This window comes from Microcoleus sp. D3_18_C4 (assembly GCF_036702355.1).
GTDB lineage: Bacteria > Cyanobacteriota > Cyanobacteriia > Cyanobacteriales > Microcoleaceae > Microcoleus.
Genome location: NZ_JAUBTF010000059.1, coordinates 1 through 41,183 on the forward strand (window position 1 = coordinate 1; position 41,183 = coordinate 41,183).

The window sequence follows — 41,183 nt, forward strand, 5'->3', positions numbered from 1 at the left end:
TCCGGGCACATCTTTAGATCAACTCATCTGTGCCTACTGCGCTCAATAGTGTCTCTTTTTTATTTGAAATGACTATACACACTATACCACTAAGCTAATAATAGCCGATCCGCCGTCAACACTAATTCTGGAAAAGTAGGCGAAACAATTTGTTCGTCACCTTGAAACAGAGTGCGCTGATATTTGCCTTCAGTATTTAGCGAAAAAACAAATACCGTCGGAAGTTTCGGGTTTCCCAAATACGCTCTTTTTCCAATTGCTAAATAATCAATAATCAGTATTCAGCAATGCCCAAGCGTTGATATTCATCTAGCTTGTCAACATAATCATCTTTTCAATTAGTTGATACTACCTCGACAGCTACCTGAATCGGCGATTCCAGTGCGGCATAAGCTTTGCGTTCACCACGCCACAAAGTGCGATCTATGACGCTGACATCGGGGAATCGTCCTTGCTCTCTACCTTCTTTTGTGGTAGTTTTGATAGTGATGCCTGGTTTTACTACATAGTTGAGTTTCAGCCGATCTCTTGATAAAAGTGTCTGTCTGTAAATTCACCAATATCATCACGATTTCTGGTAATTGCTATTTTGAAAATCTCTCCGTTCACCAATTCTTAAAGACTATCTTCCGGGGAAATGGCAATAAATTCGTTAAAATTAAATTTTTGTTTGGTAGTTGCAATCATTTTTTAAATAATCCCTAAATTTGCAGCCATATCCTCCGGTTCTGCATTACCAGGCTTTGCTTGGAAACGATTAGTTTCTTAGTCTCGCATTGCGCGGAATTTGTTTGTGTAGTAGCGATTCCCAATTATTTTTTCAGCACTTACGCACTACGACCAAAGAAACCGGGTTTTTTACCGAATCGGCGGGTTACAACGAATAATCTTGGTAAAAAACCCGGTTTCTGAGAACCCATGCCTAAGTCCTAAGAATGCTGCTGCACCCTACTTTTAAGCTTGATATTTTTTCAGAATAGCAACTTTTTCGGGGAAGATTTCGATCGCCATTTTGTCATCATAACGAGTCGCGAGCGATCGCCTCACTTCGCCCAAAAACAGCGGCTGCGACAGCCCAGGTTCAGGATGTACAACTGTACGAACCCGGATTGTCATGTAGTCTCTGCCGCGTCCAGAGCGCCCTGGAGAGTACAAATCCGCAGCCGCTTGCTGCATCGTTGCTTCTAATTCCGATTCGGTGATCGTAGGTGGCACAGTAACTACTGTTTGAGCGCCGCCTGTATCGTAAACTAAAGAATAGCGAACTGCACCGGGAATTTCTGTGCGGGAAAACAGTCCCAAACCCAGACCGAATATACTCGCAGCAATCACGCCCATAAAGCTTGTCACTCCTACCAATCGGAAGCGAAAACCCCATTTGAAGATAAATGCTATAACTGTTAGAATAGCTAAAGCTACTGTCAGAATTCCCGCCCATTGGGCGTACATTAAAAGGTTAGAATTTACGCTCATTTGATGATTTGTTGACTGTTGACTGTTGACTGTTGATATTAGTTACCGATGCCCAATGCCCAATGCCCAATGCCCAATGCCCAATGATTAATTAAGCGTTTCGGGCCACAAGCAGATAAGTCATCATATCGCCTTTCCCCTTCACTGGAATCACGCCGCGCTCCTCAAAAACGTACTTACCCCGCAGGCGCTCGTAGGTAGCAACTGTCACCTGAATGCTGCCGGGGACGCCTTGAGATTCCATCCGGGAAGCTGTATTTACCGTATCTCCCCACAAATCGTAAGTAAATTTTTTAGTACCGATTACCCCAGCTTCCACCGGGCCTGTGTGGATGCCGATACGAATGCTGAGCGGCTGACCTCCCTTGGTATGTATCTTAGTCATTGCTGCTAGAATTTCCAACGCCATTTCGGCGATCGACTCGGCGTGGTCATCGCTGGGCGTCGGCAAACCGCCAACCACCATATAAGCATCGCCGATCGTCTTAATTTTCTCAAGTCCGTAGCGCTCGGCCAACTCGTCAAAAGCCGAAAAAATCTCGTTGAGCAACTCCACCAATTGGGCCGGCGATAAATGAGCCGAAAGCTTAGTAAAACCGACCAAATCGGCAAACATCACTGTCACCTCAGCGAAACTGTCTGCGATCGTAATTTCCCCGTGTTTGAGGCGCTGTGCGATCGCCCTCGGTAAAATATTTAACAGCAAACGCTCAGACTTTTCCTTTTCCTGCGCCAACTCATGTAAATATGCCTGTTCCTTATCCCGCAGTCGCTTCTTTTCCAGACAAGCGCTAATCCGAGCCTTAAGCAATACCGGATTGAACGGTTTAGAAAGATAATCCTCCGCGCCCAACTCTATACACCGGACGATACTGTCGATATCGTCCACCGCCGAAATCATAATCACCGGGATATGGCGCAACTTTTCATCCGCCTTCAGACTTTCGAGCACTTGATAGCCGTTCATTTGCGGCATCATAATGTCTAAGAGAACCAAATCAAAAGGCTCTGTTCGCAACATTTCCAGAGCTTGGAGACCATCTTCAGCAACAGTCACCAGATGGCCTTGACGCTGAAGTCGGCGGGCCAGCAAATCGCGGTTTACCTCATTGTCGTCAACAACCAGCACGCTGCCCTCGTCACCTTTCATGTCAGGGCCTCTTTCAGAAGAGTTTCAATTTTACCCAAAAGTCGGGGAAACTCGACCGGTTTAGTGTCATAGTCATTGCAGCCTGCAGCCAGACACTTTTCACGATCGCCCGCCATTGCGTGAGCCGTCAGCGCAATCACCGGAATCCTGCTAGTTTCAGGAGCCGCCTTAATTTGCTGCGTTGCTTGCCACCCGTCTAGAACCGGCAGACTCATATCCATCAGAATCAAATCCGGTACTTTCGCGAGCGCCATCGACACCCCCTCAGCACCGTCAACAGCAATAAAGACCTCGTGTCCCTTGCGGGCCAGACGCCTGGAAAGCATATCCCTATTCATTTCGTTATCTTCGACCAACAGGATTTTAGCCATTGGTGTTCTCCTTGCCTTTCGAGTCGTACCTGCGATCGAACCTGTCATTCACTATAGAGCGAACATCGCGCAACAAAGTATCGCAACTGTAGACTCCCTTTTGTAGCACCCGCTCAACGTAGCCGTTTAGCTGCTGGCTTTCTGCCGGTGTCAAGTCTTTCCCCGTGATCACAACAATCGGTATAGGATCTCCCGAATGGGATTTGCGAATTTCCCCGATCAACTCAAAACCATCCATTTCTGGCAACATCAAATCCAGTAATATCAGGTGCGGGCGAGCAACTTTTAGCCGATCGAGAGCAGCGCGTCCGCTGTCAGCTTCCGTTACTGCCCAGCCTTGTGTTTCTAGTATGCGTCGCAGTAGTTCGCGCGTGGCAACGTCGTCTTCCACAATGAGAATCTGACAGGTCAAATTGTTACTTGCAACCCCGTCTTGGTCGCGTCGGTACTTGTTCAACAAGGCAGCCAGGCGTTTGCCGTCCACTGGTTTGGTGAGGTAGTCCGAAGCACCCAATGCAAAGCCGAGGCTTTTGTTGCCCACAAAGGATAGCAGGATTACGGGAATTTCGGCAAGGTCAGGATCGGCCTTCAGCGCTGAGAGTACCGCCCAGCCGTCCATTCCGGGCATGATCACGTCCAGGGTAATGGCGTCTGGCCGTAGTTGCTTAGCGAGCCGGAGAGCTTGCTCGCCGCCGCCGGCGACTTCTACGTGCAGTCCTTGGCGACTGAGGGTGCGCTGGATTAAATCCCGCGAGATCGGGTCGTCGTCAACTACCAGCACCGTGCCGACAGCGGGCGCGTCCAGAGGGCTAGTGCTGTCGTGGACTTTGTTGGGGATTTCCGGCTGTTTGATGGCGCTGGGCAAGAGTACGGTGAAAGTGGTGCCTGCGCCCAAGGTGCTGCTGACCTCAATGCTGCCACCCATCATCTGACAGAAGCGCTGGCTGATTGCTAGTCCCAAACCGGTGCCACCGTACTCGCGGGTAGTCGAGGCATCCGCTTGGGTGAAAGGTTGAAAAACTCGCTGCAATTGCTCTTGTGTCATGCCGATGCCGGTGTCGGCGACGCGGAAACTTAAAAATTCGGAATTGGAAATTAAAATTTGGGAAGATTCATCTTGATTTTTCATTTTTAATTGTTCATTTTTAATTCTTTCCACTCCGATCGCAATTTTCCCGTTTTGTGTGAACTTGGCAGCGTTGCTGAGCAAATTAAGCAGCACTTGCCGCACTTTTGTCATGTCCGCGTGCATGGTGTCGAGGTTGTCTGGACAGTACACTTCTAGGGTATTACCGTTTTTCTCGACCAGCGGGATCGCCGTGGCAACAGCACTTTCAATTAAGGTATGGATGTCGAAGGTTTCTAAGTAGAGATCCATTCGACCTGCTTCAATTTTAGAGATATCTAGGATGTCGTCGATCATCGACAGCAGGTGTTTGCCGGCGGTGCGGATTTTTTCGAGGTCGGGGACGAAAGCTTCATCGCCCAATTCTTCGGCTTCTTCTTGGAGCATTTCGCTGTAGCCGATGATGGCATTCAGAGGTGTTCGCAGTTCGTGGCTCATGTTGGCGAGAAATGTGCTTTTTGCCCGGTTGGCTGATTCTGCTGCTTCTAGGGCCAACTGCATGGCGGATTCTGCCTGTTTGCGATCGGTGATGTCTTGGACTGTGCCTTCGTAGTACAAAACGCTGCCGTTTTCGTCGCAGATGCTGCGCGCGTTTTCGGAAATCCAAATCGTGCTACCGTCTCGGCGGTATATTTGGGATTCAAATTTTGACACTTGGTGGCGCGCGCCCAATTGGGCCATAAACTCGGCGCGCCGATGGGGGTTAACGTAAAATTGACGGTTGATATCGGTGAGTTCCGCGAGCATTTGGGTACTGGATTCGTAGCCGTAAATTCGGGCTAGTGCGCTATTGCCGCTGAGGTAGTGCCCGGTCGGCGTTGTCTGGAATATGCCTTCGACTGCGTTTTCAAAGATGCTGCGGTATTTTGTTTCGGATTGTCTCAAGGCTGCTTCTGCTCGCTTGCGCTCTAGGGCATTGGCGAGCATTTCTCCTACCATTTTAAGCTGTGTGGATATTGTGGATATTTCGGTTGCTCGACCTGCTGTTTGCTGTAAGCGATCGAATCCGATAAATCCTACTAGCTTTTTACTACAAATTAGGGGAATAATTATCAGCGATTGGATATTTTTTTGCTGTTTTTGAAATTCTAAATTATTTAGGGAAGCACCAATCGAAGGTATTGAGGCGGTTGCTGTTTGATTGGCTGTTGGGGATGGGGAGTCTGTCTGGAAGTCGGCTGGATTTTGACCTATAAAATAGCCAATTTCGGCGATTGCTGGGGGCGGGAGTTCGCCGATTTCTGGAATATAGAGGCATTCGGCGCGATCGAGTTTTTCTGCGATCCAAGGGATTTGTGCGATCTCTATTGGTTTGTCGGTGCTGTTTTTGACTGCCGGAATGCTTTCGCTGCACCACTCGTAGGTTTTGTGGGCGCGGGTTTTGTCGAATGATAACAGGTAGATGTAACTGCGGTCAAACCCGCTCAAGGTGGCGATCGATTCCAGGGTTCGATCGATGCCTTTGTCTATTTCTGATAAGGGCTGGCTGATGAAATGGGTTGACAAACGGGAAATCAACTGAGCGAATTCTATTCGATACTGCAAAGATTCTTCTACTTTTTTGAGTTCGGTAACGTCTCGAAAGCTCCAGACTCTACCAACTGTTTTCGCTCCGACTTTTGATGGCAACGAATTTAATTCAAGAATTTTTCCGTCTTTAAATTCTAATAATTCGCTGATTTGAGTATCTGAATCTGCCGACACTTTAATCACGTTTGGGAGAAATCTTTGCGGGTATTTCAATAGTTCCCTGTCGAAGGGGAATCCTGTTTTGAGCGTGTTTGTGAGTGTTGCGAAGGTCGATCGGCTCAACTTTCCTTGGTTGGCAGACAACCCCCACATTTCTAGAAATTTCTGATTATAATTACATATATTGCCGTTTCTGTCAACCGCCAGAATTCCTGCATCTGTAGATTTTAGAACTGCTTGCAGTATCGAGAGCGATTGCTTGTGTTCTCTAATGTCAAAAAACACCAAGACTGATATTTCGCGGCCGTCAACTGCGGGATGGAAAAAATAGGAAACTGGTAACATCTTGCCGTCGCGACACAAAAACTCGTCGTCCCAGTTGTTGCAAGGTTGACTGGAAGCGATCGCCTCTTGTAAATCTAGTGTAGGTGCGATCGTCGCATCTTCAGTCTTGCTTGGCGACTGTTTCGGAGCCGTCAAAACTTGGGATTTGTTGCCTTTGTTTTGCTTCCCGATGCGCTCTAGCAGGGAAACGCCTGCAAGTTCCGACTGTCGCCATCCCAGCAAGCGTTCTGCCTCTGGATTCACCGAGATTACACAGCCCTTCGCGTCAAGGATACACAATCCCGCCCCCAAACTGTTGACACTCGCCCGCAGTCGATCGAATTCTGAAGCTGTTGGAGAGTCTTGAGGGGACTGGGGCGAGTCCGTTAAATCCTTTAATGCCACCGTCTCCAAGTTAAAACAATCTTCCTGCTGAAGTTCTTGCTGACTCTGAACTCGGTCATAGCTACAACTTACCTGCTCTAATAAAAGCTGCCACTGCTCAGCAGTGGGAGGAGGAGACTCGCCGACTAAACCGAGGTGTTCGAGTTGGCGCTGGAGGTGGGGGTGCATATTTTCTGGCGCTTTGTAGGCAACTTTCTACAGTATATCTTTTTAATTAATAGTATATATACGTAGGTATACCGTTAGGGGACAAGTACGCGATCGAAGTCTATCACAGGTTTTATTGAGAAGCCGAGGGATCATGTCTCCTCTCCCAAATCTTTCAAACTGCGCTAATTATATTAATTCTCAGAACTTTTAAGGGTTGTCAACCAACCAATCCTCTGAATGTCGGCAGCACGCTAAAAAATAATAATATCATCTTATCAAGTCAATACTCAGGAAAGTTTTGGTAACGATACTATAGCAATCCTTGCAGGAGTCGTAATTTTTTTACCCGACCCCAACCCTCCCCTTATCAAGGGGAGGGAGTAAGAAATTCACAAATGATTTAGGATGGCTATACACGCTTTATAGGGGAAGGAGCCTAAAAAAGTCGAATTAAATTCAAGCCCAGGGTGGATCTGACATTGATTTAATTATCCACAGTCGATCAAAGTCAAGCGAGAATCAGCCATTGGGCTATAGAAAAACTGTTCGGAGTATTAATCAAGTGAGCTTAGCCTCAAAAACTAGGTGGCAGCCAAAAAACGATCGCGGACGCGGGAACTGGACAGGAAAATTTCTTATTCCCATGCCAGCGGAAACGATTTCAGCACTTTTCGTATTTACTCATAAATTAATTAGGGTGATCTAACCCCCCCTCATCTTCTACGTCTACAGCAATTCTAAATTATGTGTGAATTTATTACTCCCTCCCTTTACCAAGGAGATGGTTGAGGTGGGGTAAAAATTTTACGACTGATTTAAAAATCAATACGGTTCAGTTAAGGCTATGCAGTGCTTAAAACAATAAATACAGGAGGATTCATTATGATTCCAGTACCTCTGTGTTTAACTTGTTTAGACCGAAATTTTGAGACAGGTTTTTTCACGACTCTGGGGTTGTTTCTCGCTCGCCCTTTCAGGTAGAACTTGATCGAGAATCTCCAAAGTTAACCAATTCAAAAAAAGGGAAGTTCCTGTGGTTGTAACCGCTGAAATTTTGGGAGAGCGCGACGAATAACTCGTAGTGTTCCAGTAAAAGAAAGACGCAATGGTGAAACACCTGCGCTGCTTGCTGCTTGAAAAATTAATGACCTTACCGCCCAATGTCCTAGTAGTAAACCATAAATTTCTTGTACCACCTCCTTTGGCTTTTGAGAACGAATATGAGTTTTTCGTCCTAATAAATGTACTTTCAGTTCATCAATCGTATTCTCAACTTCCCAACGTTGATGATATTCACAGGCAAGGAACTGGGCAGGAAATTTTTCCGCGTCCAACAAGCTGGTAATTAAACGATATCTAATTTGTACTTCGGGGCGTTCGGGATGCTCAATTGTGTACTCAATTACTCTTACTTGTATTGGCTTAAATCCTTTTTTTCTTAACTTGCCAGATGGATAAATCCAACTTAAATATGAACCATCATCTAGTTGTGTTTCGTTTAAGAATTTAACGTTGGATGGAATTCGCCCCAAATACTCACAACCTTTACTGAATGTGGCTTCTACCATCGTGTAAGAATGTAAACCTCTATCCCACATCAATAACATTCCCTCTGCCACTGAGCGTAACAATTTTAACGCTCTTACTCTTTCTCCTATTTTATATGGACACATTAAGGCATCAAATATTAAATGTGTTCCTGCCTCTACTAAAATCACTAATCTAGCTTTGGGGAACGCCGCTCTCGTACCCGGACGGCTTCCTGGACGACCAAAAACTCTGGCATTTTCATCACTATCTGGGAGGTCTAAGCAGGTTCCGTCTATCACTACGACTCTGAGTTCGTTGATAAAAGCTCCTACTGTTTCAACTGTAGCCATTGGTCGTACTAAGGAATGAAACAACTGTCTCATCACGCCCGCTCCTAATCTTTGTCTGGCTTGAGTAATTGCCGATTTACATGGAAATCGCCAATATTTACCAATTTTTATCCATGCTTCATTAAGACCATCAATTAAATTTTTTAAGACATCCCGCATTGAATCTTTTGACCACAGACTCATGGCGATTACCAGACACACTACCAGTTGTGCTGGCAGGGCACGATGACGTTTCTCTTCAACATTTGTTTTGGCAATAGCTTGTTCGATGGCACTTGCTGGAATTGCTATCTCTATGGCCTTGAATATCTCCTTACTTGGGATTTTGGGAGATACTAATGAGAATTCTTTGAGATGCACGCTAACTTGCTCTCCTTTTGTGGACACCATACCTAATTTACCACGGTTTGAGCCTTAACTGAACCGTATTGATTTAAAATTACTCTATTTTAGAAAAACCCCGGGAAAAAACTGAGTTGATAATGTGATAAATTATGGATCAAATCTCCTAACTGCTAGCCAAACAATCAGCCTATTGCGGAGGTAAATAAAAGTTGCAGACATCGAAAATAAATGTCAAAAAAATATTATTCGTCAGACTTTTCGGTTGAGATTGAAAGGTCGGTGAAAATAGCTGGCAGCCTAATTGTAAAAGTAGAACCTTTATCCAACTCGCTGAATGCGGTAATGTCTCCGCCCATCATTTCGCAGAATTTCTTAGTAATCGTCAGCCCCAAACCAGTGCCGCCGTACTTCTTAGTAGTTGAAGAATCGGCTTGCGTGAAAGGCTCAAAGATTCTGGCTAACTGTTCGGGACTCATGCCAATGCCGGTATCTTTGACCGTAAAAATGATCCAATCTTGAGCGGAAGATAACAGAGACAAGCTATTTTCAGCTTGGTCACCTCCTCTATACGCTCCAAGTTTTTTGCCTTTGTTTGCAGCGTCGGCGGGGGTTTCGCCGGATCGGGTAACGGCGAAGGTAATCGCGCCGGAGCAAGTAAATTTCGCGGCATTGCTGAGGATGTTGAGCAGAGACTGCCGGAGTTTAGTCAAGTCGGTCTGCATCGAGCCAATATCTTCGGGGCATTGTATTTCTACAATATTGCTATTTTTGTCTGCCGTCGGCTTGATCGTGGCAACTACTTCCTCAACCAGAGTTGAAATGGTGAAGGTTTCGACGTGCAAGTCGGTGCGGCCTGCTTCAATTTTGGTCAAGTCGAGAATATCTTTAATCAGCGCGAGTAGGTGCTGGCCGGCCGTATTAATTCTCTGGAGGTCGTCGATGAACTCTTCGGCACCAAGGTCTCGGGCGTCTTCTTGCAGGATCTCGCTGTAGCCAATGATGGCGTTGAGGGGGGTTCTGAGTTCGTGACTCATGTTGGCGAGAAAAATGCTTTTGGATCTATTTGCAGCTTCGGCGGCTAATGCGGCGCGGCGGAATTCTTCGGAACGCAAGCGTTCGGTGATGTCGGTGGTCATGATTAAAATGCACTCAGTGTTGCCGAGGTGGATGAGTTCCACTGACAGCAGCCAGTCGCGCACTTCGCCGGCTTTGGTGCGAATTTTGATTTCTTGGTTGCTGATCGAATTTTGTGATTGCAAAATCTGGGCCAGCCGCCGCCCGTCTTCTGAATAAACCAACATTCCTAAGTCGCTGGGAGTGCGGCCGATAAATTCGTGCCGCAGCCAGCCTAATGAGCGCAAAAAGCTTTCATTGGCATCGAGGAAGCATCCGTCTGTGAGGGTGCAGATGCTGATCCCAACTGGGGAGGCGTGAAAGGCCTTGGAAAATCTTTCTTCTGAAGAACGCAGGGCTGCTTCGGCTTGCTTTCTGTCTGTGATGTCTTGGACGGTGCTGGTGATGTAGAGGGAGTTGACATCGGCTTGTTCGTAGACTGTGCGGTTGCTACCGTCGGGGAGTATGAGCCTGTAGTCGATGCTGTAAGGCTGTTGCTGAAATAAAGCTGCTTCGATCGAGGTTTTGACTAATTCTCGGTCTTCAGGGTGCACGTATTCCAAGAAGGCTTCCAGGCTGGGTTCAAAACTTCCCGGTTGCTGTCCCAGGATGCGGTAAATTTCCTCTGACCATCGCAATTGCTGGGCGTTGCGGTCTAAGTCCCAGTTGCCTAGCTGGGCGATGCGTTGGGCGTTAGCGAGGCTGGCTTCGCTGGCGCGCAGGGAGACTTCTGCTTGGTGGCGTTCGGCGACGGTGGCAGCTAAGACTAAGCCGGTGACGGCGATGACGGCGATGAAGGCTTGCAGGGATAACAGTGCTTGGGGGATACTGCTGGCGTGTTTGAGGAAGGGGCCGCTGCCTCGGGCGATACCCCAGATGGCGAAGCCGCAGAGGATGAGGTTGGAGAGGGCGGTGTAGCGCTGACCGAATCGAAAGGCAGCCCAAACTACTAGGGGAAATGGTAAGTATTCGAGGGGATAGCGGGCGTAGGCGGCGCGGGTGCGGGAGCAAAAGACGAGCCATCCGACTGCTAGTAGCAGCAGCAGCCAAATCGCTCGTTCAACTATCTGTTTGCGATGGGTGGGGACTTTGGGCATTTGTTGCCACGTCAGCAGCAGCGGGGCGACGAGCACAATTCCCATTGCGTCTCCCACCCACCAAGTCCCCCAAATCGTGCCAAAATCGCTCCAGCTAGATATACCACTCAGGCATACGAGGATGCTGCCGATGGTGGAGCTGATCAGGGTAGATCCCAAGGCTGCTAGCCCGACTATTCCTAAAACGTCTTTGAGCCGATCGAGCCCGGCGCTAAAGTTAATGCCCTGGAGTAGATAAGTTCCCGTCCACGCTTGCAGGCTTCTGGCGGCTGCCGATATCAATGCCGTGGCGATGTTGGCCGATGGTACGTTCATGCTGAACAGGAAGCCTCCGATCGCGATTCCCGGCCACAGTTGCCGCCCAAACAGCAGCAGGGCGACTTGGGCAATTCCTGCTGCTGGCCACATCGGGTAAATTTCTGAACTGAGGGTGAGGGTGGAAATGGCGAATTGCGACGCCCCATAGTAGACCAGGGCGATCGCACCTACTGCGAGGAAGTACCGCCAGGAATGTCCTTTGATTGCATTAAGGAACTTTGTCTGCATGGTCGTTTAGGGAAAAGGTGGACGCTTGTTGGGATCTCAGTAGGTGGCACGGGACAGGCAGAGGGTAGAGAAAATGTTTCTATTAGGTGATGGTAGGTCATGGGTGGTAGGTACTGGGAGAAGCTTTTGAGCTAACTTTTTGTAGTGCCGTTGAGGGAGCGGTTTTTTTGTTCGATCAAATCTGCCCATGAATTTCGGGAGTATCGCTTTTTTGTAAATATATCTCTAATGGCTAAGCAATTGGTTTGTAAATTTTTGGTTTTTGTTAAAAATTTATTACCGAGCGACAGTGGGTGTCTTTTTGTGTCGGGCGATCGTAACTCAATGCACCCTAACATCTTGCACCATGCTCAATAATACCTAAAATACCTAAAATACCAATAACAGCGACGTAAAATCTCTGCTTTTAGGTAAGTTTGAGGCAATAAACACGGTTTTTGATTAGAAGTACAGGCGGTAGTGATTTTCACTAGATTTTTAACCAATCAATCTAGGTTTTAAGTCTTTCGATGGAATACAGTGAAAGCGGATATATTACAGAAAAAAAATATTTTTTCTTGTCTATTTCTCTTTGGCTGTTGCAATATCTAAGGTTAGTGTCAAACGCTCTTGAGATTCTTTAAGGGCGTCTTGGGGGTTGCGGCCGAGAAGGGTTGCCTCTATGGCGCGACCGAGGTTTTCTGACAGGCGGGAGTAACCTGATATAATGGGTCGCGCTCTGGCTGAGTTCATTTGTTCTAAAAATACTCGCAAAACAGGGTTTTTTTCCACAAAGCTTTGATAAGCTTGGCTCTGTCTCGATTTTAAGTTAATGGGTAAATAACCTGTTCCCAATGCCCATGCTGTTTGGAATTCTTCACCTATAACGTATTCTAAGAATACTAGGGCTGCTCGCTCTCGTTCTGGCGAGGTTTTCATTAAAAATATGTTTTCACCCCCTACGACGGCTGCAGGGCGTTTGAGGAGCGGTAAAGGCATTGCTGCGTAGTCGATCGCACTTTGCTGCAACTGTGCTAGCGTCCACGGCCCGGTGATTTGCATGGCGACTTTCCCGGCGATGAAATTGTCGAGTTCGTAACCGCGTTCGGGTGCTGACAATATTGCTGAACCTTCTTTTAACAAGTCGCTCCACAATTCTAAGGCGGCGTGAGAACCGGGATTATCTATTTGGGGTACAGGACTTTGAGGTGTTTTGCCTTTGAGTTCGCCGCCGGCGCTGAACATGAATGGCAGCCAGGTAAATACTGTCCATTCTCCTTTGCCTAGGGGGAGCACTATGCCGTGTTGGTCTGTGCGGCCGTCTCCGTTGGTATCTCGCGTGAGCGATCGGGCTACTTGCTTTAATTGCGCCCAATTCTGCGGCACTTTTTTGATTCCTGCTGCTGCAAATAAGCTGGGACGGTAAAATATGGCGACGTTGTTTGTGCCTAGGGGAACTGACCAAGTATGTCCGCCGAGTTCCATTGACTCGAAGAGTGCCGGGTCGATTTCGGCTTTCCGGGGCGATTTGTCGAGCCAGTTTTCTAAGGGCACAATGGCGTCGAGTTCTGCTAGTTTTCCTGCAATTGAGGGGCCATTCCACAGCAAATCCGGCGGTGCATTTCCAACTATTGCTGTTAGTATTTTTGGGAGTTGTTGGTCTGGCTGACCGATGTAAACTGGTTTGATCTGGATGTTGGGATGTGTTTTGTTGAATTGGTCTGTGAGGGTTTGAAATACGTCGCGATTTGGCGGAGGATTGATACCGTGCCACAGTATGAGTTCGATCGGCTCGCCGTTTTTTGATGCGGGTGTGATGCTGTTTTGACAGCCGCTTAATATTAGCAGATTTAAGGTAATTAAAATGCAGATCGCTAGTTTGAGTTGTCTTTTAGTTGCTTTGGATAATTTGGATAATATCATTTTTTAGTTAGATTCAGGGAAGAAGATTTTTTTAACCGCAGATGAACGGGGATGGACGCGGATAGTTAGAGGTTGGTAAAAGGAGCTAAATCTCGAAAATCTGCTGGTAGCTGATTTCTTTCTCCATCGGAGGTGTTTTGAAACAAAACGGTGAAAGCTCCTGCTCCTAGTCTATCTTGCGGCCACATCCGATAGCAAGGAATTTCTGTCAGGTGCGATCGATATTTTTCTAAATGAGGAACAGAGGCTGGGTGAAAATCGGGGAATTTGCTTAACAGCCATTGGCTGACTTGTTCATTTTCTGCGGTTGAATAAGTGCAGGTCATGTATGCAAGATAACCTTGGGACGCTACAATTTTAGCAGAATTGGCTAAAATTGTTTTTTGGCGGTTGGCATTGCTGTTGATGGTGACATGATGAAAGCAGCCGGGTGCTTTGTCTCCTTTTGCTAAAAGTGATTGACCAGTACAAGGAGCATCTACTATTACTAAATTAGCCGTTTGTGGCATCTTTTCGGCAAGTATTTTTGAATCGAGGTTGGCGGCGGATGGTAGAATTTGGCAGCGTCTTAAATTAGAGATCAACATTCCCATGCGTTTGCCTATGGCTTCGTTGCACAACAGGAATTCTGGGTTTAATGTTTTCCAGGAAATATACTTTTTCCTCCGGGGCGGCGCACATATCTAAGATTAGTTTGATTGGCTGCGGTATTGTTAACAATGTGGAGGCGGCGAAGATTGAGGAAAAGTCGAGACAGTAGTAGGTTCCTGCTTGATGTAAGGAATGTTTTCCCGATTGAGATTCTCAGGCTAGTCTAGCTACAAATTGCGGTTACCAAACAACTGAAATTTCGAGATTAAATAGGTTTTCTGTTGGTTTTGGTTGCAGCCACAAGATAGCAGGATTAAACGCTTGGCGATTGCTGAGGGCATGAATAAACTTTTCTTGTTCGGCGGTGTCGGCAAATAAGCTGCGGCTGAGTTTAAGCAGGGGATTCGACGGTTTTTCCATGTTCGAGGAGATATGATAAGATTGAGATTAGCCGTGACCAAGGTAGATTAGATGAGAATTCTTAGTGTAAAACAGTTATAGTTAACTTGGGAAGCATGGATGCAAATGTTGTTGGGTCTATAAAACTCATTGCTTTTGAGGGATCGAGTCTGGCGGCACCTGAGTATCAATCGAGATTTTTTTTGCCGATCGCACAACTCGGAACTATTCTCGAAGTGTATAATCGAGAAGCAAACTACTATTGTTTGAGCTGACAAATAAACATTACATGAGTCCGGAAGGTAAAAATACTCATAAACTCGCTTCTATCATAGCTGATACGCGCTGAATAGTCTCTATAATATACTAGGGTTTTTTGCCATTACCTACTTGATGACTAATGAGTAATGACTGAGGACTACTTACTAATAACGAAGAATCTATGAAAATTGTCTTTTTTGGCACTCCAGATTTTGCTGTTCCTACTTTATCCAGCTTGCTAAGTCACCCAGAATTTGAAGTTGTGGGTGTGGTGACTCAGCCGGACAAACGTCGGGGAAGAGGGAATCAATTGATGCCTTCACCTGTAAAAGATGTGGCTTTAAATCACAGTCTCCCGGTTTGGCAGCCACGCCGAATTAAGAAGGATTCTGAAACGCTTGCTAAGTTGCGGGAAGCGGAGGCGGATGTGTTTGTGGTGGTGGCTTACGGCCAAATTCTTTCTCAAGAAATTCTGGATATTCCTAGTTTGGCTTGCGTTAATGTTCACGGTTCAATTTTGCCGAAGTATCGCGGTGCAGCACCGATTCAGCGCTGTCTTTTTGACGGGGAAAAGACAACAGGAATTACTACTATGCTGATGGATGCTGGGATGGATACTGGGGCGATGCTATTGAAGGCTTTTGCTGGTATTTCACTGTTGGATAATGCTGATTCTTTGGCGGATAGGTTGGCGGAAGTTGGGGCGGATTTGTTGATAGAAACTTTGGTGAAATTGAGGGACGACCAAATTGAAGCTGTTGTTCAAAATGATGCTGAGGCGACTTATGCGCCGATGATTAAGAGTGCGGATTATGTGCTGGATTGGTCGAAAAGTGCGATCGACCTTCACAATCAAGTTAGGGGCTTTTTCCCGGATTGCACGACGACTTTTCGCGGCAATTCTCTGAAGGTGATAGCTACTGTGCCCGTCGGGCCGGAATATTGGCTGCAATTACCGCCGGATTTGAGGGTTTTGGAACGCGATTGGCCTGTTTTGGCCAAGTTATCGGGCGCGAATGGGGAAGTTGTTAAGGTTGTGAAGGGCTTGGGGGCGATCGTCCAAACTGGCGATGGTTTGTTATTATTGCGGGAGGTGCAGTTAGCGGGGAAAAAGGTGCAGTCGGGGGTAGATTTTGCCAATGGAACTCGGTTGGTTGTAGGGGAGATTTTTGGGAATGCGGGAGTTACAGATTAGATAGAACCTGGAAAGGTTTATTAGTTTGTTCCCATGTCTGAATAGCTGTGTAAAGTTTTGTCTCTCGGAAATGAGCAGACTCATAGGCAACCCTTAAATATTTTTCTAGCACATTTGGCTCGACTTCCTTAGAGTTACAGGAACCTAATGCTTTACAAAGTGCGATCGACAAAATAGCAATCATATCGTGCCCACAACAAACGTGCCACATATCTTGAGTATATGTTTTTAAGCTATCCATATTTGCTGTAATTTTCGGTTCGTCAAGTCCCGGCTTTTGAGAGTTGTTTTTCACAGTTTGAAGCAACTTCGATTCATTTAGTGCCAAGGTTTTATCATCTACAAATTTATTAAAAGCTAAACCTTCAAATTTCAAACAATAATTAAATTTCAGCGAGGCCCATCGTAAATAACCGATAATCTTGGCACTTTCCAATAAAGTCTGGCGGATATCTTTAGCAAAATTATTAACTTTTGCTTCCGATCCGTGTTCCAAAAGTACCTTTTCAAGTGCTGGCGACTTCAGCAGCATAGTTTCCAAATCGTGAGTATCTGTAAACAGCAAGTTGGGACTAAGTGGAACAGTTCCTTCTAATATATCAAAATCAGCATCAACAACAGCCAAAACACCAGCAAAGTTACCTTGTTCAAGGATATTTAGCACTTGCACAGCTTTATCTTTATTGTAGGCATTCTCTACACGACACTTTGTGGAGTGTACCAAGTTTGTCCATACCCGCGCATCTGTATCTCCCTCAACAATTAAAAAAGATCCAGTGTATTGAGATTGAGTTCTCAGCAGGCGAATTCTGTTGGCAATGCGATCGGGCTTAAGGTTTTGTGGATCGAGTTTAAGGTTTTGGGTCATTCAATTGGCCCTTTTAATTCCACTGTCAAATTCCAGCTATCGTCAATAATATCTGGAGAATGAGTTGCTAATAAAACATCAAAGTTTGCCAGCTTAATAATTGCTTGCAAATCTTTGAGAAACTCGACTTGCCATGCTATATGCAGCGAAAGTTCGGGTTCGTCAATGAGAACAAGCGAGTTAGCTTGAACTTTGAATAACAACTGGTAAAGCATTACCAGTTCATGCTGTTCTCCAAAAGATAAGTCTGTCGGCGACAAAGGCTTACCATCCGCCGTTGTAAAGGTAAAACCTTTCTCTTTACTGATGCTCATGTTTTTATAGAGAAATCGCTGTTTAATAATTCCTTTGAAAAGTTCTATTTTAGTAGCAAGTTCCTTGAAAACCATGAGTTTTTGTTCTACATCTTCAACATAAACTGACAGAATGTTTTTTGTGACTCCATCAATATTTTGTTCTACTTGGAAATCAGAATTCTCGTCTTTATCTAAAAGACCAGTTTCTCTGAGACGAGAACGCTTTTCCTCAATTTCATTTAATTTGTTGCGAAGTGTTTCCTCTGTTATATCCGAGGGTGCTTTGTTGTTGAAAATTCTCGCAGGAAACGTTCTTTCAAGAGACTGAGACAATGCACCGTATTCAGCTAGTTTGGCTTGAATCTCTTCTACGAGTTCCTGAGAATATATATTAACTGAGGGAATCATTAATGGATGTTTTGTGTCTACCGCTGCTTCAGGAATATTTGAGGGAGTTAACAAGCGCTGAGTTTCTATAAAACGAATATCAATCGAGCTTTTTAGTTCTGATAGCCACTTTGGTTCTTTATTAACTTTTCTTGAGATTAAATGTTTAGTCAAGTCAGTCAAGGCCTTGGCAAGATTTTGAAAGGCGATTGATTCCGAATTTTTAGTTTGTGTTTCTATACCACCTGATGACTGTAGTCTCTCCTCTGTGATATCCAAAGAAACATTTGTTTCTGCCAATGAATCTATTAATAGATTAGGTAAAAATATCTCTGCTTCTGCACCAGGCTTAGAAAAATAAAATGTCAAATCTTTATCTTTTTTATCTTCACTGGTATCAATAGATTTAGTTATTTGCAGATAACTGCCATCATCAAAGTCTATTCTAAATTCTTCAAATGGAATAGTCCGAATTTCTGAGTAACGTGAATTAAAGAATCCATTAATCAGCCTAAGTAATGCTGTTTTACCAAATCCATTCGGACTATGAATAATCGTGATTCTATCTTCCATATTGAGCGAAACCGGATGGTTGAACACTCCAAAAAGTTTAGTGACAAAAATTTTATTGATTCTCATTTTTCCCTCTAGTTATATCAAATCCGTTAGTATTGGAATTATTCATCTCTCTCTTCTCTTCCTCTGTGCTCTGAAGCGTTCTCTGCGGTCAAATCATTCCCATACCTAAAATTCTACCACAACCTCCTCTTTCCCTCCCAACAAACCCTGCGCCGCCTCCAACATACTCTCCGCCACATCTTTCAAATCTTCGCGACTTGCCAAATAAGTTTTTAAAGCATCTAACGGATCTATACTATTATTAGCGTTCAATTCTGGCAACCGCGGCCTTGCTAACTGACTGACTAATTCCGGTTGAATTGTATAGCTGTGCGCTTCGCCCAGAAGTGTGTGCAATTCTCCGTTGTCGATTAAATCTAATTGTTCAGATCGCAATTGGTAAATTAATCTCACAACCGCATCTTGGATTTCCTTCTTGCCAATAGCTTTAACTAACTCGGCTTGCGGGTTTTCCGATTCCGAAACATTCACTTTAATAGTCTGAAACACCCGCACTGGCAAAGTGCAAAATTCCCACTCTGCTTTCCCCCGTTCCAAATTAACTAACACAAAACCTTTATCTTCTTTCTCTTCGCTAAAATCAACTCGTTCGATACTTCCGGGATAAATTACGGGCGGATTGTTGGAAGCGTTGAGATTTTGGTGTTTGTGAACGTGACCGAGAGCAACATAATCAAAACAAGGGCGAGTTAGCATCGAAACGGGAATGTTAAAACCTTTGCCAACTGCTAAAAAACGTTCGGCGCCCAGACTGGCTTTATCTGCCATTAAGTGCGCTAAAAGTACGGTTGGTATGTCGGGGTTGAGGCGGCGAATTTCGCCTTCCATTGCGATCGTCAGTTTTTCGGTTAATAATTGGTTAACATCGCCCATAGACAGGCTTTCAGTCTCGGATCGTGTCATTAAGGTCGATCGAGTCAACCAAGGCAATGTTACCACCTGTACGGGGCCGCTGCGGGTTTGAATCAGGTGAGTGTCCAGGCGATCGCCTACAATAAACTTAGGTATCCCCAAAGTCCGGTAAATTCCCAAACTCGCGCCGCCTTGTCCCTGAGAATGTTGGTCATGATTTCCTACTAACAAAACCGTCGGAATTTGGGCATCAACTAAGCGGCTGAATTGGCAAGCAAAAGCCTCTTTTACAAACGGTGGAGGCGTTGAATCCGGGAAAGCATCGCCGCCGAATATGACTAAATCTACGGGTTCAGAAATTGCTCTATCCATACATTTACTCAGCGTCGCCGCGAAGTCTTCCAGCCGCGTATTTAAACCGGTTTCTGGATTAATGCGGCCGTGGGAAAAGCCGCTGCCCATGTGAATGTCTGAAAGGTGTAAGATTTTAATCATTGTTTTTTATTTGTAAATTATCTTTTGGGTTCCTAGTGAGGACTTTAGTCCTCATCGGTTCGTAGTGAGGACTTCAGCCCTCCTTTAGCTTCGGCAGAAAAACTAAAGTCTTTACTACCAAATTGGTTAAAGGTTTTTGCCAAGGTACAGACGAGAGGAGATTACTACTAAAAATCTTGTTTCATACATCACAATACCATGCCGGGTACTTTTTGATAAACTTGTGCGATCGGGCAGCGAAAATCTATACTCATTAACTCTAACTCATCTCCTTGTCGGTAAGTCTGAGAAACCCAATTTCCCTCAGCATTGAGTCGAAAACATTCAATTTTGATTTCGGATTGAGTGATGAGCACGTATTCCTGCAAACTCGATGCAGTTTGGTAATCTGCAAATTTATTACCTCTGTCAAAAGTTGCCGTTGACGGCGACAATACTTCAATAATCAAAGACGGATGAAGAATGAAATCCTCGGTTGAATTTATCTCTCTTTCGTCGCAAGTAACTGCTATATCGGGGTAGTAATAGCAATTTGCCTCTTCCAATCGGACTTTTATATCTGATGTTAGAACGATGCAGTCAGTACCATCAAGATGATTTCCCAGCCGCCTTACTAAGTTGCTAGCAATAATAATGTGTGGTTTTTTGGCCCCCGTCATTGCATAAACCTGTCCGCGTCTGTACTCATGTTTGATCGGGCTTACTCGTTCCCCTTCTAGGTAATCTTCTGGGGAGATGTAGAAATTGTTTTTGCTGATAACCATTGATTTTTACTCCGCTAATTTTAGATGATACTATTTGTTGAAACTCGTCTATTCTGGTAGGAAACAAGACTGCCGTTTCCCTACAGATTCAACTAAATTCCAAAAATCTGGCGTGCCATAATTTGCCACTTTCGGTCAAACCCTGCGATCGCACTTTAATTTTGACACTTTTGGGGTTAGCCTCGTAGAGTCGGGCAATTTCCTGCATTTCCTCCCCGCTAAACCCGGTTCCCACGGTTCCTACTGGGACTAATTTGCCATCAATTTCTTGCGCGACTTTGACGGCGCTAAAGGGTCGCCCCGCCACTTTTGTCGCCGTCAAACCCACAATAAACAAATCGTGTTCTTGACAGTATTTAGTCCTCACTATCGGATATTTCTTAACATCTTTGCCGCCGACATAATGGCAGTTGTGCAACACCCAAACTTCGCCTTCTTTATTTTCAGATTCCTGCTGATTTGCTAGGACTAGCTTTTCGGCGGTGGTGCGAAATGTCGGTAGAACTTCAAAGGCTGGGGATAAATTCGTCAGCATTTCGCCAACTTCAACTCCCGCTGCAATTCGTTCGGATTCTGCCACGGTAGTTAAATCATTGCCTTTGAAAAACAAACTTTTAAAAATGGCATAAATTGCGCTGGGCTGAGTAGTCGGAAAACCGCTTTCAATATTAACTGTAGCAGCTTGCGCGCCGGTGCGGTGTTCACTGCCCGTACAGCTTTTGTAATACAGTTCGCCGTCTAAAACAAAGGTGCCAATTTTAGCGGCTGTGTCGATTAATGTGCGATCGATCTCAATCGATGCCTGTTGCCGCAGGTTAGTAGATCGCGATTGGTAGTATACTTTATCTGGCGTCGCAATGACAACTACTCGATTGCCGTCGCGCTTTGGCTGTCCCCAATAATCGGGATTTTCGATGTAATAAGAACGATCGCTCGGCGCGTCAACGGGCTGCATTGTCACAATCCTTCCCGGCTGCAAGTGCGGTGGCAATTCGGCAACAATGGGATTGTTGGCAGTTTCTATTTTTGGGGCGGAAGTTGATTGTTTAGCAGCAGCGAAATCGGCGGTAGAATTGTTTGGAGGATTTAGGGCGATCGGCTTTTCTCCAGTTTCCAATTCAAACGCTCTTTTCCAAAAACCGATCGCCATTTCCGGGTATCCTTCCGACTCCGCACACAGCGCAAAACCAATAACTTTTGCCGTACCAATTCCCCGCCCGTAATCAGCCAAATACTGCACTGCCCCCGCTTCTCCCATCAAGTGCAATCCTCGCGTCACGATGCGATTGTTCCAGCGTTCTCGAATGTCGGCGCTAATTTTTTTAGCTGCTTTTCGCTTGGCTTCTGCGTATTCGGTGCAGTCCATACTGCCTCCTTTATGTAGGGCTATTTATATACTATACTAACGATTGATTTATTAGTCAAGGTTGACTTTACAATTAGGTTATGTGAATAAATTTAACTCTTTCATTGGTGAACTAGATTTATTTTTTCACCGCAGAGGCGCAGAGGGCACAGAGGGAGACAAGAAAGAGATAGTCAAGCGCGGTAATCTGTTGGCTGCCAATGCTAAGATAACTTCGATCGCGCAGTGCGAGCAATAAAGCGGTGAGTTGCGTCTTACTCGCGTTGAGTTCGCCCACTGGCGATGATCGCAGGTTTGAGAATTTAAGATCGAGTTTAATCTTACTGTTATGATGCGATTGATTTTGTACAGCAAACCCGGATGCCACTTGTGTGAAGGGTTGCAAGAAAAACTCGAACAGATTGAAAGCCTGAACTTTCAACTCGAAGTCAGAGATATTACCGAACGCGATGATTGGTTTCAAGCTTATCAGTACGAAGTTCCAGTTTTGTTTAAAGTGCAGCCCCAGCCCAAAAATTCTGTTGGCGAGGCTGCATTCTCCGCTGAAGAACTGTTACCCCGTCCTTCTCCCCGCTGTAGTGTCGCCCAATTGGAGCAAATGTTACAGAAATATTTGCAAATTGATCTGTCACAATAATACGATTTACCCAAAAACTCAGGTTTTAATCCTGACTGCGGGGTACTCGGTGTGCAGCTTAATCTAGGCCGATAGGTTTTACACCGCGCATAAAAAAAACCTAGGGTTTGCACCGCACACAGCAAAAACCTGTAGAGAATGGCTCAAACAATGTGTTCCGCCAGTCATATTCAAGACATTCAAGCGAGGAGTTTTTCAGATGAAATTGAGAGAATTATTAGCAGCAGTTCCCAGCATTTCCTTTGACGCGCAACATCCCGCCCTCGATGCCGAAGTCAAGGGTTTATCCACTAATTCCCACGCTTGTCAGGCGGGTGATTTGTTTTTGGGAATGCCGGGAACTCGGGTAGATGGCGGAGATTTTTGGCAAAGTGCGATCGAATCTGGTGCAGTTGCCGCCATAATTTCCACCCAAGCAGCCGAGAAAACACCCCCCGAAGACGGGGGTAGTTGCGTCATCGCAGCAGCCGATATGGCTCAAGTTTGCGGTCAAATAGCCACTACTTTTTACGGCAATCCAGCTAGCAAATTAAAACTTGTCGGCGTTACCGGGACTAACGGCAAAACTACAACCACTCATTTAATCGAATTTCTGCTCAATCAAATGCAGTTGCCGACGGCAATTTTTGGTACGCTTTATACTCGCTGGCCGGGATTCCAACAAACTGCACTTTACACCACACCTTTTGCAGTTGACCTACAAAAGCAATTAGCAGAAGCCGTAGTCGCCGGATGCAAACACGGGGTGATGGAAGTCAGTTCCCACGCTTTAGCGCAACAGCGAGTTTTGGGGTGTAGTTTTGAAGTTGCTGTCTTTACAAATTTGACTCAAGACCATCTCGATTATCACCGGGATATGGAAGATTATTTTGAGGCAAAATCGCTTTTATTTGGTTCGGATTACCTCACAAATCGCGCTGTAATTAATATTGACGACCCCTACGGGCAGCGGATAGTTGAAACCCTCAAATCTGACAAGGTTTGGAGTTACAGCACTGTTAACCAAACGGCAGACTTGTATGCTTTTGATTTGCAGTATCAGCCCAATGGAGTTAAGGGAATGCTGCACACTCCCAAGGGCGAAACTGCTTTTTCTTTGCCTTTAGTCGGTCAGTTCAATTTATCAAATATGCTGGCTGCTGTCGGTGCTGTTTTAGAATTAGGTTTAGATTTGTCCGCAATTGTGGAGAAATTATCTCAGTTTTCGGGAGTTCCGGGACGGATGGAACGAGTGCAAATTAGTCCCGACCAAGATATTAGCGTAATTGTCGATTACGCGCACACTCCCGACAGTTTGGAGAACTTGCTGAAAGCATCGCGGCCGTTTATTCCGGGTCAGATGATTTGCGTGTTTGGCTGCGGTGGCGATCGCGATCGCACTAAACGGCCGATAATGGGTAAAATCGTTGCAGAATTAGCCGATTTAGCTGTTGTTACTTCCGACAATCCGCGCACTGAAAATCCCGATCGCATTTTGGAGGATGTTTTAGCAGGAATTCCCGCCGCAGTAAAGCCGATCGTGATGTGCGATCGATCCGCTGCAATTCGCACTGCTATTATGGACGCTAAACCGGGAGATGGCGTGCTGATTGCAGGAAAGGGACACGAAGATTATCAAATTTTGGGTACCGAAAAAGTTCATTTTGACGATCGAGAACAAGCGCGAGATGCCTTGAAAGCCAGAATGAATTAGATTAAATAAATTCGGTTAACAGTTAACAGTTAACTGTTAACTGTTCGCTGGCTGTAAAATTTATTGTATTTTTAAGTATGGATACGAAGGTATAATCTGATTTGCACTACATTATAATAGTAAGACAAAATATTTTAACAGCATAATAATTCTTGTTATGATAGAACTAACTGGCTATCAAATTCTCGCTCGAATTTATTCAGGCACTCGCACCCTAGTTTATCGCGGAACTCGCCTCTGCGACCAAAAACTGGTCGCCATTAAAGTCTTGCGAAACGAATATCCCAGCTTCAGCGAACTCTTGCATTTTCGCAATCAATACACGATCGCCAAAAACCTGAATTTGCCCGGAATCATCGAGACCTACAGCTTGGAACCCTACCGGAACGGCTATGCCCTGATTGTGGAAGACTTCGGGGGAATTTCTCTGAAGGAATGGACTGGAAAAGGAAAAACCGTGCCATCTCTGGTAGATTTTTTCCAAATTGCGATCGACCTAAGCAATACATTAGATATACTTTACCGCCACCGCATCATTCACAAAGACATTAAACCAGCCAATATTTTAATAAATCCCGAGACTAAACAAGTCAAACTCATTGACTTTAGTATTGCATCTTTGCTGCCACGAGAAACTCAAATGCTGATGAGTCCCAACGTGATCGAAGGAACACTCAGCTACTTATCTCCCGAACAAACAGGAAGAATGAATCGCGGCCTTGACTACCGCACAGATTTTTATTCATTAGGTATAACTTTTTACGAATTGCTGACAGGAAAATTGCCATTTCAATCCACCGATCCGATGGAATTGATCCACTGCCATATTGCCCAGCACCCGCCATCTGTACGTGAAGTTAATCCCGAAATACCCCTTGTCCTCTCGGAAATTGTCAGCAAATTGATTGCCAAAAATGCCGAATGTCGCTATCAGAGTGCATTAGGGCTGAAAGCCGATTTAAAAATTTGTTTGCAACAACTCAATGAGACAGGTAAGATTGAGAGTTTTGCCATTGGGGGGCGCGATTTTTGCGATCGCTTTATCATACCTGAAAAACTCTACGGTCGAGCAACCGAAGTCGCTGCATTATTAGCAGCCTTCGATCGAGTAGCAAACCCCTCTAAATTTCGTTCGCCAGAAGAGCCTGGGAACGAGAGAAACCATGCAAAAGAAGACTCACCCCTTAGTAAGTCTGGCTGGGCGGACTCAAACTTATCCCGCAGCGAAATGATGCTAGTAGCCGGATTTTCCGGCATTGGGAAAACCGCTGTAGTCAACGAAATTCACAAACCCATAGTTCGGCAACGCGGTTATTTTATCAAAGGCAAATACGACCAATTTCAACGCAACATTCCCTTTAGCGCTTTTGTGCAAGCCTTCCGAGATTTAATGGATCAATTACTCTCAGAAAGCGACGTTCAGCTCGAACAATGGCCAAGGAAAATTATCAATGCTATTGGCGAAAACGGTCAAGTTATTGTAGAAGTAATTCCCGAACTGGAACGAATTATTGGCAAACAACAGCCTGTCTCTGAACTTTCGGGAAGTGCCGCCGAAAACCGTTTCAATTTACTATTTCAAAAATTTATCTCTGTTTTTGCCACAAAAGAACATCCCTTAGTGATTTTTTTGGATGATTTGCAATGGTCAGATTCAGCATCCCTGAAGCTTTTGCAAGTGTTGATGAGTGAAAAAGATAGTCAGAATTTGCTGCTAATTGGGGCATATCGAGATAACGAAGTATCTCCGGCTCATCCATTTATGTTGGCAGTAGCAGAGATGGAAAAATCCCAAGTAACGGTAAATACTATTACCTTGGAACCTCTGAGTCAAGTCGATATTAACGATTTGATAGCAGATACGCTCTCGTGCGAGATCCCTCTTGCTGAGCCATTAACCGAGTTAGTTTATCAAAAAACCAAAGGCAATCCATTTTTTGCCACGCAATTTCTCAGGGCGCTACAGGAAGATGGGCTGATTGCGTTTGATCCCACCCCCCTTTCATCTCCCCTTACCGAGGGGGGAGAGAGGGGGGTAACATCCCCCCTTATCAGGGGAGGACACAGGGGGGTAACAGGGGGGTGGCAGTGCGATATCGCCAAAGTCAAAGCCCTAACTATCACCGATGATGTAGTGGAGTTTATGGCGATGCAATTGCAGAAATTGCCGCCAAAAACTCAGGATGTGCTGAAGTTGGCTGCGTGCATTGGAGCGCAGTTTGATTTGAATACATTGGCGGTAGTCAGCGAGAAGTCGCCGGAAGAAACTGCTGCGGATTTGTGGAAATCCTTGCAAGAAGGATTCATCTTACCAACCAGTGAAATTTACAAGTTTTATATAGGGAAAGAAGAGGGGAAAAGCACCCCTAGCTTGCCAAATACCGCCGCTCAATTACCTCACTACAAATTTCTACACGATCGGGTTCAGCAAGCTGCTTATTCATTAATTCCTGATGACCAAAAGCAAACCACCCATCTCAAAATAGGACAGTTACTTCTGCCGAATTTCTCAGAAGTTGAAAGAGGAGAAGAAGTGTTCGATATTATTAATCATTTTATTATTGGCTCGGAGCTAATAACGCAGCAAGAAGAACGCACCAAGCTCGCTAAGATTAGCCTCTTTGCAGGGCAGAGAGCTAAACTTTCAACGGCTTATGAATCGGCGATAAAATATCTCGCTTTTGGTTTAAGTTTTCTACCAGCTAATAAATGGGATTCGGCTTATGAATTAACATTTACGATGTATTTAGAAAGCCTTGAGGCTGAATTCTTGGCAGGTGAGTTTGAGGAAGCTGAAAGTTTGATAGAAATCGCATTTAGTTATGCCCAGTCGAGTCTTGATAAAGCCAAAATTATTGCGATTCAGCTAACTCATTATCAAAATAATGCCCTGTATCAAAAGGCGATTCAGGTAGGAATTGCAGGAATGAAACTGTTAGGATTAGAACTGGTAATTCTGCCAAATAAAGCCGAGTTAGAAGGGATGGCTCTGGAAGTTAAAAAAACCTTAAATCAGCGCGCAGTTGCAGGACTAATCGACGCACCCCTCATTGTCGATGAAGAACGCCAGATGCTGATCAAACTGCTAATGAACATGGTACCGCCCACTTACCTAACTAATCAGGAGTTGTTAGTGTTGGTTGTTTTACACATGACCAATCTCTGTTTGCAATACGGGAATACAAATGTGGCGGGTTTTGTTTATGTTTGGTATGGCACAATTCTCTGCCAACGCTTTCAAGACTATGAATTGGGGTATGAGTTTGGACTTTTAGGGTTAAAGGTGAATGAAAAATTTCATAACACCACCCTGAATGGCAAAATTTATATGTCCTTCGGCAACTTTATCAACCATTGGCGCAAGCACGTCAGTTCCAATCTTGTTCTGCAACAAGCTGCTTATCAGGGGGCAATGGAGGTAGGGGATTTTTCTTGGTGTCATCACAGTGCCCTGTTCAGTTTCTGGCAGCAGGCGATCGTCTCAAGCGATATTCACAGTTTGCTGGCTCGACATGAAAAGTACATCAGCTTTGCGGAACGAACGGAGATTACGACAGCATTTGCCCTAATTCTTCAGTGCAAGCTTCTAGAGAATTTGCAAGGGCTAACGATAGGGAAGTATAGCCTTAGCTCTGAAACATTTGATGAAGAGTCGGCGCTAGCAACATTCAATGAAATTGGCTATGGCTATGGCAGTAGCACTTACTATTTCGCTAAAGCATTTTTGTTTTTTACCTATGGTGAGTATGCTAAAGCTTATGAAATGTTAGTAGCCGCAGCCGAGTTTTCTAATGCACTATATGGACAATTTCAACGTGTTATGCATTGTTTTTATCAGTCTTTGACTGTATTGCAACTTTATGGGGAAGCACCGGAAAAACAACCAAAAGATTATCAAGAATTTGTTCAGAATAATCGGCAACAACTTCAAATCTGGGCACACAACTGTCCTGAAAACTGTCTGTCCAAATTTCTGCTTTTAGAGGCGGAGATGGCTCGCGTTGCTCAAGAAAAATGGCCTGCTGCTGAGTTGTACGATCGCGCCATTCAACTCGCTAAAGAAAACCAATTCCTCAACGAAGAAGCCCTCGCCCACGAACTCGCAGCTAAATTCTACCTCGACTGGGGCAAAGAAAAAGTCGCTGCAGGCTATATGCAGGAAGCCTACTATTGTTACGCCCGCTGGGGAGCCAAAGCCAAAACCGATGACCTAGAAAAACGTTATCCCGATCTGCTGCGCCCCATCTTACAACAGTCCGGCCAACCCCTCACTATTTTAGAAACCCTATCCACCCTCACCAATCCCACCTACTCTATTCATTCGGGCACCCACCACACTACCTCAAGCACCTCCATTAACCAGGCTCTAGATTTTTCGACCCTGCTGCAAATTTCCCAAGTCATCTCCAGCACGATCGACCTGGAGGAGTTGCTGCAAATTGTCACCCAAACCATGTTACAAAACTCGGGAGCCGATCGCTGTGTACTGATGCTCTGCCAAGATCAACAATGGCAAGTGCGGGCAATAGCTACGTGGGAAAACATGAGCCTGCAAAAGGAACCCCTAGAGAATAATCCCACCGTTCCTGTTAAATTAATCCAGTATGTCAAAAACACCCTAGCAGCAGTTGTCATCGATCACGCCAAAACTGATCTGCCTGTGATTGACGATTATTTAGACCACCACCAACCAGAGAGTTTGCTGGGTTTGCCAATTCTAAATCAGGGGAATTTGGTCGGCATTTTGTATCTAGAAAATCGGATAACCAGCGGGGTGTTTAGTCGCGATCGCCTCCTAGTGCTGAATTTTCTCTCTAGTCAAGCCGCGATCGCTCTAGAGAATGCCCGTCTCTATCACCAAGTGCAGCAGACTTTGAATGAACTTCAGCAAGCTCAGATGCAAATGATCCAAAGTGAAAAGATGTCAGCATTAGGTAATCTAGTGGCCGGGGTTGCCCATGAAATCAATAACCCCGTTGGTTTCATTGCCGGGAACATTAATGAAGCTCATGCTGGAGTCCAAGACTTAATTGATTATTTGCGCCTCTATCAAGAAAAATTTCCGCCATCGGAAGCAGAATTGATTAAGAAAGCAGAGGCAATAGATTTAGATTATTTAGTAGAAGATTTACCCAAAATGCTGAGTTCCATGAAAATAGGATGCGAGCGCATCAAAAACATCAGCACCTCCCTCCGCACTTTCTCTCGCGCCGATACGGCCCATAAAGTTGAGGCCAATATCCACGAAGGTCTCAATAGCACTTTGATGATTTTACGGCATCGCCTGAAAGCGAACGACAAGCATCCTGAAATTAAAATCCTTAAAGAGTACGGCAATATCCCCCAAGTAAAATGTTATTTGGGACAATTAAACCAGGTATTTATGAATTTGTTAGCAAATGCGATCGATGCCTTAGAAGAATCGAATCAAGGACGGAGTTTTGCCGAAATTCAAGCCCATCCCAATCACATCACTATTCGGACAAAAGTAGAAGGTGAAAAGGTAAAAATTTCCATCGCCGACAACGGCAAAGGAATGTCAGAAGAGGTGAAAAATCATATCTTCGACCATCTATTTACCACTAAAGATGTGGGCAAAGGAACTGGCTTAGGACTGGCGATCGCGCGTCAAATTGTAGAAGAAAAACACGGCGGCAAACTGAGTTGTTTTTCTACAGCGGCAGAAGGAACGGAGTTTGTCATTGAGATTTTAATTGATTAAGAATTAGTTATCAGTTGTCCGTTGTCAGTTGTCCGTTGTCAGTTGTCCGTTGTTGACCGGTATTATTAATCTCTCTCTTCTCTTCCTCTGCGTTCTCTGCGTCCTCTGCGGTTAAATTATTCCGATGCAACCGGAATTGATATAATAACAACCGACAACTGACAACCAACTACGGACAACTGACTACTATTGCAGCGGCAAAAATACCGTCATCACCTCGCCCTTTTGAGGTCGCTGGCGAATTACCAACTTCCCGCCAGCAGCCCGAAATAAATTCTTAGTCACGCTCAAATTTAAACTCAAACTTCCCGTCTCCGGCTGCACCATCAACAAAGGCCCGATCGATCGCAAAGGAGCATTCGCCGCTTCTGCAAAAGTCGATGCGACATTACCTTCAGGTAAGTGTTCCGATTCCAACTGCAACTTTAACTGATTGCCCGCCAATGTCACCTCCACCTGAATGCGACTCCCGGAAGGCAAAGTTCGAGTAAAATTCTCAATCAAATTAGTTAAAACCTGATCCAGCATCGTCGGATCGCTGACTACGGCAGGCAACTTTTTCGGCACAATAACTTCCAAAGTGTGGTTTCGCACAGCCGCCTGTTTTTGCCAGCGGGGAATGCTATTTTGTAGCACTTCACCGAGGGACATTGCTGTTAGCTGCACGCCCGAATTTTTAGCTTGCGACATTTCCAATTCCACGGCGCGGAAAATTAAACCGAAGCGATCGATCTGAGCGGTACACTCAGCATCAATCGTTTCCAAACGCTTGACCACCACCGGATCGAGTTTGGGGCGCTTCAGCAACAGCCGAGTCAGGGTGCGAATGGTAGCCAAAGGAGTGCGGACTTCGTGGGCGATCGCCTGTAGTAATTCCACCTCTTTAGTAGCCAGAGGAATTGGAGATTTGCAGTTGATATCTGTAGCCGATAACTTGTGAGGTCTATGGTTCAAACCATCATCAATTCTTTCATCCTTTATCCTGCCTGCTTCATCTTTCCCAACCGGCAAATTATGCAACAGCAAGCGGCTGAACTGCATCACTGTTTGATAATTTGGCTCCACAGGCAAAAACTGCTGGAACAGCCCGTCTAATTTAGTAGAATTATTAGTTAATTTGCTAACTGGTAAATTGAAGCTACCGTCAGAATTGGCAAGCAAACATTCGCTTTCAGTCACCCTGCGCCGCAAAACCTCCCAAGCTTTCGCCACTACTTGCGGATCGAAAGAAAATAGAAAAGCCGGAATTCCGGCCGAATTTTCACCCAAAACCATCACCAGGCTAAAACTAGCAGTTAAAACCAAACAAAACTGCTCGTTGGCTAAGGGATCGCCACTTGCCAAAGCCAAAGCCGGGGCCGCCGCAGGCACTGATATTTGCACATCAGCCGCGGGCATTAAAGCTAAAGTTTGTCTAGCCCGAAAAGACCACAAAGCTGCATCGTTGTCGGGAATACTGGTAAAAATCCAATTGGCAAAGCCGTTGGCCAAAGCGGGGTGAGTCAAAACCGAAGACGGGCCAGACAACACCAATCCCTGACAGGAATTGGAGATTGTCGATCGACCATTTGCTCGATCGGCATTTGTTTTTTGTCCTGCTTTTTGCCGATCGAGCATTTGATTCAAAGCTGCGATCGCCCCGTACCATTCCTGTTCAGCTTTCAGCCGAGAAGCCCCACGGCTTGCAGGACACCGATGGCGGTTGTTTTCTCCCGCCAACTTAGCATCAAAGAGACTGAGGTCATTTTCTTGGCCTTCGGAGGCTAAAATTTCGCTTATTGTCGGTAAAAAGTAAGTATTCACAGTTATAAACCCACCTTCGGAGGCATGAAGGGTGAAGTATTTATGTATAGGAAAGTTCAGGAGTTAGGAGTCAAGCACCAGCACGATCGAAAAATCCCGCATAATTTCTTGCGCCTTCCTCCTAACTCACAGGATATCCACATTTGTCAACTAACGATATTGGCAGAACCGTACCAATAAGTCGCAATCTCCGCGCTTGCGGCGGTATTTTGTACGATTGCCCTGACAAAAGTGCAAAATGAAGTAAGTTAAACACCGTGCTTTCCTTATGCCCACCTCGATCGCCGACTCGAAAAATCTGCTGTCAGACTTAATGGCACGCTACCGTCACCAAGTCGATTATCTGGCAATTCGACTGGAAGAAGCCGAAGGCACCGACATCCTGCTGCGGGGCGAAAAAATTGAAACCCTCAGCGAAGGAGTCTCAATTGGCGGCCAAGTCAGAGCTTGTCACAAAGGCGGCTGGGGCTTTGCCAGTTTTAACCGACTTTCCACCCTCGCCGAAAGAATCGAAGAAGCCATCGCCGCGGCAAAACTGATCGGCGAAGAAGAAACGATCCTGGCGCCAGTTACGCCAGTACAAGACATTTGCTTGCTGCCGCTGACAGGAACAGACCCCCGTCTGGTTCCCCTAATTGACAAAAAGCAATTGTGCGATCGCTACGCGGCCATTCTCCGCAGCATTGACCCCCGCATCGCCACAATCTCCGTGCGCTACGGCGACAGCACCCAGCGCATCATCCTCGCCACCTCCGAAGGCACCATGCTCGAACAAGGTTGGGCAGACATGGAAATGCGCTTTGCCGCCACAGCCCGCAGCGGGGAAACCGTACAAACCGGCCGCGAAACCACGGGTTCCCGCAAAGCTTACGAAGATTTAACCGATCTCGATGTTCAAGTTCGCAGCGCCGCCCAGAGAGCCGTAGATTCCCTAGCCTTACCCCCCGTCCAAGGCAACACCTACACCGTCGTCATCGACCCAATTTTGACCGGATTATTCGTCCACGAAGCCTTCGGACACCTTTCCGAAGCCGACATGGCCTACGAAAATCCCGACATTTTGGAAATTATGACCCTCGGCCGCCAGTTCGGCCCCAAAAACTTGCAAATTTTCGATGGTGCAGCGCCAGAGGGACACCGGGGCAGCTATTTTTACGACGATGAAGGGACTCCGGCGACTACTACTCAGTTAATTAAAGACGGCGCTTTAGTCGGGCGGCTGCACTCGCGGGAAACGGCGGGCAAGTTGGGAGAAACGCCTACTGGCAATGCTCGCTGTTTGAATTATCATTATCCGCCGATCGTCCGCATGACGAATACTTGGATCGAACGGGGTGACACGCCAGTTGCTGACTTATTTTCTGGTATCAAGGAAGGAGTTTATGCGCGCAATTGGCAAGGTGGCATGACTAACGGCGAAATGTTTACTTTCAGTGCCGGCGAAGCTTGGATGATCCGCGACGGAAAACTAGACAATCCGGTGCGGGATGTTACTCTTTCGGGTAATGTTTTCAGCACTCTAGCCGATATTGAGGCGATCGGCGACGATTTCTACTGGGATGAATCCGGCGGCTGCGGCAAAGCAGGACAAAGCGGTTTGCCCGTCGGCTGCGGCGGCCCGAGTTTGCGGATTCGCGATGTCGTTGTTGGTGGCGAAGCTGCGGAAGAAGATTAAAGCTGCAAAAGTTTAAAAAAAAAGGTAAAGCGCCAGATTCCTACTCGTGCTTTACCTTTCTTTATTTTTTGAGTGCAACATTTCCCGCCCGTTTGTGGTGTCTGATATTTTGACGATATTGGGCAAAAAAACCGGAATAGCCAAAAATTATGTCTTGAGTCGTCAAATACCGCTGAAAAATCGGTTTTTTGGTACACAGTACCTAAGTCCCGAATTAATAAATCGAAATCTTCAATTTTTATCTTCTTATCCCAATTTTATATTCTCCCATTATCCCCCTAATTCGCTGCAATTATCGCTTTTTTCGGCTTTATCTCCCATCGCCTCGTCCTGGCGCCGTATCTTTCTCGTTATCGTACAAGCTCTGAGTGTCAGGTAGAGCGGTTAAAATTTCGGGAGCAGAGTTGTCTTGAGCAAAAAAGGTCGATCGAGTTTCTAAGCTTTGAGCGTTAACTGCGGTACCACTCAGTAACAGGCTTGACATCAGGATGGAAGAGTAAACGCGCATCATAAATTTTGGTGTTTGTATTTTCTCCTCCTTGATACGCAGTCTGTACTCTGCTATCAGGATAAAAAAAATAATTGTGGCGAAATCATCAATTAGTAAGTGAGGACACCTGCAATTTTTTTGAGTTTTGGTTAAAAGCGGGTGAAATCCATCATCTAGATCCCTTGTTCGCGGATAATTTCTAGTTATCTGCTACTTACGGGCAACCAGCATAATTCAAGACCATGTTCAAAAAAATCATGCTACTCTTCTATGCCCGTCTTCCCAACCCTGGTAGTTATAAATCATTCCCCAATCTAAAATCTAAAATCTAAAAGGGTATCGCCCCTGGAAACCTCTTGAAACAGTCTTCCAACAAGGAAATAAAACGCCAATTGTAAAGTTTTACTACTTTTATGATTAACTTCATAATTTATTGAGGTGAAGCGGCAACCCTGGGATGAAAGACACAACAAGAGAGTACCGAGGCGCTCCATCCGCACGTTACATATAAATATCTTGTTGAATGAGATTCCTTAAAGCGGGCAAGGCCTAATTTTCACATTAACTTCATAAATGGTTGCTATTGTATTTTTAAATAAATTGTGAACCTTTGATTTTTTCTGATTTTTTCTGATCTTTTTTGATCTTGCTTTGTGACAAGAGGGCTTACGCGCCACTTTGAAGGAGGAGTCGAAAGCGGTTGGGAAAAAAGCCCGTTGACAAAATCGTGGATTCAATCTCAAATCTCAACTCTCAAATCGAACTGGCGCGCAGGGAGTAAAAAAAACTGGTTTTAAAACCCATATCGCGGATTCAATCTCAAATCTCAAATCTCAACGCGACTGACTTGCACATCTACCTGCAGGAATAGCGAGTCGAGCGTTGACGAGTTGTCCAAAATGACATCAGCTTGTTGACACTTTTGAGCCAGCGGCAACTGGGCGTTAATGCGGGCATTAGCTCGATCGTAACTTAAGCCATCTCGCTGCATTAGTCGTTCTAACTGCACTTCGGGTGAACAGTACACTACCCAAATTTCGGTACACAAGTCAGTCATGTTAGCTTCAAACAGCAGCGGCACTACCAAAACCAAAGTCAACGTGTCAGCCGGGGCGCAGAAACCGGGTTTTTTTTCAACAATACTCGGTTCTAGCTTTTGATGAGGGTGAAAAAAGCCGGTTTCTTGAGTCTTTGTACCTAAATCCTGTGTGCCTTGGGATACCAAACTCGATGCAGCAATGCAGCTTTGAGTTTCCTCAACTAATCGGCGGCGCACGTAAGGGTGAATCTGTTGTTCCAACCACTGCCGCTCGTCTGCGTTACAAAAAATAATACTTCCCAACTCTGGCCGATTTAAATTGCCGTCCGGGAGCAAAATACCGGCACCGTATCGTTTTACAATAGAGTCAAGTATTGGCGAACCGGGGTTCACAGCTTCGCGGGCGTAAATATCGGCATCTAAAATCGGAAATCCACAGGCATAGGCCAGATAATTAGATATAGCGGTTTTACCGGTGGCGATGCCCCCTGTTAAACCGATCAGACGGACAATGCGATCGCTCATAATTTTCTCTGTTTAAACTTCCTGGGTTTCGACACTTACTGTCAGTCTTTGCTATGTTGGTGACACAATCAAATTTAGACTTAAATTTTAAGATTTGCGATCGAGAGTTCGCGTTAGGAAGTGTCAGCGTTGGGGTGCGATCGACTCTTTTTTACCTAAAATCTCAATTTTAAACTCGAATTAAGGTCTAGACCGAGGCAAACTTATGAATGCTCAACGTGCTGTGCGGTCGATTCTGGCAGCAATTCCCCTTGCTGGATTTTTGATAGTAGATTTTTTCCCCAACCTAGTTTTCCTCAAAGAAAACAGCAACGGATGGGTACTCGTGGCAATTTATCACCAATCTCAAATTGCTGCGGCACAATCTATTACTCCAGCCCCAGACGGCACCGGAACCGCTGTCACCGCCCCAGGTACAGGGTCGCCTCCTCGCTACGACATTAAAGGCGGCACTCCCTCCAGAGACGGAGCAAATTTGTTCCACAGTTTTACTCGGTTTAATCTGAATCCTGGCGAAACTGCCAATTTCATCTCCAACCCAAGCGTTAAAAATATCCTCGGCCGTGTTGTCGGCGGGGATGCTTCCTTAATTAACGGTTTAATTCAAGTTAGTGGCGGCAATTCTAATTTGTTGCTCATGAATCCCGCAGGGATTATTTTTGGAACGAATGCCCGACTCGATGTGTCCGGGTCTTTTTTTGCTACCACCGCTAGCGGTATCGGTTTTGACAACGGCTGGTTCAACGGTACTGGGGCGATGGACTACGCCGCCCTAGTCGGAACGCCGAATGCTTTTGTTTTTGGCTCACAGCCGGGAAGTATTGTCAATGCCGGTAACTTGGCTGTCGGCACGGGGCAAAATTTGACTTTGCTGGGCGGTACGGTCATCAGTACAGGGAAACTTTCAGCCCCAGGCGGTCAAATTACTGTGGCGGCTGTTCCGGGCGAAAATCTGGTGCGGTTCAGTCAAAACGGACTTTTGCTGAGTTTAGAAGTTTCTCCGGCTGCAGGAGTGTCGGGTTCCGAAGGTGTTCCCTTCTCTCCGCTGACTTTACCTCGGCTGCTTTCGGGCCCAGGCGTGGCTAACGCTACGGGTATAACTACGAACGCTCAAGGTGAAGTCGTACTCACAGGCGGCCAAACAGTGCCTGCAGGTGCTGGAACTGCGCTGGTAGCGGGTGCTGCGGACGTGTCTGCCAGGGGGGGCGCGGGAGGAAGCGTCAACGTGTTGGGTGACAAGGTAGGGCTGTTGGGAGCGAAGATTGAGGCTTCGGGGCCAGACGGCGGCGGAACGGTGCGGATCGGGGGAGATTACCGAGGCGAGGGAACTGTGCCGAATGCCAGGATGACTTACGTGGATGGCAAAAGTTCGATCGCCGCCAACGCAACTGAATCAGGCAACGGCGGCAGAGTTTTTGTCTGGGCTGACAACACAACAGCATTTTTGGGCAGCATTAGCGCAAATGGCGTTTCTGCAACGGCAACCGCAGGTGTTGGCGGGTTTGTGGAAGTTTCGGGCAAGCAAAGATTGATTTTTAACGGTACTGTTGATACCTCTGGGACAAACGGTTTGGGCACTTTGCTGTTAGATCCCGAAAATATTTTAATTACAGATTCCCCAGAAGCTGCGGGCGATGCGGCAATAATTGCCAACAATAATATTTTGTCAACAGGAACGGTACCAGGACAGGAAAACAATTCTGAGCCTTCGCTGACAATTTCGGCTACAGCTTTGGAAAGTATGTCGGGGACGGCAAATGTGGTTCTCGAAGCGCTCAATGATATTACAATTGCTGATTTGGCGGACAATCAGTTGAGCTTTCAAGCAACTACTGGTTCGGTAACATTGAGAGCAGATGCCGATCGCAGTGGTGCGGGTGTTTTTTCGATGAATTCTGGAGATACAATTAGCACGGCTGGCGGTGCGATCGCCATTTCGGGAAGTCAAATTACGGCAGGCAATTTGTCGAGTAACGGCGGAAATATTAGTTTGATTAGTCCGGGCACAACCGTTGCAAACAATATTTCTTCATCCAATCCCAGCACCGGCAGCAGCGGGAATATTTTGCTTGAAGGCCTGAACGTAACGGCCCAAAAAATTGATGCCAGCGGCTCCAAAGCGACGGGAAATGTAACTGTGACGGCTCGGAATGTTCTGGGAGTGAGCGTCGTCGCTGGTGGTTCGGGAAACATTACTTTGACGGGTGATGAAATTAATTTTAAAGGCGACAAAAATTCAGTCAGCGGTACTGGCTTTTTGGTACTGCAACCTTGGAGTCCCGGTCAAAATATTGCGATCGGCGGTTCTGGAGATGTCGGTACTAATATTTATTTGAATCTGACGGCAAGCGACCTCGGAAGTTTGGAAAATGGGTTTGCTGGAATTACGATCGGCCGCAGCAACGGTATCGGTTCAATTCTGATTGCCAACGATTTCACATTTTATGATCCGCTAATTATTCAATCGCCAGCGGGTTTGGGAACAATCACTACCACAAATTCTTTGACAGCGGCCGACAATGCCTCAATTACTCTCAAAGCTGACGGCAATATCAGAACCGGAAATATCACTACCAACAATCAGGAAATTCGCATCGTCAGCACCGCAGGCAATGTCACAACCGGTCAGCTACTTACTGGAACTGCCCGCACCATCAACACTTCTGTCAATTCTTCCCAAGATATACGCAATTCGGCGGGAGATGTTAGTGTTACCGCACAGGGCACGGTGACAGCAGGGGCGATCGACACAAGGGGCGATCGCGCGGGGAATGTGACGCTGACGGGGCGCAATGGAGTCACTGCAGGGGCGATCGAAGCTGGTGGCGCCCAAACAGGGGGAGATATTACCCTGACGGGCAACGAAATTGACTTGATAGGTGACAAAAATTCGCTCATCAGCAACGGCAATCTGGTGCTGCAACCGGCTGATCCTAGTCAAAATATTATAATTCAAGGTTCTGGCGATACAGAAGCTCTGAACTTGACTGCTGCTGAATTGAACACTTTTCGGAATGGGTTTGCTTCGATCACGATCGGGCGCGCTGACGGTAGCGGTGCGATCTCGATTGGTTCTCCAACGCCAGATTCAACGCCAAATTCAACGCCACTGGCGTTGACATTTCAAGATCCGACGACGATCCGATCGCCCAATGGCGCAGGCGCGATCGTGGGAACGGGTGCGATCGTCGGCACTGATAACGCCACGATCTCTCTGATGGGCGGTACTGTAGCCGTCGGAGACGTTACCTCGATTGCGGGGATTAACATCACTAGCACCCAAGGCAAGTTGACTGCTGGTACGGTTTCATCTCGCTCAACTTCCGGGGTGGCGGGCCCTATCAATATTCGCAGCGCCGGTGCGGTAGAAACCGACAACATCGATGCTTTTGGTGCCAGAAGCGGGGGAGATATTTCGATTGCGGCGCCGGGCCGGATCGTTACAGGGGTGATCAACTCGAGTTCGCAATCGGGAAGTGCAGGTTCGAGCCAAATTATCGGGCAGAAAGATGTTGAAGTTGTTTCGATCAAAGCTCGTGGCAATACGGGTGGCGATGTGGCAATCGAGGCTGGGGGAGCGTTTCGGACTCCGGGAACAGGAACTAATGCTGAGCGCGCCGAGGTCAGCATTTCTACAGACGGGCTGGCTCAATCGGGTTCACAGACGTTGCTGCAAAGCACTTGCTCGTCTGGAACCTGCACGGTGGCGACTGTTGGGACTGGAAACTCGAAGTCGAACACTGCCACCTCCTCAACTGCGATCGGGCCACTGGCGATCGTGCCGAGTCCGGCACCAACTACCAGCGTGGAACTGCAAACTACAGACAACTCTCAACAAATTGTGACTCAGGTGATTCTCGGCCCCACAGCGTCTGCGGCAAAGATCAGTACCACAAATGTCTCGCCAGAACCTGCTGCTGCGCCTGTTGAGGCTCAGTCTAACCAGACTGCTGCGGGCCCGGTACTACTGTCGCCGTCGGTGTTAAAAGGCAATTTGGGTACGCCTGTGGCGACAGAAAACGCCAGCGTGGCAACAACTCCACAGAAGCCGGCGAGTGCGGTGACAGCAGAAAGTATGGGGAATCTGAGGGTTCCTGAGATTTCTCGATCGAACTCGATCGCGCAAATAAATCCGATCGACGCAGTGCAGCAAAGGGATAGAACTCAAGGCCGGGAATTTGAACGTTACTTTGGGGGCACTGTCACTGAAAAGTCAGTTACGCAGAAAAGTATTCGAGATACTCTCAACAGCGTCAATCAGTTGACTGGGGTTAAACCCGCCATCCTTTACGTATGGGCAAAAGAGAAACATTTAGAACTTGTGTTGTTATTGCCAGACGGCAAAAATGTTTTTAAAAGTGTGCCTGCAAGCCGCGAGACAGTTTTGCAAGTTGCTAAAGAATTCACTAATGCTATCAGAACTCCCAGGAGATTGAATGCTGCTGACTACAAGCAACCTGCCGAGGAACTTTACCAGTGGTTAATTGCACCGCTGCAACCGGAATTGGAGGCTAACAAGATTGACACTTTGGTGTTTTCTATGGATGTCGGTTTGCGAACTTTGCCTTTGGCTGCTCTTTACGACGGCAAGCAGTTTTTGGTAGAAAAGTACAGTTTGGGGCTGATTCCGAGTTTGAGTTTAACTGATACTCGCTATGCCGATGTTAAGGGTTCTGAAGTGTTAGCGATGGGTGCGTCGAATTTTCCCGCTAAATACGATCAAAATCCTTTGCCTGCGGTGCCGTTGGAAATATCGACAATTGTGGGCAAGATTTGGCCAGGTTCGTCTTTTCTCAATGAAGCTTTTACTTTGGCAAATTTGAAGCAGAAGCGCAATCAATCGCAATACAAAATTATTCATTTAGCTACTCACGGCGATTTTCAACCTGGGGGTGCCCAAAATTCTTACATTCAGTTTTGGGATACTAAGTTGCGGTTGAATCAGTTGGATCAGTTGAAGTTATCTAACCCGCAGGTGGAGTTGTTGGTTTTGAGTGCGTGTACTACGGCGGTGGGAGACGAACAAGCTGAGTTGGGGTTTGCGGGGTTAGCGGTGCACGCGGGGGTAAAATCGGCTTTGGCGAGTTTGTGGTATGTCAGCGATGTCGGTACTTTGGGGCTGATGACTGAGTTTTACCAGCAGTTGCGTACAGCGCCGATTAAGGCGGAGGCTTTGCGGCAAGCGCAGTTGGCGATGTTGCGGGGTGAAGTGCGGTTGCAAGATGGTTATTTGGTACGATCGGGCAACAATCAAGCTCTGCCTTTGCCGTCGGAGTTGGCCGCCAGGGGCGATCGAAATTTGTCGCATCCTTATTATTGGGCTGCTTTTACCATGATCGGTTCGCCGTGGTAATTCTGAAGGAACAGGGTGCGATCGGCCAAAAAACCGGGAGAGAACAAGTCGCAAAACTCGGAGGATGGGAATACCTAAAAAAGTGCGGTAACTCACACTAGAAACCGCGACCTCAACATCGAAAACGGGATAAAATGGAACAAGAAGAATTAAATAAAACTCGACTGCTAGCGCCCAAAATATTGATTGTAGACAAGTGTTTACTAAAAACTTTTAGCCCAGATAAATTATGATAATTTAATCAAAAAGTTTCGCTTACCCAGCAACAATAGCTCTTGGTTATCAAGCCATAACGCTCGGCGCTGAGAATAAACTAATGGGGAGCAACGCTTTCTCCGTTTTTCTCTAGCATTCTTAAAAAAAATCATACCGCTCTAATGATGGGTTAGAGGTAATAGAGCCAATCTTTGGGGAGTAGAGACAAAAACGATTGGTTTCTAACGCACGGCGGATGTTGGAAATCTACTGCCTCTCACCACATTGTCTAATTAGGGCTTGCTGAATATATCGATGGCACTTGACGTAGCCTGGGTTATGCGCTCGCGAGAGCGAGGGTAAAGTG

General features: G+C 46.2%; 25 protein-coding genes. 7 read left to right on the top strand and 18 right to left on the bottom strand.

The window, feature by feature from the left end; genetic code table 11:
• Nucleotides 1-89: 89 nt before the first annotated feature.
• The 10 genes from QUA90_RS23990 to QUA90_RS24035 all read right to left on the bottom strand — a co-directional run bounded on the left by QUA90_RS23990 (nucleotide 90) and on the right by QUA90_RS24035 (nucleotide 14,582).
• Entirely contained in the window at nucleotides 90-239 is a 150-nt protein-coding gene (locus QUA90_RS23990) for a Uma2 family endonuclease (protein ID WP_333448127.1), read from the bottom strand.
• 715 nt (nucleotides 240-954) lie between these two features.
• Complete coding sequence (locus tag QUA90_RS23995) at nucleotides 955-1,473, bottom strand: Ycf51 family protein (protein ID WP_333082593.1); 519 nt, start codon at nucleotides 1,471-1,473, stop codon at nucleotides 955-957.
• A 91-nt stretch (nucleotides 1,474-1,564) separates the two neighbouring features.
• Complete coding sequence (locus tag QUA90_RS24000) at nucleotides 1,565-2,623, bottom strand: adenylate/guanylate cyclase domain-containing protein (RefSeq protein WP_333448128.1); 1,059 nt, start codon at nucleotides 2,621-2,623, stop codon at nucleotides 1,565-1,567.
• Nucleotides 2,620-2,994 carry a response regulator gene (locus tag QUA90_RS24005; protein ID WP_015177895.1) on the bottom strand — a complete coding sequence of 125 codons (375 nt, stop codon included), beginning with the start codon at nucleotides 2,992-2,994 and terminating at the stop codon, nucleotides 2,620-2,622. The genes QUA90_RS24000 and QUA90_RS24005 overlap by 4 nt, the downstream gene beginning before the upstream one ends.
• Nucleotides 2,987-6,706, bottom strand: coding sequence for a response regulator (locus tag QUA90_RS24010; RefSeq protein ID WP_333448129.1), 3,720 nt, complete (start codon nucleotides 6,704-6,706; stop codon nucleotides 2,987-2,989). Before QUA90_RS24010 ends, QUA90_RS24005 begins: the two co-directional genes overlap by 8 nt.
• Nucleotides 6,707-7,701: 995 nt before the next feature.
• Entirely contained in the window at nucleotides 7,702-8,958 is a 1,257-nt protein-coding gene (locus QUA90_RS24015) for an IS4 family transposase (protein ID WP_333448130.1), read from the bottom strand.
• A 197-nt stretch (nucleotides 8,959-9,155) separates the two neighbouring features.
• Nucleotides 9,156-11,669: an MASE1 domain-containing protein gene (locus QUA90_RS24020; RefSeq protein ID WP_333448131.1), complete on the bottom strand. Its 2,514-nt coding sequence runs from the start codon at nucleotides 11,667-11,669 to the stop codon at nucleotides 9,156-9,158.
• Nucleotides 11,670-12,230: 561 nt separating this feature from the next.
• Nucleotides 12,231-13,571, bottom strand: a complete 1,341-nt coding sequence (locus QUA90_RS24025; protein WP_333448132.1) for an ABC transporter substrate-binding protein — start codon at nucleotides 13,569-13,571, stop codon at nucleotides 12,231-12,233.
• A 65-nt stretch (nucleotides 13,572-13,636) separates the two neighbouring features.
• A complete protein-coding gene (locus tag QUA90_RS24030) occupies nucleotides 13,637-14,191 on the bottom strand; it encodes a hypothetical protein (protein WP_333448133.1) in 555 nt (184 codons plus the stop codon).
• A gap of 211 nt (nucleotides 14,192-14,402) precedes the next feature.
• Nucleotides 14,403-14,582 carry a hypothetical protein gene (locus tag QUA90_RS24035; protein ID WP_333448134.1) on the bottom strand — a complete coding sequence of 60 codons (180 nt, stop codon included), beginning with the start codon at nucleotides 14,580-14,582 and terminating at the stop codon, nucleotides 14,403-14,405.
• A 421-nt stretch (nucleotides 14,583-15,003) separates the two neighbouring features.
• On the opposite strand from QUA90_RS24035, the gene fmt reads away from it, so the two are divergent.
• On the top strand, nucleotides 15,004-16,017 hold the full coding sequence (gene fmt / locus QUA90_RS24040; RefSeq protein WP_333448135.1) for a methionyl-tRNA formyltransferase: 1,014 nt from the start codon (nucleotides 15,004-15,006) through the stop codon (nucleotides 16,015-16,017).
• Here the strand turns inward: fmt and QUA90_RS24045 are convergent.
• The 5 genes from QUA90_RS24045 to QUA90_RS24065 all read right to left on the bottom strand — a co-directional run bounded on the left by QUA90_RS24045 (nucleotide 16,007) and on the right by QUA90_RS24065 (nucleotide 21,684).
• Nucleotides 16,007-16,885, bottom strand: coding sequence for a DUF4435 domain-containing protein (locus QUA90_RS24045; RefSeq protein ID WP_333448136.1), 879 nt, complete (start codon nucleotides 16,883-16,885; stop codon nucleotides 16,007-16,009). The genes fmt and QUA90_RS24045 overlap by 11 nt on opposite strands.
• The gene (locus tag QUA90_RS24050) at nucleotides 16,882-18,207 is read right to left on the bottom strand and encodes an AAA family ATPase (protein ID WP_333448137.1); all 1,326 of its coding nucleotides are present in this window, start codon (nucleotides 18,205-18,207) and stop codon (nucleotides 16,882-16,884) included. The genes QUA90_RS24045 and QUA90_RS24050 overlap by 4 nt, the downstream gene beginning before the upstream one ends.
• A gap of 105 nt (nucleotides 18,208-18,312) precedes the next feature.
• The gene (gene sbcD, locus QUA90_RS24055) at nucleotides 18,313-19,554 is read right to left on the bottom strand and encodes an exonuclease subunit SbcD (protein WP_333448138.1); all 1,242 of its coding nucleotides are present in this window, start codon (nucleotides 19,552-19,554) and stop codon (nucleotides 18,313-18,315) included.
• Between the two features lie 188 nt (nucleotides 19,555-19,742).
• On the bottom strand, nucleotides 19,743-20,318 hold the full coding sequence (locus QUA90_RS24060) for a Uma2 family endonuclease (RefSeq protein WP_333448139.1): 576 nt from the start codon (nucleotides 20,316-20,318) through the stop codon (nucleotides 19,743-19,745).
• A gap of 88 nt (nucleotides 20,319-20,406) precedes the next feature.
• Nucleotides 20,407-21,684 carry an ATP-dependent DNA ligase gene (locus tag QUA90_RS24065; RefSeq protein WP_333448140.1) on the bottom strand — a complete coding sequence of 426 codons (1,278 nt, stop codon included), beginning with the start codon at nucleotides 21,682-21,684 and terminating at the stop codon, nucleotides 20,407-20,409.
• Nucleotides 21,685-21,766: 82 nt separating this feature from the next.
• On the opposite strand from QUA90_RS24065, the gene QUA90_RS24070 reads away from it, so the two are divergent.
• From QUA90_RS24070 to QUA90_RS24085, 4 genes are all read left to right on the top strand, one after another.
• A complete protein-coding gene (locus QUA90_RS24070; RefSeq protein ID WP_333448141.1) occupies nucleotides 21,767-21,922 on the top strand; it encodes a hypothetical protein in 156 nt (51 codons plus the stop codon).
• A 93-nt stretch (nucleotides 21,923-22,015) separates the two neighbouring features.
• Nucleotides 22,016-22,321, top strand: a complete 306-nt coding sequence (locus tag QUA90_RS24075) for a glutaredoxin family protein (protein ID WP_333448147.1) — start codon at nucleotides 22,016-22,018, stop codon at nucleotides 22,319-22,321.
• A 199-nt stretch (nucleotides 22,322-22,520) separates the two neighbouring features.
• Nucleotides 22,521-24,014 (top strand): UDP-N-acetylmuramoyl-L-alanyl-D-glutamate--2,6-diaminopimelate ligase, encoded by a 1,494-nt coding sequence (locus QUA90_RS24080; protein WP_333448142.1) that lies wholly within the window; start codon nucleotides 22,521-22,523, stop codon nucleotides 24,012-24,014.
• 157 nt (nucleotides 24,015-24,171) lie between these two features.
• On the top strand, nucleotides 24,172-29,736 hold the full coding sequence (locus QUA90_RS24085) for an AAA family ATPase (protein WP_333448143.1): 5,565 nt from the start codon (nucleotides 24,172-24,174) through the stop codon (nucleotides 29,734-29,736).
• A 186-nt stretch (nucleotides 29,737-29,922) separates the two neighbouring features.
• Here QUA90_RS24085 and QUA90_RS24090 read toward each other — a convergent pair whose 3' ends face one another.
• Complete coding sequence (locus QUA90_RS24090) at nucleotides 29,923-31,539, bottom strand: HAMP domain-containing sensor histidine kinase (RefSeq protein ID WP_333448144.1); 1,617 nt, start codon at nucleotides 31,537-31,539, stop codon at nucleotides 29,923-29,925.
• A 268-nt stretch (nucleotides 31,540-31,807) separates the two neighbouring features.
• Here QUA90_RS24090 and QUA90_RS24095 point away from each other — a divergent pair, with 268 nt between their 5' ends.
• Complete coding sequence (locus QUA90_RS24095) at nucleotides 31,808-33,214, top strand: TldD/PmbA family protein (protein ID WP_333223663.1); 1,407 nt, start codon at nucleotides 31,808-31,810, stop codon at nucleotides 33,212-33,214.
• A gap of 310 nt (nucleotides 33,215-33,524) precedes the next feature.
• On the opposite strand, the gene patX is transcribed toward QUA90_RS24095, so the two are convergent.
• Together patX and coaE are read right to left on the bottom strand one after the other, a co-directional pair.
• Nucleotides 33,525-33,725: a heterocyst-inhibiting protein PatX gene (gene patX / locus QUA90_RS24100; protein WP_333388623.1), complete on the bottom strand. Its 201-nt coding sequence runs from the start codon at nucleotides 33,723-33,725 to the stop codon at nucleotides 33,525-33,527.
• Nucleotides 33,726-34,530: 805 nt separating this feature from the next.
• A complete protein-coding gene (gene coaE / locus QUA90_RS24105) occupies nucleotides 34,531-35,268 on the bottom strand; it encodes a dephospho-CoA kinase (RefSeq protein WP_333448145.1) in 738 nt (245 codons plus the stop codon).
• Nucleotides 35,269-35,473: 205 nt separating this feature from the next.
• Between coaE and QUA90_RS24110 the strand changes: the two genes are divergently transcribed.
• Nucleotides 35,474-40,621 (top strand): CHAT domain-containing protein, encoded by a 5,148-nt coding sequence (locus QUA90_RS24110; RefSeq protein ID WP_333448146.1) that lies wholly within the window; start codon nucleotides 35,474-35,476, stop codon nucleotides 40,619-40,621.
• The last annotated feature ends 562 nt before the right edge of the window (nucleotides 40,622-41,183 follow it).

What these genes read in the sequence shown, in the direction of transcription:
- QUA90_RS24050 (WP_333448137.1), bottom strand. Translation starts at nt 18,207, where the DNA reads ATGAGAATCAATAAAATTTTTGTCACTAAACTTTTTGGAGTGTTCAAC.
- QUA90_RS24065 (WP_333448140.1), bottom strand. Translation starts at nt 21,684, where the DNA reads ATGGACTGCACCGAATACGCAGAAGCCAAGCGAAAAGCAGCTAAAAAA.
- QUA90_RS23995 (WP_333082593.1), bottom strand. Translation starts at nt 1,473, where the DNA reads ATGAGCGTAAATTCTAACCTTTTAATGTACGCCCAATGGGCGGGAATT.
- QUA90_RS24005 (WP_015177895.1), bottom strand. Translation starts at nt 2,994, where the DNA reads ATGGCTAAAATCCTGTTGGTCGAAGATAACGAAATGAATAGGGATATG.
- fmt (WP_333448135.1), top strand. Translation starts at nt 15,004, where the DNA reads ATGAAAATTGTCTTTTTTGGCACTCCAGATTTTGCTGTTCCTACTTTA.
- QUA90_RS24035 (WP_333448134.1), bottom strand. Translation starts at nt 14,582, where the DNA reads ATGGAAAAACCGTCGAATCCCCTGCTTAAACTCAGCCGCAGCTTATTT.
- QUA90_RS24015 (WP_333448130.1), bottom strand. Translation starts at nt 8,958, where the DNA reads ATGGTGTCCACAAAAGGAGAGCAAGTTAGCGTGCATCTCAAAGAATTC.
- QUA90_RS24075 (WP_333448147.1), top strand. Translation starts at nt 22,016, where the DNA reads ATGCGATTGATTTTGTACAGCAAACCCGGATGCCACTTGTGTGAAGGG.
- QUA90_RS24110 (WP_333448146.1), top strand. Translation starts at nt 35,474, where the DNA reads ATGAATGCTCAACGTGCTGTGCGGTCGATTCTGGCAGCAATTCCCCTT.
- QUA90_RS24085 (WP_333448143.1), top strand. Translation starts at nt 24,172, where the DNA reads ATGATAGAACTAACTGGCTATCAAATTCTCGCTCGAATTTATTCAGGC.
- patX (WP_333388623.1), bottom strand. Translation starts at nt 33,725, where the DNA reads ATGATGCGCGTTTACTCTTCCATCCTGATGTCAAGCCTGTTACTGAGT.
- QUA90_RS24020 (WP_333448131.1), bottom strand. Translation starts at nt 11,669, where the DNA reads ATGCAGACAAAGTTCCTTAATGCAATCAAAGGACATTCCTGGCGGTAC.
- sbcD (WP_333448138.1), bottom strand. Translation starts at nt 19,554, where the DNA reads ATGATTAAAATCTTACACCTTTCAGACATTCACATGGGCAGCGGCTTT.
- QUA90_RS24060 (WP_333448139.1), bottom strand. Translation starts at nt 20,318, where the DNA reads ATGGTTATCAGCAAAAACAATTTCTACATCTCCCCAGAAGATTACCTA.
- coaE (WP_333448145.1), bottom strand. Translation starts at nt 35,268, where the DNA reads ATGAGCGATCGCATTGTCCGTCTGATCGGTTTAACAGGGGGCATCGCC.
- QUA90_RS24080 (WP_333448142.1), top strand. Translation starts at nt 22,521, where the DNA reads ATGAAATTGAGAGAATTATTAGCAGCAGTTCCCAGCATTTCCTTTGAC.
- QUA90_RS24010 (WP_333448129.1), bottom strand. Translation starts at nt 6,706, where the DNA reads ATGCACCCCCACCTCCAGCGCCAACTCGAACACCTCGGTTTAGTCGGC.
- QUA90_RS24000 (WP_333448128.1), bottom strand. Translation starts at nt 2,623, where the DNA reads ATGAAAGGTGACGAGGGCAGCGTGCTGGTTGTTGACGACAATGAGGTA.
- QUA90_RS24045 (WP_333448136.1), bottom strand. Translation starts at nt 16,885, where the DNA reads ATGACCCAAAACCTTAAACTCGATCCACAAAACCTTAAGCCCGATCGC.
- QUA90_RS24095 (WP_333223663.1), top strand. Translation starts at nt 31,808, where the DNA reads ATGCCCACCTCGATCGCCGACTCGAAAAATCTGCTGTCAGACTTAATG.
- QUA90_RS24025 (WP_333448132.1), bottom strand. Translation starts at nt 13,571, where the DNA reads ATGATATTATCCAAATTATCCAAAGCAACTAAAAGACAACTCAAACTA.